This window comes from Mesorhizobium sp. P160219 (assembly GCF_057786095.1).
Genome location: NZ_JBYNWG010000001.1, coordinates 2,549,119 through 2,606,789, shown reverse-complemented (window position 1 = coordinate 2,606,789; position 57,671 = coordinate 2,549,119). Strand labels below are relative to the sequence as shown.

General features: G+C 64.1%; 48 protein-coding genes and 1 pseudogene (1 of these 49 running past the window's edge). 33 read left to right on the top strand and 16 right to left on the bottom strand.

Features of this window, described 5'->3' with window-relative positions:
- On the bottom strand, positions 1-670 hold the beginning of the coding sequence (locus AC3EMP_RS12485) for an acyl-CoA synthetase (RefSeq protein ID WP_352711054.1). The gene continues 971 nt to the left of window position 1, outside the view; only the first 670 of its 1,641 coding nucleotides appear in the window; it begins with the start codon at positions 668-670; its stop codon lies off the left edge, out of view.
- A gap of 190 nt (positions 671-860) precedes the next feature.
- On the opposite strand from AC3EMP_RS12485, the gene AC3EMP_RS12480 reads away from it, so the two are divergent.
- From AC3EMP_RS12480 to AC3EMP_RS12465, 4 genes and pseudogenes are all read left to right on the top strand, one after another.
- Positions 861-1,832 (top strand): sugar-binding transcriptional regulator, encoded by a 972-nt coding sequence (locus tag AC3EMP_RS12480; protein WP_023709943.1) that lies wholly within the window; start codon positions 861-863, stop codon positions 1,830-1,832.
- A gap of 93 nt (positions 1,833-1,925) precedes the next feature.
- Entirely contained in the window at positions 1,926-3,980 is a 2,055-nt protein-coding gene (locus AC3EMP_RS12475; protein WP_023726356.1) for a bifunctional aldolase/short-chain dehydrogenase, read from the top strand.
- 214 nt (positions 3,981-4,194) lie between these two features.
- Positions 4,195-4,541 (top strand): annotated as a pseudogene (locus AC3EMP_RS12470) (D-alanine--D-alanine ligase A); the annotation flags it as partial.
- An 88-nt stretch (positions 4,542-4,629) separates the two neighbouring features.
- Positions 4,630-4,890 (top strand): ribbon-helix-helix domain-containing protein, encoded by a 261-nt coding sequence (locus AC3EMP_RS12465; protein WP_023692171.1) that lies wholly within the window; start codon positions 4,630-4,632, stop codon positions 4,888-4,890.
- A gap of 345 nt (positions 4,891-5,235) precedes the next feature.
- On the opposite strand, the gene AC3EMP_RS12460 is transcribed toward AC3EMP_RS12465, so the two are convergent.
- The 3 genes from AC3EMP_RS12460 to AC3EMP_RS12450 form a co-directional block, all read right to left on the bottom strand.
- Positions 5,236-6,288 carry a substrate-binding domain-containing protein gene (locus AC3EMP_RS12460; RefSeq protein ID WP_023692173.1) on the bottom strand — a complete coding sequence of 351 codons (1,053 nt, stop codon included), beginning with the start codon at positions 6,286-6,288 and terminating at the stop codon, positions 5,236-5,238.
- Positions 6,289-6,334: 46 nt separating this feature from the next.
- Positions 6,335-7,330 (bottom strand): ABC transporter permease, encoded by a 996-nt coding sequence (locus AC3EMP_RS12455; protein WP_023668572.1) that lies wholly within the window; start codon positions 7,328-7,330, stop codon positions 6,335-6,337.
- A 74-nt stretch (positions 7,331-7,404) separates the two neighbouring features.
- Positions 7,405-8,916, bottom strand: coding sequence for a sugar ABC transporter ATP-binding protein (locus AC3EMP_RS12450; RefSeq protein ID WP_023709946.1), 1,512 nt, complete (start codon positions 8,914-8,916; stop codon positions 7,405-7,407).
- A 137-nt stretch (positions 8,917-9,053) separates the two neighbouring features.
- Between AC3EMP_RS12450 and mtnK the strand changes: the two genes are divergently transcribed.
- The 3 genes from mtnK to fba all read left to right on the top strand — a co-directional run bounded on the left by mtnK (position 9,054) and on the right by fba (position 12,792).
- A complete protein-coding gene (mtnK, locus tag AC3EMP_RS12445; RefSeq protein ID WP_023668574.1) occupies positions 9,054-10,322 on the top strand; it encodes an S-methyl-5-thioribose kinase in 1,269 nt (422 codons plus the stop codon).
- Complete coding sequence (gene mtnA / locus AC3EMP_RS12440) at positions 10,319-11,413, top strand: S-methyl-5-thioribose-1-phosphate isomerase (protein WP_023668575.1); 1,095 nt, start codon at positions 10,319-10,321, stop codon at positions 11,411-11,413. The genes mtnK and mtnA overlap by 4 nt, the downstream gene beginning before the upstream one ends.
- Before the next feature lie 314 nt (positions 11,414-11,727).
- A complete protein-coding gene (fba, locus tag AC3EMP_RS12435; RefSeq protein WP_023687044.1) occupies positions 11,728-12,792 on the top strand; it encodes a class II fructose-bisphosphate aldolase in 1,065 nt (354 codons plus the stop codon).
- Positions 12,793-12,953: 161 nt separating this feature from the next.
- On the opposite strand, the gene AC3EMP_RS12430 is transcribed toward fba, so the two are convergent.
- From AC3EMP_RS12430 to AC3EMP_RS12410, 5 genes are all read right to left on the bottom strand, one after another.
- Positions 12,954-14,060: an isopenicillin N synthase family dioxygenase gene (locus AC3EMP_RS12430; protein WP_023687043.1), complete on the bottom strand. Its 1,107-nt coding sequence runs from the start codon at positions 14,058-14,060 to the stop codon at positions 12,954-12,956.
- A gap of 136 nt (positions 14,061-14,196) precedes the next feature.
- A complete protein-coding gene (locus tag AC3EMP_RS12425) occupies positions 14,197-14,853 on the bottom strand; it encodes a methionine ABC transporter permease (RefSeq protein WP_023668578.1) in 657 nt (218 codons plus the stop codon).
- A complete protein-coding gene (locus AC3EMP_RS12420; protein ID WP_023687042.1) occupies positions 14,834-15,922 on the bottom strand; it encodes a methionine ABC transporter ATP-binding protein in 1,089 nt (362 codons plus the stop codon). Before AC3EMP_RS12420 ends, AC3EMP_RS12425 begins: the two co-directional genes overlap by 20 nt.
- An 84-nt stretch (positions 15,923-16,006) precedes the next feature.
- Entirely contained in the window at positions 16,007-16,861 is an 855-nt protein-coding gene (locus AC3EMP_RS12415) for a MetQ/NlpA family lipoprotein (RefSeq protein WP_023668580.1), read from the bottom strand.
- Between the two features lie 172 nt (positions 16,862-17,033).
- The gene (locus AC3EMP_RS12410; protein WP_023668581.1) at positions 17,034-17,717 is read right to left on the bottom strand and encodes an SDR family NAD(P)-dependent oxidoreductase; all 684 of its coding nucleotides are present in this window, start codon (positions 17,715-17,717) and stop codon (positions 17,034-17,036) included.
- 213 nt (positions 17,718-17,930) lie between these two features.
- Between AC3EMP_RS12410 and AC3EMP_RS12405 the strand changes: the two genes are divergently transcribed.
- Positions 17,931-19,046 (top strand): anhydro-N-acetylmuramic acid kinase, encoded by a 1,116-nt coding sequence (locus AC3EMP_RS12405; protein WP_023709949.1) that lies wholly within the window; start codon positions 17,931-17,933, stop codon positions 19,044-19,046.
- On the opposite strand, the gene AC3EMP_RS12400 is transcribed toward AC3EMP_RS12405, so the two are convergent.
- Entirely contained in the window at positions 19,043-19,462 is a 420-nt protein-coding gene (locus tag AC3EMP_RS12400) for a GNAT family N-acetyltransferase (protein ID WP_023684459.1), read from the bottom strand. The two genes, AC3EMP_RS12405 and AC3EMP_RS12400, sit on opposite strands and share 4 nt — an antisense overlap.
- A 60-nt stretch (positions 19,463-19,522) precedes the next feature.
- Entirely contained in the window at positions 19,523-20,701 is a 1,179-nt protein-coding gene (locus tag AC3EMP_RS12395) for an MFS transporter (protein ID WP_023696650.1), read from the bottom strand.
- A gap of 48 nt (positions 20,702-20,749) precedes the next feature.
- Here AC3EMP_RS12395 and AC3EMP_RS12390 point away from each other — a divergent pair, with 48 nt between their 5' ends.
- From AC3EMP_RS12390 to AC3EMP_RS12365, 6 genes are all read left to right on the top strand, one after another.
- On the top strand, positions 20,750-21,289 hold the full coding sequence (locus tag AC3EMP_RS12390) for an Lrp/AsnC family transcriptional regulator (RefSeq protein ID WP_352711050.1): 540 nt from the start codon (positions 20,750-20,752) through the stop codon (positions 21,287-21,289).
- A gap of 98 nt (positions 21,290-21,387) precedes the next feature.
- Complete coding sequence (locus tag AC3EMP_RS12385) at positions 21,388-22,791, top strand: SWIM zinc finger family protein (RefSeq protein ID WP_352711047.1); 1,404 nt, start codon at positions 21,388-21,390, stop codon at positions 22,789-22,791.
- Entirely contained in the window at positions 22,788-24,221 is a 1,434-nt protein-coding gene (locus AC3EMP_RS12380; RefSeq protein WP_352498071.1) for a DUF5691 domain-containing protein, read from the top strand. The genes AC3EMP_RS12385 and AC3EMP_RS12380 overlap by 4 nt, the downstream gene beginning before the upstream one ends.
- A gap of 19 nt (positions 24,222-24,240) precedes the next feature.
- Positions 24,241-25,320: an ATP-binding protein gene (locus AC3EMP_RS12375; protein WP_023701533.1), complete on the top strand. Its 1,080-nt coding sequence runs from the start codon at positions 24,241-24,243 to the stop codon at positions 25,318-25,320.
- 4 nt (positions 25,321-25,324) lie between these two features.
- The gene (locus tag AC3EMP_RS12370) at positions 25,325-27,577 is read left to right on the top strand and encodes a DUF5682 family protein (protein WP_352711045.1); all 2,253 of its coding nucleotides are present in this window, start codon (positions 25,325-25,327) and stop codon (positions 27,575-27,577) included.
- A 2-nt stretch (positions 27,578-27,579) separates the two neighbouring features.
- On the top strand, positions 27,580-28,815 hold the full coding sequence (locus AC3EMP_RS12365; RefSeq protein WP_023687036.1) for a VWA domain-containing protein: 1,236 nt from the start codon (positions 27,580-27,582) through the stop codon (positions 28,813-28,815).
- On the opposite strand, the gene tssH is transcribed toward AC3EMP_RS12365, so the two are convergent.
- Entirely contained in the window at positions 28,816-31,590 is a 2,775-nt protein-coding gene (gene tssH, locus AC3EMP_RS12360) for a type VI secretion system ATPase TssH (RefSeq protein ID WP_023709956.1), read from the bottom strand.
- 324 nt (positions 31,591-31,914) lie between these two features.
- Here tssH and tssA point away from each other — a divergent pair, with 324 nt between their 5' ends.
- The 17 genes from tssA to AC3EMP_RS12275 are packed head-to-tail and all read left to right on the top strand — an operon-like array spanning position 31,915 to position 52,056.
- Complete coding sequence (gene tssA / locus AC3EMP_RS12355; protein ID WP_023687034.1) at positions 31,915-33,093, top strand: type VI secretion system protein TssA; 1,179 nt, start codon at positions 31,915-31,917, stop codon at positions 33,091-33,093.
- 6 nt (positions 33,094-33,099) lie between these two features.
- Positions 33,100-33,636 (top strand): type VI secretion system contractile sheath small subunit, encoded by a 537-nt coding sequence (gene tssB, locus AC3EMP_RS12350; RefSeq protein WP_023673718.1) that lies wholly within the window; start codon positions 33,100-33,102, stop codon positions 33,634-33,636.
- A gap of 3 nt (positions 33,637-33,639) precedes the next feature.
- Positions 33,640-35,145: a type VI secretion system contractile sheath large subunit gene (gene tssC / locus AC3EMP_RS12345; protein WP_023682611.1), complete on the top strand. Its 1,506-nt coding sequence runs from the start codon at positions 33,640-33,642 to the stop codon at positions 35,143-35,145.
- A 52-nt stretch (positions 35,146-35,197) separates the two neighbouring features.
- The gene (locus AC3EMP_RS12340) at positions 35,198-35,647 is read left to right on the top strand and encodes an Hcp family type VI secretion system effector (protein ID WP_023673716.1); all 450 of its coding nucleotides are present in this window, start codon (positions 35,198-35,200) and stop codon (positions 35,645-35,647) included.
- A complete protein-coding gene (gene tssE, locus AC3EMP_RS12335; protein ID WP_023714850.1) occupies positions 35,634-36,389 on the top strand; it encodes a type VI secretion system baseplate subunit TssE in 756 nt (251 codons plus the stop codon). Before AC3EMP_RS12340 ends, tssE begins: the two co-directional genes overlap by 14 nt.
- Positions 36,390-36,392: 3 nt before the next feature.
- Positions 36,393-38,267 (top strand): type VI secretion system baseplate subunit TssF, encoded by a 1,875-nt coding sequence (tssF, locus tag AC3EMP_RS12330; RefSeq protein ID WP_023714851.1) that lies wholly within the window; start codon positions 36,393-36,395, stop codon positions 38,265-38,267.
- Positions 38,231-39,274, top strand: coding sequence for a type VI secretion system baseplate subunit TssG (gene tssG, locus AC3EMP_RS12325; protein WP_031194673.1), 1,044 nt, complete (start codon positions 38,231-38,233; stop codon positions 39,272-39,274). Before tssF ends, tssG begins: the two co-directional genes overlap by 37 nt.
- Entirely contained in the window at positions 39,271-40,740 is a 1,470-nt protein-coding gene (tagH, locus tag AC3EMP_RS12320; RefSeq protein WP_023714854.1) for a type VI secretion system-associated FHA domain protein TagH, read from the top strand. The genes tssG and tagH (AC3EMP_RS12320) overlap by 4 nt, the downstream gene beginning before the upstream one ends.
- Before the next feature lie 3 nt (positions 40,741-40,743).
- Positions 40,744-41,196 (top strand): type VI secretion system lipoprotein TssJ, encoded by a 453-nt coding sequence (gene tssJ / locus AC3EMP_RS12315; protein ID WP_023735638.1) that lies wholly within the window; start codon positions 40,744-40,746, stop codon positions 41,194-41,196.
- 58 nt (positions 41,197-41,254) lie between these two features.
- Complete coding sequence (gene tssK / locus AC3EMP_RS12310; protein ID WP_023709959.1) at positions 41,255-42,589, top strand: type VI secretion system baseplate subunit TssK; 1,335 nt, start codon at positions 41,255-41,257, stop codon at positions 42,587-42,589.
- Between the two features lie 4 nt (positions 42,590-42,593).
- Entirely contained in the window at positions 42,594-43,919 is a 1,326-nt protein-coding gene (icmH, locus tag AC3EMP_RS12305) for a type IVB secretion system protein IcmH/DotU (RefSeq protein ID WP_352655714.1), read from the top strand.
- Position 43,920: 1 nt separating this feature from the next.
- Complete coding sequence (gene tssM, locus AC3EMP_RS12300) at positions 43,921-47,460, top strand: type VI secretion system membrane subunit TssM (RefSeq protein ID WP_352711041.1); 3,540 nt, start codon at positions 43,921-43,923, stop codon at positions 47,458-47,460.
- The gene (tagF, locus tag AC3EMP_RS12295; protein WP_023726336.1) at positions 47,442-47,984 is read left to right on the top strand and encodes a type VI secretion system-associated protein TagF; all 543 of its coding nucleotides are present in this window, start codon (positions 47,442-47,444) and stop codon (positions 47,982-47,984) included. The genes tssM and tagF overlap by 19 nt, the downstream gene beginning before the upstream one ends.
- A complete protein-coding gene (locus AC3EMP_RS12290) occupies positions 47,984-49,084 on the top strand; it encodes a DUF2169 family type VI secretion system accessory protein (protein ID WP_352498066.1) in 1,101 nt (366 codons plus the stop codon). Before tagF ends, AC3EMP_RS12290 begins: the two co-directional genes overlap by 1 nt.
- Entirely contained in the window at positions 49,081-50,106 is a 1,026-nt protein-coding gene (locus tag AC3EMP_RS12285) for a 3-oxoacyl-ACP synthase (RefSeq protein WP_352498065.1), read from the top strand. The genes AC3EMP_RS12290 and AC3EMP_RS12285 overlap by 4 nt, the downstream gene beginning before the upstream one ends.
- A complete protein-coding gene (locus AC3EMP_RS12280; RefSeq protein ID WP_352667674.1) occupies positions 50,103-51,212 on the top strand; it encodes a DUF4150 domain-containing protein in 1,110 nt (369 codons plus the stop codon). Before AC3EMP_RS12285 ends, AC3EMP_RS12280 begins: the two co-directional genes overlap by 4 nt.
- 4 nt (positions 51,213-51,216) lie before the next feature.
- Complete coding sequence (locus tag AC3EMP_RS12275; RefSeq protein ID WP_488494620.1) at positions 51,217-52,056, top strand: hypothetical protein; 840 nt, start codon at positions 51,217-51,219, stop codon at positions 52,054-52,056.
- 18 nt (positions 52,057-52,074) lie between these two features.
- Here the strand turns inward: AC3EMP_RS12275 and AC3EMP_RS12270 are convergent, their stop codons facing one another.
- From AC3EMP_RS12270 to AC3EMP_RS12260, 3 genes are read right to left on the bottom strand one after another with little or no spacing between them, the layout of a single operon-like run.
- Complete coding sequence (locus AC3EMP_RS12270) at positions 52,075-52,413, bottom strand: hypothetical protein (RefSeq protein ID WP_352498092.1); 339 nt, start codon at positions 52,411-52,413, stop codon at positions 52,075-52,077.
- A complete protein-coding gene (locus tag AC3EMP_RS12265; protein WP_352498062.1) occupies positions 52,410-52,835 on the bottom strand; it encodes a DUF6484 domain-containing protein in 426 nt (141 codons plus the stop codon). Before AC3EMP_RS12265 ends, AC3EMP_RS12270 begins: the two co-directional genes overlap by 4 nt.
- Positions 52,836-52,847: 12 nt before the next feature.
- The gene (locus AC3EMP_RS12260) at positions 52,848-55,181 is read right to left on the bottom strand and encodes a type VI secretion system Vgr family protein (protein ID WP_352711038.1); all 2,334 of its coding nucleotides are present in this window, start codon (positions 55,179-55,181) and stop codon (positions 52,848-52,850) included.
- 271 nt (positions 55,182-55,452) lie between these two features.
- Here AC3EMP_RS12260 and tagH (AC3EMP_RS12255) point away from each other — a divergent pair, with 271 nt between their 5' ends.
- Together tagH (AC3EMP_RS12255) and AC3EMP_RS12250 are read left to right on the top strand one after the other, a co-directional pair.
- Entirely contained in the window at positions 55,453-56,475 is a 1,023-nt protein-coding gene (gene tagH / locus AC3EMP_RS12255) for a type VI secretion system-associated FHA domain protein TagH (protein ID WP_023692193.1), read from the top strand.
- A gap of 90 nt (positions 56,476-56,565) precedes the next feature.
- The gene (locus tag AC3EMP_RS12250) at positions 56,566-56,850 is read left to right on the top strand and encodes a hypothetical protein (protein ID WP_023805976.1); all 285 of its coding nucleotides are present in this window, start codon (positions 56,566-56,568) and stop codon (positions 56,848-56,850) included.
- A gap of 41 nt (positions 56,851-56,891) precedes the next feature.
- Here AC3EMP_RS12250 and AC3EMP_RS12245 read toward each other — a convergent pair.
- Positions 56,892-57,646 (bottom strand): IS5 family transposase gene (locus tag AC3EMP_RS12245; protein WP_352711035.1). Its coding sequence is split into 2 segments (ribosomal slippage): positions 56,892-57,316 and positions 57,316-57,646, totalling 756 coding nucleotides; the frame shifts between segments, so codons are not numbered across the junction.
- Positions 57,647-57,671: the final 25 nt, after the last annotated feature.

Sequence of the window (57,671 nt, the reverse complement as noted above, 5' to 3'; positions counted from 1 at the left end):
CATGGATGGTGTTGGTGTAAGCCATCAGGGCAGCGCCGCGATGGTGGTAGACGACGCCCTTCGGATTGCCTGTCGTGCCGGAGGTGTAGTTGAGCGAGATGGCGTCCCATTCGTCGTCGGGCATCGACCAGGCGTAGCCCTGGTCACCGCCGGCGACGAACGCCTCATAGTCGATCGCGCCGATGCGCTCGCCCTTGGGATAGGGTGCATCGGCGGCATAGTCGGGATCGTCATAGTCGATGACCAGCGGCTTCACCTTGGCCAGTGCCAGTGCCTGTTTGACGACAGCGGAAAATTCGCGGTCGACGATGAGCACCTTGGTCTCGGCATGGTCGAGCTGGAACGCGATGACGGCGGCATCGAGCCTTGTGTTGAGCGAATGCAGCACCGCTTTGGCCATCGGCACGCCGAAATGCGCCTCCAGCATGGGGGGCGTGTTGGACAGCATGACGGTCACCGTATCACCCTTGCCGATGCCGCGCTTCGACAGCGCCGAGGCCAGCTTCAGCGAGCGCCGCCAGAAGGTGCGATAGGTGATGCGCTGGCTGCCATGGATGATGGCGACATGATCGGGATAGGTGCTTGCCGCCCGCTCCAGATAAGTGAGCGGCGTCAGCGGCTGATGGTTGGCGGCGTTCTTGCCGAGATCCTGCTCGTAGGGACTGCCCATCCCGTGCTCCCCGAATTTTCATTGTTGAGAACTTCTAACCACAGGTTCCCGCCACGTCACCATCGGCAATTCCCGACCGGGCACATTTGGCGCAATGATCGTCCAGATTCGATGGGCAAAGAGGTATCGTGTACCCACGCCAGTTTGACTTTTGTCGAGAGCCGTGAATAATGTCAGCCGAGGAGACGGCATGGCGATCCGACCGGCAGAACAGCTTATCCACAAGGCCGCATGGCTCTATTATGCCCATGGTCTGCGCCAGGACCAGGTCGCCAGCCAGCTTAACATTTCCCGCGCCTCGGTCGCCATGTATTTGCGCAAGGCGCGCGAGACCGGCATCGTCAACATCTCGACCTCGACGCAGCTGTTCACCGACGACGTGCTTGCGCGCCAGCTCGAGGACGCGCTCAAGCTTGATGCGGTGTGGATCGCGCCGGAGAATGCCTATGTCGTCGACCCTTCGACGGACGTTGCGGTGCTGGCGGCGGGCGTCTTTCTCGAACTGGTCAAGAAGGGCGACCGGATCGGCGTCGCCTGGGGCCGCACCGTCTACACTATCGCCGACGTCATGTCCTATGCCGACCTGCAGGACGTCACCGTTGTGCAGCTCTGCGGCAATCTCGGCGCGCCCTACTCCTACCGTCCCGACCAGTGCACGATGGAGATCGCCCGGCGGCTCAACGCCAAGGGCCTCAATTTCTACGCGCCGCTGGTGCTGACGACGGAATTGCTGGCGCATGGGCTGCGCGCCGAACCGGTGATCCGCGAACAACTGGCCGATATTGCCAACTGCGATCTGGCGCTCTATTCGGTCGGCACGGTCGATGGCGACAGCCATGTCGTCAAATGCGGCGCGCTCAGCCCCGGCGAGATGGGGCTGTTGCGCGAAGCGGGCGCCGCCGGAGTCGTTGCCGGCCAGATCATCGATGCCACCGGCAAGGCGCTCGACTGCAGCTACAACCGCCGCGTCATCTCGGCCTCGCTGTCGTCACTGCGCCAGATCGAAAAGCGGCTGATGGTGGTCCAGGAAGACAGCAAGTTCGAACCGCTGCTCGCAGCACTCGCCGGCGGACTCTGCACGCATCTGGTCGTCGGCGCCGGCATGGCGCGGCGGCTGCTCGAATATGCCGGAGCCAGCGCGGGGGCAAAAAAGGCTTCCTGACAAACGAAATCCTTGCAGCGGCGCATTGTCATCAAGGCGTCGCGGCACTCCTGTTCACAGCAACATCAAAGACAGCAAAGCGGACATAGCGACATGAAGAACCTTTGGAATGACGACGACGCGGAAAGACTGGTGGGCGATTATGCGAAAAAGGGCGTGGCCCGCGACCTCGCGTTGCGCGTCTACACCACCCGGCTGCTCGGCGGCGAGCCGCGGCTGGTGCTGCATGGCGGCGGCAACACTTCCTGCAAGACCAAGGCCATAGACCTCGTCGGCGACGAATGGGACGTGCTGTGCGTCAAGGGCAGCGGCTGGGACATGGGTGTGATCGAGCCGCAAGGCCTGCCGGCGGTCAAGCTCGGCGCGCTGCTGAAGGCGCGTGCGCTGGCCAGCCTCGCCGACGAGGACATGGTGGCGCTGCAGCGGGCGAACCTCATCGACCCCGCCTCCCCCAATCCATCGGTCGAGACGCTGCTGCACGCCTTCCTGCCGCATAAATTCGTCGACCACACGCATTCGACCGCGATCCTCGCCATCGTCGACCAGCCGGACAGCAAGCCGCTGATCAAGACCGTGTTCGGCGACAAGATGGGGTACGTGCCCTACATCAAGCCGGGCTTCGACCTCGCCAAGGTGGCCGCCGATGTCTACGACGCCGACCCCAGCGTCGAAGGCCTGATCCTCGACAAGCATGGCATCTTCACCTTCGGCGACGATGCGAAGCAGGCCTATGACCGCATGATCCATTATGTGAACGTGGCCGAAGACTATGTGGCGAAGAACGGCAAGCCGAAGACAGCGAAAGCCGCACTGCCGGCCAAGCTCGCAACGCCGGCAGCGATCGCGCCGATGCTGCGTGGCGCGGTCGCGGTGGCGCGTGGCGAAGGCCGCTTCGACCGCATGATCAGCGATTTCCGCACTTCGGACGCCATCGTCGATTTCATCAACTCGGCCGGCATTGCAGACTATGCCGGACGCGGCGTGTCGACGCCCGATCTGTCGATCCGCATCAAGACCGGACCGATGGCGGTTCCGGCGCCAGACGCCGACAAGGCCGGCGACTACAAGGCCGTCATCAAGAGCCATGTCGACGCCTTCGCCAACGACTACCGCGCCTATTTCGAAACCAATGACGCGCTGGACGACGTCGAGCGCACCATGCTCGACCCGATGCCACGGCTGACGCTGGTGCCGGGCCTCGGCATGTTCGGCCATGGCCGCACGCTGAAGGATGCGAAGATCGCATCTGATGTCGGCGAGATGTGGATCGAGGCGGTGCGCGGCGCCGAGGCCGTCGGCAGTTTCCATCCTCTATCGAAGGCCGATCTCTTCCCGCTGGAGTACTGGTCGCTTGAGCAGGCCAAGCTCGCCTCCAACAAGCCGAAGCCGCTGACCGGCCAGGTGGTGCTGATCACTGGCGGCGCCGGCGCGATCGGTGCTGCGACGGCAAAACTGTTCGCCGCCAATGGCGCGCATGCCGTCGTCGTCGATCTCGATGCGGCCAGGGCGGCCGAGGCGGCAAAGGCAGCCGGCAACAATTCGATCGGCGTCGGCGCCGACATCACCAACCCGGCCGAGCTGCGCGCCGCCTTCGACAAAGCTGTCGCTGTCTATGGCGGCGTCGACATTCTGGTCTCCAACGCCGGTGCCGCCTGGGAAGGCCGCATCGGCGAGCTCGACGATGCCCTGCTGCGCAAGAGTTTCGAGCTCAACTTCTTCGCCCACCAGTCGGCGGCGCAGAACGCGGTGCGCATCATGCTGGAACAGGGCACCGGCGGTGTGTTGTTGTTCAACACCTCCAAGCAGGCGGTCAACCCGGGTCCGAAATTCGGCGCCTATGGTGTGCCGAAGGCGGCGACGCTATTCCTGTCCCGGCAATATGCGCTCGACTACGGCGCGCACGGCATCCGCTCCAATGCGGTCAACGCCGACCGCATCCGCTCCGGCCTGTTGACCGACGCCATGATCGCCAGCCGTTCCGGCGCGCGCGGCGTGTCGGAGAAGGAATACATGTCGGGCAATCTGCTCGGACAGGAGGTGACGGCAGAAGACGTGGCGCAGGCCTTCCTGCACCAAGCATTGGCCGAACGCACCACCGCCGATGTGACGACGGTCGACGGTGGCAACATCGCCGCAGCGCTGCGCTAGACATAGACCTGGAGCGGTTCATCGTTCACCAAAACGACGAACCGCTCTCCCACCTGAAGGACTCCAGGCGGAGAACTGCTTTTGCAGGTCGTGCTGAAAAACTGCTCGAACTGGTCAAAATCCACTCCAATCCTTGGCCTATTGCTCGACCACTTTAGGGCGCGCCTTGTGTTTCGCATGCGAGCTCCGACCCTGATCCTTGGTGGAGTTGTCGATGGCTGCGAAGAGACTTCGTGTCGGCTTGCTGTTCGGCGGGCGCTCCGCCGAGCATGAGGTGTCGCTGCTTTCGGCAACCAATGTCATAGCCGCGCTGGACCCGGCGAAATACGACGCCGTTCCCATCTTCGTCACCCGCGAAGGCCAATGGCTGCTGAGCAATTTCAAGGACGGCGCGCTGGCGACACCGTCTGATGGGACGCAGCTTTGCCTGGCGCCGGGCGGGCATGGGCGGATGCTGGCGATCCCCGCCAAGGGTGCGCCGCACGACCTGCCTGCCATCGAATATGGTGTTCCGGTACTGCACGCCTGCATGGCGAGGACGGCGCGGTGGCTGGTGCGAGTCGGGCGGTCATGATGCAGGGGCAGATTCCTAACAGATATTGTTAGACCTTGTTGGATGCATTATAATGTGGGTATGAAAAACGAACCTATGCGCACCCTCACCATATCCCTCACCGCGCAGCAGATAGCTCGCCTGCAAAGCGCTATCGAAGGTGGCGGTTATGCTTCCAACAGCGAGATTGTCCGCGACGCCCTGCGCTTATGGGAGCAGCGCGAGGAATTGCGCACGCTCGAACTCCAGCACTTGAAGCGGGCCTATGCCGACGGGATGGGCAGCGGCAAGCCAGTGGCTGTCGACCCCACCGAGTTCATCGGCAGCCTGAAGGCAGAACGCCGCGCCCGTGGCTAGCTATAGGCTCACACCGCGCGCTTCGCAGGATTTGCGAGACATCTGGCACACCATCGCCGCCGACAATGAAAAGGCAGCAGACTGACTGTTGATGCGCATTTTCGAAAGACTGGAGCTGGCGGCGCAGCACCCCAAGATGGGCAGCGCACGGCCCGAGTTAAGCGCAACGGCCCGCGTGCTCGTCGAAGGCCGTTATATCATCATCTACGAGCCGCAGCCCGATGGTGTCTGTGGCGATTGTCCACGGGATGCGCGATCCAGACCATTGGTTGTAGGCCGGCAGGCTTACGATCAATATGAAAAGAGCGGCCCATGCCGCCCTTCGCATCTATCAGACGACCGATCCTACTTCGCGTTCGGGTTCGGCATCCAGGCCGGCATGGCGACATCGGCATGGGCGAATTGCGGCAGCTTGGCCGACAGGTCCTCCATGTTCTTGATGTCCTTGTCGATCAGGTCCTTCTGGGTGATCAGCGTCGGCGGCACGATGACGTTGTGGCCGGGATCTTCACCGGCGAGCAGCTGCGCCAGCGCGCGCACCGAGACCTGGCCGACGACGGCAGGGTTGGTGGCGGCGGTGGCGGCCCAGGCGCTGTCGGTCTCGCGCATGGCCGCGATGTCCGAGGTAGAGATGTCGGCGGAGTAGATCTTGATCTTCTTGTTCAGCCCCGCCTCGTCGACGGCGATCTTCACACCCTTGGCGAACTCGTCATAGGGCGCGAACATCACATTGATGTCGGGATGCGCCTGCAGCACCGACCGCGCCTGGTTGGCGACCGAGTTGGCGATCGGGTTGTCGAGCGTGCCGAACATCGCGACTTCCTTGATGCCGGCATGTTTCTTCTTCACGTCGACCCAGGTCTCGTTGCGGCGGTCGAGCGGCGCGATGCCAGCGACATAGACATAGCCGGCGTTCCAGCTCTCGCCATTGTCCTTGACCGCCTGCTCGAGCGCCAGGCGCGCAAGGTCCTTGTCGGACTGTTCGATCTGCGGGATCTTGGGGTTTTCGACATTGACGTCGAAGGCGACGACCTTGATGCCGGCATCGACCGCGCGCTGGGCGGCGTCCTTCATCGATTCCGTCAGCCCGTGCTGGATGATGATGCCCTGCACGCCGAGTGCGATGGCCTGGTCGACCATGTCGGATTGAAGGGCGGCGTCCTGGCGGCTGTCGAGCACGCGCAGATCGATGCCGAGCGCCTTGGACTGGGACTCGACGCCCGAGAGATAGGCCTGGAAGAAATCGCCGGTCGAGAGATAGCGCACCAGCGCGATCTTGACGCCGGGCTTGTCGAACGGCGCCGGCTTGTCGGCGGCAAAGGCCGGGACCTGCATCAGCATTGTTGCGCCGGCCAATCCGAGCGCGACCTTCCCCAAAAGTCGTCTTGTGATGTTCACGTTCTTTCCTCCGTTTGTTGAACCCAAAACTGTCCCGGCAGCCATTCTATCTCCTGCCCCGGCCGGAAAGGGCGAAGGTAAAGACAAGGGCGACGACGAGAACCACGCCCTTGACGAAATCCTGCGTGTAGTAAGGCGCGTTCATCATCGTCAGGCCTTGCAGCAGGATGCCGACGAACAGCGCGCCGATGGCGGTGCCGAAGGCGTTCGGCTTGGCGGCGCCGAGCACCGCGTAGCCGATCAGCGCCGCGGCAACCGCATCGAGCAGCAGATTATTACCCGACGCGATGTCACCGCGTCCAAGCCGTGCGGCCAGCAAAATCCCGCCGATCGAGGCAAAAACTCCTGAAATGACGTAGGCCCAGATTTTGTATGCCTTGACAGGCGCGCCGGCGAGTTCGGCGGCCCGTTCATTGCTGCCCACCGCATACATCATGCGGCCGAAGCGTGTGTATTCGAGGAAGAACCAGATCAGCACGGCGAGCACGATCAGCACGACCACGGAGACCGGAATGAGGTTCGGGATGAAGAAGTCGAAGCGGTGGCGGCCGAGCGCCAGGAAGGCGTCGGAGAATTTGCCGTTGGCGACCGAGCCGTCCGGCATTGTCATACCGGTGGCGATGGAGCGTCCTTCAGTCGGGATGCGCTGGAGGCCGACGAGCAGGAACATCATGCCGAGCGTCGCCAGCAGATCGGGCACGCGCATATAGACGATCAGCCAGCCATTGATGAGGCCGACAAGGGCGCCGATGAGCAGGCAGATGAGGACAGCGACGACAACGTTCTGCTCCAGCACCACCATGACATAGGCAGCCGCCATCATGGCCGATGTGGCAACCGAGCCGATCGAGAGATCGAAGCCGCCGACAACCAGTGTGGCGGTGACGCCCAGCGCCAGCACGCCGGTGATGGCGACCGACTGGAAAATGAAGACGGCACTTTGCGGCGAGACGAACCCGTCGGCGGCGATGGCGAAATACGCGATCAGCCCGAACAGAAGCACGATGAACCCGTAGCGGATAGCGTAATCGCGCAGCGTCATTCAGCGCCCGCCGTCAATACCCAACTCAAACCCGTGCACTCCATTCCAACCCTCAGTTCTTCAATCATCGTGGCTCAGGCCGCACTGTGCAACGGCCCGCCCGCGACTTCGGCCAGCAGACGGTCGAGATCGACATCGGCGTTGCGGTGTTCGCCGACGATGGTCTGCTCGGACATCACCAATATGCGATCGGCCGTCTCCAGTGCCTCGTCGAGTTCGGTGACGAACAGCAGCGTGGCGCGGCCATTGGCGCTGGCCCTCAGCTTGGCGGCGATGTCGCGCCTGGCGGAGATATCGACGCCCTGGAACGGTTCGTCGAGAATGAACAATCGGGCGTCCTGCGCCATCCAGCGGGCCACCATCACCTTCTGCTGGTTGCCGCCCGACAGAGTGGTCATGTCGTCCTTCTCCGAGCGGCAGACGATGCCGAGATCCTCGATCTGCCGGCGGGCAATAGTGCGTTCAAGGCCGCGTTTGAGAACTGAAAAGCGCGACATGCGCTTGTGGAAGGGCAGGCTGATGTTTTCCTGGATGTTGAAGCCGCCGACGATGCCGTTTTCGCCACGGTCCTTGGCGACCAGAAACACGCCGGCGGCGATGGCTTCGCCCGTCGACCCAGGCGCATAGGGCTTGCCATATAAAGTCATCGTACCGGACAGCGGCTTGCGCAGGCCGAACAGCGTCTCGGCGAGCGCTGTCTTGCCGACGCCGACGAGGCCGGTAATGGCAACGACCTCGCCGTCGCCGAGAGTCAGCGAGAATGGCCGGGCACCAGGGGCGATGCGGAAGGCATCGACGGTCAGGATCGGCTCGGCAGAACTCCTGGCTTCGATGCGGTCAAGATGGATCTTGCGGCCGAGCATGGCGTTAACGGCGCCCTCATAGTCGAGAGGCTTGCTATCGAAGACGCCTGAGATGACGCCATCGCGCATCGAGACGATGCGGTCGGCCAGCCGCCTGATATCCGACATGCGATGCGAGATGTAGAGGATGGCGACGCCCTGCTCGCGCAAGCGGTCGAGCAGCGCAAACAACCGGTCGGCCTCGGCGCTGGACAGCGACGAGGTCGGCTCGTCGAGGATCAGCACTTTCGGCTGGTGCGCCATGGCGCGCGCGATGGCCACCATCTGGCGATCGGCCAGCGACAGGTCGCTGATGCGGGCCTTGAGGTCGATGGCGAGCCCCATGCGGTCGGCCACCGCTTTGGCTTCGCGGCGCACCCGGCCGGGGTTGAACAGCAGCGGCGCGCCCTTGCCGGTCAACCGGTCGAGCGTCAGATTGGTGGCGACATCGAGATCGGCGACGACGCCGTCATTGATGTTTTGGTGCACGGTAACGACACCGGCGCGGATCGCCTCTGCCGGCGTGTTCGGCGCAAAGTTGCCGCCAGCGAGGTGCATGATGCCGCCTTCATGGTCGTAGACGCCGCTGATGATCTTGACGAGGGTGGACTTGCCGGCGCCGTTGGCGCCCATCAGCACGGTGATCTCACCGGCATGCAGTTCGAGCGAGACGCCGCCAAGCACCTCGATATGGCCGAAGGATTTCCTCAGCCCGTCCACGCGGAACACGGCATCATTGCCCATTCGTTCCTCCCTGAAGATGACGCTATGGGCTACGTCATCAATTGTCAACTCGATTGACAATTGCCAGTCAGCTTCCTAGCTTGGCCTCACCGCCATCGCTCCACTATGATTGGAGCGAGCAAGCGGGAGGGTGAGGAATGACTGCGAAATTGCCGTTTGAAGCACTGTCGGTGGAGACGCTTGCAACGCGCCTCGGTACGAACGAAGCGCTGTGCGCCAAAATCGGCAAGGGCCCTTGGAAGGTGCGCGAGGTCGGCGACGGCAATCTGAACCTCGTCTTCATTGTCGAAGGCGGCTCGGGTGCGGCCGTGGTCAAGCAGGCCCTGCCCTATGTTCGCCTCGTCGGCGACAGCTGGCCGTTGCCGCTCAAACGCTCCTTCTTCGAGTATCACGCGCTGACGCGGCAAGAGGCGCGCGCGCCGGGCTCGGTGCCGGCGATCCTCCATTTTGACGAAGCCCAGGCGCTGATCATCATGGAATATCTGGCGCCGCCGCACATCATCCTGCGCCGTGCCCTGATCGACGGCCGCGAGTTGCCAAATATCGCCCGCGACATCGGCCTGTTCATGGCCCGCACTTTGTTCCGCGGCTCTGATCTCTCCATGCCCACCAAGGACCGCAAGGCCGACCTGGCGCTGTTTGCCGACAATGTCGAGCTCTGCGGCATCACCGAAGACCTGGTGTTTTCCGACCCATATTTCGATGCCAAGCTGAACCGGCACACCTCGCCGCAGCTCGACGGCCTGGTTGCCGAACTGCGCGCCGACCGCGACCTCAAGGTCGAAGCGCAGCGGCTGAAGCATATCTTCGCCGCCAACGCCGAGACGCTGCTGCATGGCGACCTGCATTCGGGCTCGATCATGGTCACCGACACCGAGACGCGGATGATCGATCCGGAGTTCGCCTTCTACGGTCCGATGGCCTTCGATGTAGGCATGCTGCTCGCCAATTTCTGGATGTCCTACTTCTCGCAGCGCGGCCATGAACAGAAGGGCAAGCGTGACGCCATGCGTGCCTATCTGCTCGGGGTGACCAACGACACCTGGACGGTGTTCCGCGCCGAGTTCTCGCATCTATGGCGCACCGAGCGCACCGGCATGCTTTACCAGAAGAGCCTGTTCGAGGATCAGGGCGACATTCTCGCCTCGGAGCAGGCGCTCGACCATGTGCTGCACCAGATCTGGACCGACCTCTTGGGCTTTGCCGGCATCGAGGTGCACCGGCGCATCCTCGGCCTCGCCCACAATGCCGATTTCGAGACCATCGAGGACGAGGATCTGCGAGCCTCCTGCGAGGCCAAGGCGCTGAAATTCGGCCGTCACATCGCCGTCAACCGGCGCCAGATTCACGGCATGGACGAGGTCAATAATCTGGCCGCTTTGATCGAACGGGAGAGCAGGATTTGAACGTCGGCGAGCGCCACTACCGCACCATCTGGCTGAGCGACGACCAGCGTTCGGTCGAGATCATCGACCAGCGCTGGCTGCCGCACGAGTTCCGGGTCGAGACGATCGGGAGCGTTGCCGGCATCGCCACCGCGATCCGTGACATGTGGGTTCGTGGCGCGCCGCTGATTGGCGTCACCGCGGCCTACGGCGTCGCCATCCAGATGGCGGACGATCCGTCTGACGAAGCGCTCGACGCGGTCTGGGAGACGCTGCACAAGACGCGGCCGACTGCGATCAATCTACGCTGGGCGCTGGACGAGATGCGGCGGTTCCTCAGGCCGATCGTATTGGGACAGCGCGCGGAGGCGGCCTATAAGCGCGCTGCCGAAATCGCCGACGAGGATGTCGATCTCAATCGCGCCATCGGCGAGAACGGGCTTGCCATCATCAAGGAGATCGCGGCACGCAAGAAGCCGGGCGAGCCGGTCAACATCCTCACCCACTGCAACGCCGGTTGGCTGGCGACGGTCGATTACGGCACCGCCACGTCGCCGATCTATCTCGCCGTCGAGGCCGGCATTCCGGTCCATGTCTATGTCGACGAGACGCGCCCGCGCAACCAGGGCGCCCAGCTGACCGCCTGGGAGATGGCCGGCCACGGCGTGCCGCACACGCTGATCGTCGACAATGCCGGCGGCCATCTGATGCAGCGTGGCGCGGTCGACATGGTGATCGTGGGCACCGACCGCACCACGGCCAATGGCGACGTCTGCAACAAGATCGGCACCTATCTCAAGGCGCTCGCCGCCTCCGATAATGAGGTGCCCTTCTACGTCGCTCTGCCCTCGCCGACCATCGACTGGACGGTGGGTGATGGCCTGACCGAAATCCCGATCGAGGAACGCTCCGGTGACGAGGTGTCGCTGGTCTGGGGCAAGACGGCGGACGGCAAGATTGCGCAGGTGCGGGTTTCGCCCGAAGCGACGCCGGCGGCCAATCCGGCGTTCGATGTGACGCCGGCACGGCTCGTGACGGGGCTGATCACCGAGCGCGGTGTGGCCAAGGCTTCGCGCGAAGGGTTGAAGGCGATGTTCCCCGAACGCGGATAATCTCCCCCCTTGAAGGGGAGATGTCGCCAAAGGCGACAGAGGGGGTCGGTGCGTCCTGAAGCGTTGACTTTCATCTGCCGCAAGGAGGTCGCACCCAGTCGAACCGACCCCCTCTGGCCTGCCGGCCATCTCCCCTCATGGGGGGAGATTAGCGCCTCACCGGCTGGCTACCGAATTTCGGCCATGCAACAAGAATTGCGGCCTCGATGGCCGCTGACGGTTGCGGTTCTGGCGAAATCCGGCCAGAAGCATCTAGGCCGGCAACCGGCCGGCCCGCGACGTTGCGCTTGAAACCAGATACGGGAGACTATTGGGTGGCTCGCATAACACTGAGACAATTGCTCGACCACGCCGCCGAATACGGCTACGGCGTACCCGCCTTCAACATGAACAATATGGAACAGGGCCTCGCCATCATGGAGGCGGCCGAGGAGACCAAGTCGCCGGTCATCCTGCAGGCCAGCCGCGGCGCCCGCGCCTACGCCAATGACGTGGTGCTGGCCAAGCTGATCGACGCGCTGGTCGAAATCCACCCCGACATCCCGGTCTGCATGCATCTCGACCATGGCAACAACGAAGCCACCTGCGTCACCGCCATCCAGTACGGCTTCACCTCGGTGATGATGGACGGCTCGCTGAAAGAGGACGGCAAGACGCCGGCCGACTATGCCTACAATTCCGGCATCACCCGGCGCGTCGTCGACATGGCGCATTGGGGCGGCGTGTCGGTGGAAGGCGAGATCGGTGTGCTCGGTTCGCTTGAGAGCGGCGGCGGCGAGCAGGAAGACGGCCACGGCGTCGAAGGCGCCATCAGCCACGACCAGCTCTTGACCGATCCGGAACAGGCGGTCGAGTTCGTCAAGGACACCCATGTCGATGCGCTGGCTGTCGCCATGGGCACCAGCCACGGCGCCTACAAATTCTCACGCAAGCCGGACGGCGCGGTGCTGGCGATGAACGTCATCGAGGAAATCCACCGCCGCCTGCCCAACATGCATCTGGTCATGCACGGCTCGTCCTCGGTGCCCGAGGACCTGCAGGAAATCATCAATAGATATGGCGGCCAGATGAAGCCGACCTGGGGCGTGCCGGTGGAAGAGATCCAGCGCGGCATCAAGCACGGCGTGCGCAAGATCAACATCGACACCGACAACCGCATGGCGCTGACCGGCGCCATCCGCAAGGTGCTGACCGAAAACCCGAGCGAGTTCGATCCGCGCAAATACCTGACGCCGGCCATGGCCGCGATGCGCAAACTGTGCAAGGAGCGCTTCGAGCAGTTCGGCACCGCCGGCAATGCCCAGAAGATCAAGCCGCTGCCGGTAGCTGAGATGGCCAAGCGCTACAAGTCGGGCAGCCTTGATCCGAAGTTTGGGTGAAGTCCCCTGGCGCCTCTTCCTTCTCCCCTTGTGGGGAAGAAAGAAGAGCTATTGACATAAAAAAGGCCGGGCGCGAAAGCAGCCCGGCCAAAAGAAGGTCAAGAACCTTCAGAGGGGAACACCGTTCGGTGGAATGGGAGGAAACCGCCGAACGATAATTCCTATATGCGCGCATTCGCTGCGGTTGGCGACGAACGGCTTTCTAAAACAATGCGGGATGCGGAAATTTCGTTCTTGTCTTCCAAGATTTCAGCCGGCTGAGCGCCGGTTTCCAGGAGATCGGCGTAGTGCCGGCGCGCCACGTCGGGATGCGAGCGCAGGCGGCTCTTCAGCACATTGGTACCGACATTGCGAAACAGCGGATTGTCGGGATCGCTGGCCGGACCCCGCGCCTCGGCCGCCAGTTCCTCGGGCAGGTTGAGCAGCGGGATCGTGGCGTCGAGCCGGGCGCTGAAGAAGAAGGGCACCGAAATCCGCTCGACACCGGCCGGTGGCGTTACCACGCGGTGGACCGTTGCTCTCAGATACCCGTTGGAGGCCAGCTCGAGCAGTTCGCCGATGTTGATCACCAGCGTGTCGGGCAGCGGATCGACGTCGACCCAGGCACCGTCATATTCGACCTGCAGCCCCTTGCTCTCGTCCTGCAACAGAAGCGTCAGGAAACCGCCATCCTTGTGCGCGCCGACGCCTTGGTTGTCGCCGGTGGCGTCGCGGCCGGGGTAGCGCACGATCTTCATGCGATGGTTGGGCTCGGCCCGGTAGACGGGATCGAAGGCGTCCTCGGCCTGATCGAGCGACAAAGCGAAGGCCCGGAGCAGCCGGATCGCCACCGCCGTCGCCTTGGCCTGCCATGCGAGTAGCGCCGGCTTCAGCTCGGGCAGCGTGGCCGGCCACTGGTTGGGCCCTTGCAGCCGCGTCCAGGCGGGCACGCCGGGGCCTTGTTCGATGGCCGGGCGTTCGACGCCGATGTCGAGCTGTTCGCGCCAGTCGGCCTTGCCTTTGGTCAGCTCGCCGCCGGCGCGCGTATAGCCGCGGAACTGCGAGGACTTCACCATTTCGATCGCCAGTTTGTCGGCTTCCGGCAAGGCAAAGAACCGGCGCGAGGCGTCGAGCACTTCTGCGGTATCCGCAGCCGATATGCCGTGGCCGGTCAAATAGAAGAAGCCGACATCGCGCGCGGCCGTGCGCAGGTCGAAGAGAAACGTTCGCCGCTCGGAAGCGCCCTGTTCGAGACGGCCGAGATCAAGCACGGGTACGATCCTGGGCATGGTCAAGCTCCTTGTTCCGCTGTCACGGTGGCACGCAGGCCGGTCCGATCAAAGCAACGCGCAATCCAATCTCGGCGCCGATAGAGAAAGCCGGCGCTGCGTTTGGCAGCCTGCCGGCAAATAACGTTCGTGGCGCTCATCCGCGCCGGTCCAGCCTGGCGACCAGCCGGTCACCGACCCACTGGATGCCGCAAACGAGGATGATCAGCACAATGACCACGGCGACCATGACGCTGGTCTCAAAACGCTGGTAGCCGTAGCGGATGGCGAGGTCGCCAAGCCCGCCGGCACCGATGGCGCCGGCCATGGCCGAGGCGCCGATCAGGGTCACCAGCGTCACCGTGAAACCAGCAACGATGCCGGGCAAAGCTTCGGGCACCAGCACCTCACGGATGATCGTCCAGCGGTTGCCGCCCATGGCGCGCGCCGCCTCGATCAGGCCGCGATCGACCTCGCGCAGCGACACTTCGGCGATGCGGGCATAGTAGGGCGTCGCCGCAATCGACAACGGCACGATCGCCGCCCAGGTGCCGATCGAGGTGCCGACGATCAGCCGCGTCACCGGGATCAGCGCCACCAGAAGGATGATGAAAGGCACCGAGCGGAAGCCGTTGATGACGGCGCCGAGCGCGCGGTTCACCCACAGGCTTTCGGCAATGCCGCCGCGCTCGGTGGCAATCAATGCCAGGCCGAGCGGCAGCCCGAAGACGAGCGAGATGAGGCCCGATGCCGCCGTCATCAGGACCGTCTCCCAGATCGAGCGCAGCAGAAGTTCAAACAGAACCGGCGACATGGCCAAGCACCTCCACCCGTGCGTCGCGGGCCTTCAGGAATGCGATTACTTTGGACAGATGTTTCGGATCGTTGCCCGCGACCGCAAGGAACAGCGTGCCGACCGGCTGCTGCTGGACATGGTCGATGCCACCATGGACGAGGCGGAACCGTCCCGGCACGGCCACCGCAAGATCGGACAGCAGCGGACCGCGCGCGGCCTCACCTGCGACGTCGACCCTGAGGATGAGCTCGGCGCCGCCTCCGGGAGCAAGCCGGCCGGCAATCTCGGCCGGCAGTTGCGGGCGGATGCCGCCGAGCAGGCTCCTGGTGATTTCGGAACGCGGCTCGGCAAAGACCGACCACACCGGGCCTTGTTCGACGATGCGCCCGGCATCGATCACCGCGACGCGGTCGGCGATCGAGCGGATCACCTCCATCTCGTGGGTGATGAGCAGGATGGTGAGGCCGAGCTGCCGGTTGATGTCTTTCAGCAAGGCCAGGATGGAGCGCGTCGTCTCCGGATCGAGCGCTGAGGTCGCCTCGTCGGACAGCAGCAGCGCCGGCCGCGCGGCCAGCGCCCTGGCGATGCCGACGCGCTGCTTCTGGCCGCCCGACAGCGAGGACGGATAGGCCTTCGCCTTCTCCGACAGGCCGACGAGGTCGAGCAATTCGGCGGCGCGCGCCAGCCGTTCGGCCTTTGGGCGGCCCTCGATCTTCAGCGGCAGCGCGACATTGTCCTCCACGGTCTTGGCCGACAGCAGATTGAAGTGCTGGAAGATCATGCCGATGCGACGCCGCAGCGGCTGCAATTCACGCTCGCCGAGCCGGCCGATCTCGCGGCCCTCGATGAAGACGTCGCCGGAGTCCGGCCGCTCCAGCCCGTTGAGGCAGCGGATCAGCGTCGACTTGCCGGCGCCGCTGCGGCCGATGATGCCGAGGATCTCGCCCTTGCGCACCGTCAGCGAGACGCCGTCGAGCGCAGGCGTCGCGCCAAAGCGGCGCTTGAGGTCGACCAGGCGTACGACATCTTCTTGCCCGGCCGATATATTGACCGGACCGGATGCCTCGGCCGTGACGTGCTGGTTCATCTCACTGTCCGTTTCAACGCTCGACAAAATGCGACAGCGACCCGCTCAACAGCGGGCCGCCTGCTCCTGACAACCAGGCGCCAATCAATAGGCGCTGATCCCGGTGCCCTTGTAGACCTTGTCGAACTCGGCCTTGACCGCCTCGTTCTGGTAGGACGCGACCAGCGTCTTCACCCACGCCTCGTTCTCGTTGCCGGATTTCACGGCGATGAAGTTGCGGTAGGGGTTGTCGGCCACTGGCTCCTGGGCGATGCGGTTGTCCGGGCCGAGACCGCTCTTCAGCGCCCAGTCGGTGTTGACGACAGCCGCGTCGAGATCCTCGACCGAGCGCCCGACAATGCCGGCATCCAGTTCCTTGATGACGACCTTCTTCGGGTTCTCGGCAATGTCGGCGGTGGTCGCCAGGATGCCGGTGCCGTCCTTCAGCTTGATCACGCCTTCGTTCTGCAGAACGCGCAACGCGCGGCCCTCATTCGAGGGGTCGTTGGGCAAGCCGATGACGGCGCCTTCGGGCAGGTCGGCAACCTTGGTGTATTTCTTGGAGTAGAGGCCGATCGGCCAGACGCCGGTGTAGCCGACGCGCACGATGTGGTACCCTTGGGTCTTGATCTGGTTGTCGAGATAGGGCTGGTGCTGGAAGGCGTTGGCGTCGATCTCGCCGCGCTCGAGCGCCTCGTTGGGCTGGGTGTAGTCGTTGAACACCACGGTCTCGACGGTCAGGCCTTTTTCGGCGGCCTGGGCGACGACGACGCGCCAGACATCCTCATCCTCGCCGCTGATGATGCCGACCTTGATAGACTTCTTGTCCTCGGCGAAGGACGGCGTCGGCTGAGCCAGACCGGCAAGCGTGACGGCCGAGGCAAAAAGTGCCGCAAGGGCAGCTCGCCGGCTGATGGCTGAAAAAAGAAGAGAGCTGGAAGCGTTTCCGCGTTCGGACATTGTCGATCCCTCGTAATCCTGAAGTCATTGCGGCGAGGTGGAATACCAAGCCTTGACGACATCATCGGCAATGCTGCTTGCCGGATCAAAGAACCGCATTTCTTCTCAAACACGAAGCCGGGAATATTCTCTCAAAGATTTCGCAATTGCGAGAACGGTCACGCCGGACCGGTCAGAATGTCTCGACAAAGGGCCGCAGCTCGACCTCGAAGCTCCAGGCGCTGCGATGCTGGCGATGGGTCGCGAGATAGGTCTGCGCGATCGCATCGGGCGACAGCTGGCTGTCCGGTCGCTCGGGCTTCGTCCCGACCGGCTCGATCTGGCCGTCGATAATGAAATGGGCGACATGGATGTTCTTCGGGAAGAGTTCGCGCGCCATCGACTGAGCCAGACCGCGCAGGCCGAATTTCGGCATGGCAAAGCCGGCGGAGTTGGGAAAGCCCTTGATGCTGGCGGAGGCGCCGGTGAAAAGAATCGAACCGGAGCCGCGCGCAAGCAGCCGCCGCGCCGCTTGCTGGCCGACCAGGAAGCCGCCATAGGCGCCGACAAGCAAGGCTTGTTTGACCGCATCGGGATCGACCTCGGCGATCGGGCCGCGCGTGCGGCCGCTGGCATTGAAGACGGCAAGGGCCAGCGGGCCTTGCTTGTCGGCGGCGTCAAACAGGCCGGCGACGGAGGCCGGATCGGCGACGTCGGTTTCGACGGCCAGCGCGCCGGTTTCCCCGACCAGCGCCGCGAGTTTGGCCGTGTTGCGGGCGGCCAGCACCACACGATAGCCTTCCGTGGTGAGAAGGCGTGCCAAAGAGGCGCTCAGGCCCGCACCCGCGCCGGCGATCACTGCGACTTCGGATGCCATGTCGTTTCTCCTTGGCGATGACGTGTTCGTCTCATAGCTGGCGTCTTGAGCGGCGAGACGCAAGAACGACGTTGCTCGATTTTCGCTGTTCGGTGAAAAACCCTGCCGGCAGGTTCGGAGCAATCGACCGCGGCCAGGGTCTTGCCTGGCGAGACAATCCGTCCGACAGGTGATTGCGTTGGAATCGCAAACGGTGTCGCAAGGGAGTCGACCGTGGAACCAATCTGGGCCGTCGGCCTGATGACCGGCACCGTGCTTGACGGCAATATCGACGTGGCGCTGATCAAGACCGATGGCGAGCGGATCGCCGATTTCGGCACCTATACGCTGGCCCCCTACCCCGCAGCGATCCGTGCCTTGCTGGAGGAGACGCTGCGTCAGGCCCGGGTGTGGAATTTCGACGGGCCGGAGCCGGCGATCTTTGCCGAAGCCGAGGAGGCGCTGACGCGGGCGCAGTCGGCGGCGGTGAAGGACCTTGTCGAAAGCTACGGCCTGACCATGGGCGATATCGGCGTGGTCGGTTTTCACGGCCAAACCGTGCTGCATCGTGCCCCGCAACCCGGGCGGCGCGGCGATACGCGCCAGTTGGGCGATGGCGCGCTGATGCATTCCATTTTGGGCGCCAAGGTCGCCTATGATTTCCGCTCGGACGATGTGCGCGCTGGCGGCCAGGGCGCACCACTGGCGGCTGCCTACCACGCGGCGCTTTTGAGGGAAGCCGACGCCAGCGGGGACACCGCTGTGCTCAATCTCGGCGGTGTCGGCAACGTCACTTGGTGGGACGGCAAGGACAACATCGTCGCCTTCGACACTGGCCCGGCCAACGCGCCGCTCAACGATTTCATCAAGGCAAACGGCCTCGGCGAGATGGACCGCGACGGCGCACTGGGCGCGGCCGGCACCGTCGATGAAGTGCGGCTGGCCAAATTGCTCCAGCATCCGTATCTGACCAAGCCCTATCCGAAATCGCTCGACCGTTTCGACTTCGGCGCCGCCATGGCCGACGGCCTCGGCGCAGAGGATGGGGCGGCGACGCTGACGGCCTTCACCGTCTCGGCCGTCGGCAAGGCGCTCGATTTGTTGCCGCGCCGGCCGAAGCGGCTGGCGGTCAGTGGCGGCGGCCGCCGCAACCCGACGATGATGGCGATGCTGGCGAGGCGCGCCAACGTCGAGGTTGTGCAGGCCGAGACACTGGGCTGGAAAGGCGATGCGGTGGAGGCCGAATGCTTTGCCTTCCTTGCCGTGCGCGTGCTGCGCGGCCTGCCGATCAGCTTTCCCAGCACCACCGGCGTGCCGCGGCCGATGCAAGGCGGGCGGCTGGCAGGTTAGAGCTTCTTCTGCAGGAAGATGCGGCTGCGGCCGACGGGAAAGTCAGGCAGTTCGCCGAAGCGCCGGTAGCCTTGCCGCTCATAGACTTTGGCCGCTGTCGGATTGAACGTATCAATCCAGGCGTTTTGGCAGCCGCGCTTGACCGCTTCCTCCTCGGCAGCGCCCAGCATGTCGCCGGCCATATGCCGGCCGCGCAGGCGTTCGTCGACCCACAGCCACTGCACATAGAGCCAGCCCCAGGCGGTGTATCCCGAAATGCCGGCGACGACAGCGCCGTGCTCATCACGAACGAAGACGGCGATCGGCTTGCGGCCGGAGGGGCCGACATCGCCGTCATTGAACGCCGTCAGCCGCTCGGCCAGGAAGGCGAGGTCGTCTGACGAGGGGTCGGCAGTGGTTTCAAGCGTCGTCTTCATCCGGGCGGGGCTCGCATGGCAAGCCAAGCTCTAGCGAAGGACGGGATGAGAACGCAAGCTTTACGGCTTGATGGGCAGCGGCGATCGCCATGACCCCGCTGCTGCCGCAACCAGCATCAGCACGGCGGCGACGATGGCGCAGATGGCAAAGCCGAACGATGAATAAAGCGGCCCGAAGCTGGTGGTGCCGATGAAGACGGCGAGGTAGGTGACCGAGCTGTTCAGGCCCATGATGGTGCCACGGCGCGACGGATCGAGCGCGGTAAGGCGCATCACCAGCACGTTCAGGCCGAAATGATTGGCAAGGCCCCAGATGGCGATCATAGCCAGGATCAGCACGAAATTGCTGCTTGCGAGCGCGATCGCGACATAGACGACGGCGACCAGCAGATAGGCGAAAGGCATGACGCGCCGTGCGCCGATGCGGTCGATGACGCCGTCGAGGAAGGCCGCGGCGCCGAAGCCGGCGCCGTAGGCGAGTGCGGCCAGCGCATTGGCGCTGACGGGCTCGCCCAGATCCTGGTGCAGATGATCGCCGAGATAGCCGTAGACGCCGTAAAAAGCGGTCATGAAGGCGGTGCAGGCGATGAGCAGCGGCACGATGCCCGGAATGGCCAGCGCAACGAACGGCGACGGCGCCGGGCCGCTCTTCCTGACGTCGCTGAGCGAGGTCATCGACAAGGCAGCAAGCGCAATGGCGGAAAGCACCGCGACGGCGGCGAAGACGGCGCGCCAGTGCACGAGATCGGCAAGCACGGCCGACAGCGACACGCCGGCCACCATGGAGACCGTCCAGCCGGTCAGCACGACGCCGATCGTGCCGCTTTCGCGGCCGGGCGGCGCAATTGCCGCTGCACTGGCATAGATGGCCGGCATGGCGACGCCGGCGGCGATGCCGGCGACGGCCTGGGCCGCGACCAGCATGATCACCGTCGGCGCCAGCGCGCTGGCGAGAAGCCCGACCGTCAGCAACAGCAGAGCGCCCTGCAGCATGCGGCGGGCGCCGACGCCGTCGATATAGCGGGCGAGGAACAAAGCGCTGGCGGAAGTGCCGAGACCGAAGGCAGCCGACGCGGCCATCACCGCCGGCACGCTGGTGCCGAAGGATGCGGCGACTGCCGGAGCAATTGGACCCAGGACCAGCGAGTTCGAGCCGATGACGGCGATGCAGCCGGTCAGGAGATAGGCCAGCGCCGGGATCGGCTGATGGAGCGTTGCAGCTTGATGCGCGTTCGTCATCGGGTCATAATGGCCGAACTGAATTCCGCGACAACAAGGAATTTCGATATGGACGAAGAAACAGATGGGGTTCTGCAGAATAAGGTAGCTCCCCGAGAGCTCGACGCAATCGACCGAAAAATATTAGGCGTGCTGGTCGAGGATGCGACGATCAGCTACGCCGAACTTGGCGAACGCGTCTGCCTGTCGCCGCCGGCGGCGCATGAGCGGGTCAAGCGCCTGCGGCGCAGCGGCGCCATCCGCGGCACGGCTGTGATCATCGACCCGAAGGCGGTGAAAAAGCCGCTGCTCACCTTCGTGCATATCGATACCAAGGGCTGGGGCAAGACGCCGGAGCTGATGGCCGTTTCGCAATATCCTGAGGTCGAGGAAATCCATTCGGTGGCCGGCGACACCTGCCTGCTGCTCAAGGTCCGCACCGAGGACACCAGGGCGCTCGAAGGCCTGCTGGCGCGTCTCTACGAAACGCCCGGCTTCACCTCGACGCGAAGCTATGTCGTGCTGTCGACCTATCTCGAGCGCCCGGTGCAGCCCGAGATCACCGCGCAATGGCCGACGCCCCGGCATATGGCCACGCCGTTGTACTGATCTGCGCTATCTTCGTCTTGCCGGGGCCACAACAATCCTTCACAAACGGCACCCTATATTGATGCCAGGCATTGATTTGGGGTGACGAGAGGCGCGGCTTGGAATTCGAACTGAAAACCATCGAGGCGCTGGCCCCCGATCAGGCGTCGCTAAGCGCCGCCTCGAAGCTCACCAAGCGCTCGAACTGGCCGCGGCTGGAGAAGAACGAGCAGCAGGCGCTGATCTGGGGCGAATGCCAGGGCTCGGGATCCAACCCCTATCGCACCGTCGTCGACACCGGCGACCACGGCTACAAATGCACCTGCCCGTCGCGAAAATTTCCCTGCAAGCACACGCTGGCGCTGATGTGGATCGCCGCCACGGCGCCGGCCAGCTTCACATCAGCCGAAACAACGCCGGAATGGGTCAATGACTGGCTTGGCCGGCGCAGGAAGAGTGCGCCCCCGCCGGTCGACGCAAAGTCTGGCAGGGGCGCGTCTGGCAAGAGCATTGGCGAGGCCTCGCAGGCAGAGGAAAGCACCGTCGATGACGCCGCCGCGACGGAGCGCCGCGAGACGGCGCAGCGCAAGCGGGCGGAAGATACGCGCACCGCGGTGGCAGGCGCGCTGGACGAACTCGACCAGTGGATTGCCGACCAGCTGCGGCTCGGCCTTTCCGCCTTTGCCGACGCCAGCAGCGAGCGCTGCCGCCGCATTGCCGCCAGGCTGGTCGACATGAAAGCAACGGCGCTTGCGGGACGCATCGACGAAATCCCGGCCCGGCTAATGGCGCTGCGCAGCGAGGAACGGCCGGACGCGGCGATCCGCGAACTCGGCAAGCTGGTTTTGCTGGCCAAGGCCTGGCGCTCGGCGCCAGACGATCCCGAATTGAAGCGGCTGGTGTCGGCATCCGAAACCCGCGACCAGGTGCTGGCCAATCCCGATGCAAGACAGGTCGACAGCCAGTGGGAAGTCATCGGCGAGAAGATCGAGACCCGCCGCGACGGCCTTGTCAGCCATTCTACCTGGCTGCTCGACCTGAAAAGCCCGACGCCGCAATTTGCGCTGCTACTCGATTTCTTTCCGGCCTCGGCCGGCCGCCGCTCTGCCGCGTTCACACCTGGCGACCGGTTCGATGCAAGGCTGGTGTTCTATCCGTCACGCCAACGGCTGCGGGCGCTGGTAGCGGAGCGCAAGGGCGATGTCGTGTCGGGCGCCTGGCCGGATTTCGGCCTCGGCATTGTCAAGGATCCGCTGGCGGCGCATGCGGCGCACCAGGACGCAGCGCCCTGGTCGACCGATAGCCCGCTGATGCTGCCTGCCGGCGCGATCCTGCTCGATGAGCGCGGCACCGCCTGGTGGCAAGCGGCGCACGACCCGCAAGGGATCGCCCTGCCTGTTAGCGGGACCGTCGATCAGACCGTGCTTGGCCTCGACCTCGCGGCCACGGCAGCGCTTTGGAACGGCGCGCGGCTCGATCTGCTGGCCGCGCAAAGCGGCTTCGGGAGGCTCGATCTGTCATGAACGAGCTCGAACTAACCGGCCTGGCGACGATGCGCGACTGCTGGATCACCGGCGGAACCGCGTTCGATCTGGCGCCAACCGCATGGAAGGAGATCGCGCGTGGCGCAAGCCCGGACGAACGGGAGCGACGTCTGCTGGCGATCGCGGCGCAGGCGCTCGATGTGGGCTTAAGGCCAGCCGCGCCGAAGACGCTGAAGCGGCGCCCGCCGCTGCCGAGGCTTGGCCTGCCACTGCTGCCGGAGCGGTTGCGGCCGCTGTTGCGGGCGGCCCTGAAGAACGCCGCCGATGCGCGGCGCAAGTCGCGCGTCGCGACGCTCGTCGCCAGCCGCGGCTACGTGCTGCATCCGATGGACTGGATGCCGTCGGCATCAGACCAGAACAGCCCTGACATCTATGCGCCGTGGATCGACTGGCAGGCCAGCGTCGAGGGGCTGAAGATTGCCCCGCAGGAGCAGCTGACGGCGCAGAACTGGGATGACTTTTACCCCGCCGCGCGCCGTATCGCGTTGGCCGAGATGCGCCGTCGCGATCCGGCCACGGCCCGCAGCCTGATGGAAGCCAAGGCGACGGGCGAGCCGGCTGAAGTCCGGCTGGCGCTCATCGAACTCATGCATTTCAACCTGACGCCCACGGACGCGCCATTCCTGAAAAGCCTGGCCACCGACCGCTCCGGCAAGGTGCAGGAGCTGGCGGGCCGGCTGCTGGCAAGGCTGGGCGAGCATGGCCGGCCGGGCAACGACGGAGCCGACGACCCCGTTGCCGAACTCGCCGCCTTCATCACAGAAGGCAAATCCGGCTTCATCCGCCGCCGCACCACATACACGCCGGCAAAACTCAAATCGGCTGCGCAAGAAAGTCGTCGCGTCGACCTGTTCGCAAGCTGTTACCTGGTCGATCTTGCGGCGCATTTCGGCAAAACAGAGTCCGATTTCATCGGGGCATGGCAATTCGGTGCCGATGACAGAGCGGATCTGTCTCTCGTTCGGATGGTCGCCGTGTCCGGCAGCGATGCCACGGTGGCGCTGTTGGCGGATACGCTTGTCGCCGAAGGTGGCAAGTCGGCATTGTTTGTCTTCCACCTCATGTTGCGTTTGGACAGCGGCAGGAAGCGGAACCTGATCAGGCGGATCCTGAAGGACGCTCAAAATCTTGAAGCGCTCAACCTGGTCGAAGGCGCCGAAGCGAGTTGGCTTGAATGGGACGATTTGACAAATGGCAAGGCGCTGTCGGCACTGCGCACCATGGTTGCGGGAAACGACGAGCCCGCGAAGCGAAGCGCGGACCACGCCCTGGAAACGATAGGCTTTCTTGCCAGAGCGGAGACCGCTGAACGGTTGATCGGCGACATTGTTGCGGCCGGCATGCTGCCGGCGGCAGCCTCGCTCGTTTTCCTGCGCCTCAACGCGGCAATGACGGGAACCAAAACATGACAATCCGGAGAACAGCACCATGAACGCAGCCATCCGCCTCCCTGTCGAGCAGGCCTATGCCGCTGAACTGCAGGCGCTGGCGCGCAATGACGAACGCCAGAAGCCGGCCGGATGGAGCTTGTCGCCGAAGGCCGTGCTGACCTATCTGCTCGGCGGCAAGGCAAGCGACGGCACCGTGATATCGCCGAAATATGTTGGTCGCCGCCGGCTGATGGAAACCGCGGTGGCGACACTCGCTACCGACCGCGCGCTGCTGTTGCTCGGCGTTCCCGGCACCGCCAAGTCCTGGGTGTCGGAACATCTCGCCGCCGCCATCATGGGCAACTCGACGCTGATCGTGCAGTGCACGGCCGGCACCGACGAGAACCAGATCCGCTACGGCTGGAACTATGCGCAGCTTTTGGCCAAAGGGCCGAGCCAGGAGGCGCTGGTGCCGACGCCGCTCTACCGCGCCATGGAGAGCGGCAAGCTATGCCGGCTAGAGGAACTGACGCGCATGGGCTCGGACGTGCAGGACACGCTGATCACCGTGCTGTCGGAAAAGATGATGCCGATCCCGGAGCTCAACACCTCGCTCTATGCCCAGCGCGGCTTCAACATCATCGCCACCGCCAACAATCGCGACAAGGGCGTCAACGAACTGTCCTCGGCGCTCAAGCGCCGCTTCAATGTGGTGGTTCTGCCGCTGCCCGAAGACATGGCCGAAGAGGTGGCGATCGTCTCCAAGCGGGTCGACGAGATGGCCGGCGGCCTCGACCTGCCGGTGCCGAAGAATGTCGGCGAGGAGATTGCGCGCGTGCTGACCATTTTCCGCGAGCTGCGCTCGGGCGCAACCGCTGACGGCAAGGTGACGCTGAAGACGCCTTCGGGTTCATTGTCGACCGCCGAGGCGATCGCCACCATGGTCGGCGGCCTCAGCCAGGCGGCGTGGTTCGACAGCGGCAAACTCGGCGCCGAAGGCCTCGCCGCCAGCCTTGTCGGAGCGATCGTCAAGGACCCGGTGCAGGACAAGGTGGTGCTGGAGGAATATCTCGAAACGGTGCTCAAGAAGCGGCCGGACTATGCCGGCTATTACGCGGCACTGAACGCAGCGATCTGAGGTCATGAGCGACGTCGCCTATTTCGGCATCCGCCATCACGGGCCGGGCTCCGCCGACAGCCTGGTGCAGGCGCTGCGGGACTTGCAGCCGGTCGCGGTGCTGATCGAAGGGCCGAGCGACGCGTCCGCCCTGCTGCCATTGCTGGCGCGCCCGCAGATGCAGCCGCCGGTGGCGCTGCTCTGCTACCCCGAGGACGATCCGGCCGCGACAAGTTTCTGGCCGTTCGCCGAGTTCTCGCCGGAATACCAGGCGGCGGTGTGGGCGGTGGAGAACAAGGCGGCATTGCGGTTCATCGACCTGCCGTCATCGGCACGGTTCGCGGCACCGGCAACCGACGACACCGACAAAACGGCTGACGCCGACAAGCCCGAACCCAAGGACGAAACCGGTGAGGATGGCGAGCCCGCATCGCATCGCGACCCGATCGGCACGCTGGCTGCGGCCGCCGGCTATGAAGATGGCGAAAGCTGGTGGGCCGACATTATCGAGCAGAATCCGCAGCCGGGTCCAATCTTCGCTGCCATCACCGATGCGATGACGACGCTGCGCGACGGCGAAGGTGCGATCGCGCCGTTCGAGGCCAAGCGTGAAGCGCATATGCGATTGGAAATCGCCGCCGCGCGCAAGGAATTCGCCGGACCGATCGCCGTCGTCTGCGGCGCATGGCATGTGCCGGCCCTGCAGGCCGCGCACACGCAGAAGAACGACCAGGCGCTGATCAAGGGAATTGCCCGGCGCAAAAGCATCATGACATGGGCGCTATGGACCGGGCCGCGTCTTGCGCTGGGCTATGGTTATGGCGCTGGCGTCGTCGCGCCCGGCTGGTGCAAACATCTGTGGCGCACACGAGGGCGGCGCGACGCCGCGACGCTGTGGCTGGCGACGATCGCGGCGGTGCTGCGGGCGAAGGGCCATCTGGTGTCGACCGCGTCGCTGATCGAGGCCGAGCGGCTTGCGCGCACACTGGCTGCCATTCGCGAGCGGCCGAAGCCCGGCTTCGAGGAATTGCGCGATGCCGCGATCGCGGCGCTGTTCAACGGCGAAGCGGTGCTGTGGGCGCTGGTCGAGGCCGAGCTGCTTTTGGGCGCGGATGTCGGCGAGATTCCGCCCGACACGCCGCTGGCGCCGCTGATCGAGGACCTGCAGCGCAACCAGAAGGCGGCGCGGCTGAAGCCGGAGGCGCTGGAACGCGAGCTGTCGGTCGATCTGCGCAGCGAAAGCGGACTGTTTCGTTCGACATTGCTGCACCGGCTGGACGTGCTTGGCGTGCAATGGGGCAGGCTGGCCGACGCCGGCCGCAGCCGCGGCACCTTTCGCGAAAAATGGACGCTGGCCTGGGAGCCGGAATATGCCGTGCGCCTGGTCGAGAACCTGATCTACGGCCCGACTATCGAAAAGGCCGCCAATGGCCGCCTGATCCAGATGCTCGGTGCGGCCGCGAGCCTCGACACGCTTGCCGCCCTTGTCCAGAGCGCCATTACGGCGGATCTGTCGGAGGCCGCGAGCGCCGGCCTTGTAGCGTTGGAGGCGCGCGCAGCGCACAGCAGCGAATGCCTGGAGATGCTGGCCTCGGTGCCGCCGCTTGCCGACATCATCCGTTACGGCGAGGCGCGCAAGACCGAAACCAACCGGCTGTCCGGTTTGTTGGAACGGTTGATCGTCGAAGGCGCGATCGCGCTGCCCTATGCGGTGCGCGACCTGGACGAGCAGGCCGCCACCACGCTGGTCGGTGCTGTGCGCAAGGCCGACACGGCCATCCGGCTGGTCGAGCCCGGCGAAGGCGTGCTCGATGCATGGCGCAACGGCCTGACCGGCGTGCTGGAAGGTCCGGGCTCGACGGCGCTGCTCGCCGGCTGCGCCGCGCATCTGCTCTATGAAGCCGGCCAACTGTCGGCAGAGGACGCCGCCGGGCTGCTCGGACGCAGGCTGTCGCCGGGGACGCCGGTCGCCCAGGCAGCGGGGTTCTTCGAAGGTTTCTTCAGCACTGCCGGCCAGCGGCTGATCTACGACGAGGGCCTGCGCGGCGCCGTCGATGGGTGGCTGAAATCGCTCGACGAGGACGCTTTCATCGCGCATCTGCCATTGCTGCGCCGCGTCTTCTCCAATCTGGACTCGATGGAGCGGCAGCGGTTGATCGAGGCCGTGCTCGGCCGCACCGCAAGGTTGCCGGCCGGCCTGACCCCGGCGCCGGATGGCGGCGAAGGCTGGCGCCGTCACCTGGAGCGGCTTGGGCCATTGCTGGCGGGCGGAGTGTGACAATGGATGACGAAGCCGAAGTGCCCGAACCCGGCCCAGCATCCTCCGATAGCGGGCGCGAGCGCCGCTGGCGGCTGGCGATCGGCGCCGATGACGAGGCTTCCTCCGCCCTTTCCAGTGATGACAAAAAACTGTCTTCGGCGCTCGATGCGCTTTACGGCGACGGCGCCAATGCCGATGCCGACCCGCGCAAGCGGCGCGGCGGGCTCGGCCGCTCGGCGCCACGCGTGGCGCAATGGATGGGCGATATCCGCTCCTTCTTTCCCGCCCAGGTGGTCCAGATCGTCCAGAAGGATGCCTTCGAGCGGCTGAACCTGAAGCAGATGCTGATGGAGCCGGAATTCCTCAAGGCGATCGAGGCCGACGTCAACCTCGTCGCCGACCTGATCTCGCTGCGTTCGGTGATGCCGGCCAAGACCAAGGACATTGCCCGCACCATCATCGCCGACATCGTCGCCAAGCTGATGCAGCGGCTGGAGCAGAAGACCGCCGAGGCGATCCGTGGCGCGCTCGACAAGTCGCGACGCACCAACCGGCCGCGCCAACGCGACATCGACTGGCCGCGCACCATCTCGGCCAATCTTCGCCACTACCAGCCTGAGCACAAAACCGTCGTGCCGGAAAAACTGGTCGGCTTCATGCGCAAGCAACGCCGGCTAGTCGATCTCGACGAAGTGGTGCTGTGCGTCGACCAGTCCGGCTCGATGGCGAGTTCGGTGATCTACGCCTCGATTTTCGCCGCGGTGATGGCGTCGCTGCCGGTCGTGCGCACCAAGCTGGTCTGTTTCGACACGGCCATCGTCGACCTGACCGAAGAGCTCAGCGACCCGGTCGAGGTGCTGTTTGGCGTGCAGCTCGGCGGCGGCACCGACATCAACCAGGCGGTCGCCTATTGCGCCGACCGCATCGAGCGGCCGACCAAATCCCACTTCGTGCTGATCACCGACCTCTATGAGGGCGGCAACGGCCAGGACTTGCTGCGGCGGCTTGCGGCGCTGGTCCGGTCCGGCGTCAATGTCATCGTGCTGCTGGCGCTGACCGATCAGGGCCGGCCGGGCTATGATCCGGCGATGTCGGCTTCGGTCGCGGCACTTGGCATACCGGTCTTCGCCTGCACGCCGGACCTGTTTCCCGACATGATGGCGGCGGCGTTGCGGCGCGAAGATATCGGCGCCTGGGCAGCCGGCGCCGACATCAAGCTGATCCGCGCCGAGACGGAGCCGAGCAGTCAGGCCTGACTATTCGAACGAATAGGCAAACCCGTCAGTGGAAGCGCTGACGGTCACCTTGGTCATCTTCTCGCCGTCGAGCGACCGGTTCAGCACGCCGCGGCTGAGTTCCGGCAACAGCGTGTTGGTGAGGATGGCGTCGATCATGCGGCCACCGGACTCGATTTCGGTGCAGCGCGCCTTGACCAGCGCCATGACGCCGTCGCCGATCACCAGTTCGGCGTCGTGGCTGGCGCGCAGCCGCCGCGCGATCTTGCCGAACTGATGGCGGGTGATGGCCTCGATCATCGAATCCGAAAGCGGATAGTAAGGGATGGTCACGACGCGGCCGAGGAAGGCCGCTGGAAACACCTTCAGCAGTGGAGCGCGCAGGGCAGCATCGAGGCCGTCGAGCCCTGCCCTCACCGTGCCGTTGCCGGTCCGCTCCATGATGACTTCGGACCCGACATTGGACGTCAGCAGGATCAGCGTGTTCTTGAAGTCGATGCGCCTTCCCTCGCTGTCATCCATCATGCCCTTGTCGAAGACCTGGAAAAAGATCTCGTGGACGTCGGGATGCGCCTTCTCGACCTCGTCGAGCAGGATCACCGAATAGGGTTTTCGGCGCACGGCCTCGGTGAGAATGCCACCCTTGCCGTAGCCGACATAGCCGGGCGGTGCGCCCTTGAGCGTCGAGACGGTGTGCGCCTCCTGGAATTCGGACATGTTGATCGAGATCAGGTTCTGCTCGCCGCCATAGAGCGTCTCGGCCAGCGCCAGGGCCGTCTCGGTCTTGCCCACACCGGAGGGGCCGCAGAGCAGGAACACGCCGACCGGCTTTTCCGGCGCTCCGAGCCCGGCGCGGCTGGTCTGCACGCGCTTGGCGATCATCTCCATGGCGTGATCCTGGCCGACGACTCGTTCGGACAAAGTGTCGGCGAGCTTGAGCGCCTTTTCGGTCTGGCTGGACAGCATCCGTCCCGTCGGGATGCCGGTCCAGTCCTGGACCACGGCAGCGACCGCATTGCGGTCGACCGATGGCAGGATCAGCGGCGTCTCGCCTTGCGCGGTGGCAAGCTCGGCCATGAGTTCACGCAGCCGCGCCAGATCGGCGACAGGATCTGACGGCGCAGCCTCGGCAGCCGGCGCTTCGGTCTCGGACGCTTCGGCCTTGGGCGTCTCGGCCTTGGGCACCTTGGTCTTTTCTTCGTCCGGCGCTGCCGGTTCGGCATCGGCCTCAGCTGTCGCCACCGCATCGAGCGGGACGCCGTCGCCGCGCAGCCGCGCGCGCAGTTCGAGGATCTCGGCAACCAGCGCCTTTTCGCGCTCCCAGCGCTCCTCGGCGGCGGCGAGCATGGTCCCCGTCTCAGTGAGCCCGGCCTCGACCCGCGCCTGCCGGTCAGTTACTTCGATGCCGATCGCTGCCTCGCGGCCGATGATGCCGCTTTCGACCTCGAGCGCCTGGCGGCGCCGCAAAATGTCCTCGACCTCGGCCGGCGTCGCATGCTGCGAGATCGCCACCCTGGCGCAAGCGGTGTCGAGCAGGCTGACCGCCTTGTCGGGCAATTGCCGCGCCGGGATGTAACGATGCGACAGGCCGACCGCCGCCTCGATCGCCTCGTCCAGGATCTGCACTTCGTGATGCTGTTCGAGCACGCCGGCTACACCGCGCAGCATGAGCACAGCGACCGCTTCCGACGGCTCATCGATCTTGACCACCTGGAAACGGCGGGTCAGCGCCGGGTCCTTTTCGATGTGCTGCTTGTACTCGGCCCAGGTGGTTGCGGCGATGGTGCGCAATTCGCCGCGCGCCAGCGCCGGCTTCAAGAGATTGGCGGCATCGCCGGTTCCGGCGGCACCACCGGCGCCGATCAGCGTGTGCGCCTCGTCGATGAACAGGATGACCGGCGTCTCGGATGACTGAACTTCGTCGATCACCGCCTTCAGGCGCTTCTCGAACTCGCCCTTGACGCTGGCGCCGGCCTGCATCAGGCCAACGTCGAGCATACGCACGCTGATGCCCTGCAGGGGCGGCGGCACGTCGCCCTGGGCGATGCGCAGGGCAAACCCCTCGACCACCGCGGTCTTGCCGACACCGGCCTCGCCGGTCAGGATCGGGTTGTTCTGCCGGCGCCGCATCAGGATATCGATGATCTGCCGGATCTCCGGGTCTCGGCCGACGACCGGGTCGATCTTGCCGTCATGGGCGCGCTGGGTGAGGTCTGTGGCGTATTTGGCCAGCGCGGAGTCCCCGCCCGGAGCTCGCCGCGGCGCCTCCGCGGTGGGAGCCACTGCTGCCGTGGCGCCGGCTTCGAGCGAACCGTCCACCACCTCGGCAAAGCGGGCGATGACCCCGTCGGCGTCGATCTTGTCGAATTCGCCGCTGATCTTCGCCACCAGGCCTTCCAGCACCGGCGTCTTCAGGCAGGCGAGCACGACATGGGCGCTGCGGACCTCCTCCATGCCGAATTCCAGCGTCGCCAGGTTCCAGGCCTCCTGGATGGCGTGAAAGATGTGGTCGGAAAATTCCTCGATCGAGGTGGCGCCGTAGGGCAGCTTGTCGACGGCGCGGGTCATTTCGCTGGTAAGCCGGCTGGCATCGACGCCGGCATCGGCAATGATCATCTGCACATCCGAACGCTCGGACAGCACCAGTTGTTCTATGAAATGGACGAGTTCGACGTAAGGATTGCCGCGCAGCTTGGCGCTGTCGGCGGCGGCCTTGAAGGCGCGCAGGCAGACCGGATTGAGCTTGCCAACCAGTTCCTTGCGTTTGAACCCCTGCGACGACCGGCGCTGTTCCATCGAACGTGCTCCTGCAATCTGCCCGTCGACAGCCTGCCACATAAGCAGCCGCTTGACAAAGCGCTTGATGCAGCCGGCCTTTTCCCTTTGTGGAGAGTCCCGCGCCGCCAAATGCAGACAACCACGATTTTTTCTAATCCTATGCGATGCGCTTCACATACGAGGTTGGCCAAGCACGCCATGAATTGCGCCATCCGAGACGCAGTTGCACCGACATTCATTAGCGCTCGTTAACTTTTGAGCGGATGGCGAATTGTGGGAATATGCAACCGTGTGCTAACGTTGGGTCACGTACGGTTTTAGAGCCGGTCGCCGGGGGTATCTGTGATCGATCTCGCACTCTGGCTTGCTCCGCTGGACGGTGAAAATCCGTCAGGCGAAGACTTGCGCAACGATCCGGCTTTTCATGAGCTGGAGCGGCTCACGGAGCCGCAGGTCAAGGTCGTCCATGACGGGCGCAACAAGCCAGCCGCGCAATCGACCATTCCGGTCGACTGGCCTGCCGTGCTCGGCAAGGCCGAGGAGTTGCGTTCGCATGGCCGCGACCTGCGCCTGCTCGTCATTGTCGCCCGGGCGCTGGCCAATGAAGAGGGATTGGCCGGACTGGCACAGGGCCTGACCCTGATTGCAAGGACCTTCGAGACGCATTGGGAGACGATGCACCCGGCGCTGCGGGCCAGCCCCCAACCACGCGAGGCCGCCTTGCGCCGCCTCAACGCGCTGGCCGACCTGCAGAACGGCCAGGAAGGCCTGCTGGCGAACCTCAGGCAGATGGTCTTCTTCGCGCCGCGTCCCATCGGGCCGATCAGCGGACGCGATCTCGAACAGGGTGCGCTCGACGATCGCGTCATGCTTCAGGAAGCGGCGTCGGGATTGAATGCCACGGAGAAGGCAGCACTGGTCAGCGCGCACGGACAGCTCCTGAACCGGGTGGGCAGCGGTTGTGCCGCCCATCAGGACCAGGCCGGTGAACAGATGACGGCGCTCATCGCCGGGGCGCACGCAGCGATCGAGGCGCTCGACGCGGTCGATGCGGCGCTGAATGCCCGCCTTGACAGCAACGGGGCCGCCGTCCCGGACCTGAAACGATTTTTGCAGCGCGTGCTGACGACGCTGGAACGCAATACGGCGGTCGAGACCACGGAAGAGGCAGCGACGAAGGGGGCGGCCAGCCCGGCTGCTCCCCCGGCAAGCCCGGCCGCGCCGGTCAGAAACGGTCATGGAGCCGAGACGATGGCAAGCTACGCGGAGACCGGTGCGGGGCTCCCGGACAGGATTTCCTCGCGCGACGATGTGGTGAAGTGCCTCGACCTTGTGGTCGCGTTCTACGACCGCACCGAGCCGTCGAGCCCGATCCCGCATCTCGCCCGCCGGGTGCGCAGGATGGTGCACATGGATTTCGTTGAACTGATGGAAGACCTCGCCCCGTCGGGGCTCAAGGAATTCCGGCTGCTCGCCGGCGTTCCCGACGCCAAGAAGACTGCCCAGAAGGATGAAAGGTAGCAACACATGCCAGCCGAAAGCAAAGCGAAGGTCATCGAGCGAAATCGCGCCCCGCGCGTGCAGATCGCCTACGATGTCGAAACCTACGGCAGCCCGACGACGATCGAACTGCCGTTCGTCATGGGCGTGATGGCCGACCTGTCGGGCGCATCGCAGACCAGGGAAGCGTCCAAGACGGTGCTCGACCGTTCCTTTGTCGAGACCGATGCCAACCGCTTCCCCAAATTCATGGAAGCGCTGGGACCCAGGGTCAAGGCGCGGGTGAAGAACACGCTGCCGCAGGCCGAGGGACAGGAGCGCGACGAAGAACTGGCGCTCGACCTGACCTTCACCAAGATGGGCGATTTCGCCCCCGACAAGATCGCCGAACAGGTCCCGCAACTGGCCGAAATCCTCAAGATGCGGCGCCAGCTCGAGGAGCTGCTCGGCTTCATGGACGGCCGCGTCGATGCCGAAAAGCGCATCGCCCAATTGCTGAACAACCAGCCGCTGCTTGGCCAGATCGCCGCCCAGGCGCTGTCCGACGACAAGGGTGAGGAATAGATCATGGCCGAACAGCAAAAGACCGCAGCATCCGTCGCCGAGGCCGAGGCCGTCGATCTCGGCGAATTCAGCCAGCTCTTGGAGAAGGACTTCAAGGTCAAGAAGGACGACAGCGAGAAGCTGCAGCAGCTGGTTCGCAACCTGGCTCTGGCGGCGCAGTCGCGCTCCGAGACGACGACGATTTCGTCCAACTCGATCAAGTCGATCAAGTCGTTGATCGCCGGCATCGACAAGATGCTGACGACCCAGGTCAACGAAATCCTGCACGCGCCGGAAGTGCGGCAGATGGAAGGCACCTGGCGCGGCCTCTGGTACCTCATCAACAACACCGAGACGGATCAGAAGCTGAAGATCCGGGTGATGAACATTTCCAAGGAGCAGCTGGCCGATACGCTCGAAGACTATGAAGGCCAGATGTGGGACCAGAGCCCGATCTTCAAGAAGGTCTACACCGACGAGTATTCGATGCTCGGCGGCGAACCGATCGGCTGCGTCATCGGCGCCTACGAGTTCTCCAACCACCCGCGCGACGTCGGCCTGTTGCGCAACATCTCCGGCATCTGCGCCTCGGCGCACACGCCGTTCATCGCCGCCGCCTCGCCACGGCTGTTCCGCATGGACAGCTGGCAGGAACTGCCCAACCCGCAGGACCTGCAGCAGATCGTCTCCAACCCGGCCTACGCCTCGTGGCAATCGCTGCGCGAGAGCGAGGATGCGCGCTATATCGGGCTGACCATGCCGCGCGTGCTGGCGCGGCTGCCCTACGGCTCGGAGACAGTCCCGGTCAAGGGCTTCTCCTTCGAGGAGGAAGTGCAGGGCGATCACAACAAATATGTCTGGATGAACGCTGCCTTCCCGATGGGCGTCAACATCAACCGCAGCCACAAGCTCTATGGCTGGGGCACCCAGATCCGCGGCGTCGAAAATGGCGGCACTGTGCTTAACCTGCCGGTGCACTCCTTCCCGACCGATGACGGCTCGATCGCGATGAAATGCCCGACGGAAGTCGCCATCGACGACCGGCGCGAGGCGGAACTGGCCAAGCTCGGGCTGATGCCGATCCTGCATCGCAAGAACACCGATCTCGCGGCCTTTATCGGCGCCCATTCGCTGCAAGATGACGAGACGCGGGCGGGCCGCCTGGTCGACCCCGACGCCCAGTCCAATGAGCGGCTCTCCGCCAACCTGCCCTATCTGTTCCCGGTCTCGCGCTTTGCGCACTACCTCAAGGCGATTGCGCGCGACAAGGTCGGATCGTTCAAGGAACGCACCGACATGCAGATCTGGTTGACCGAATGGATCAACCGGTACGTGCTGGCCAACCCGGCCTTCGCCGACGACAAGGCGCGCGCCAAGCGTCCGCTTGCCGCCGCCGAGGTGCAGGTCGACAGCGTGGAGGGCCGGCCGGGCTACTACAACGCCCGCTTTTATCTGCGCCCGCACTACCAGCTGGAGGGCATCAACGCCTCACTCAGGCTGGTGTCGGAATTGCCGTCCGTGAAGACCTGATTGCAGCAACCAAACCTTTGTTTGAAAGCGGTGGAGAACGAAAATGCCCACAATGAAGATCGACGGTTTTCTGAAAGTTCCGGATATCAAGGGGCCTAGCACACGCGACGGCCATGACGACGAGATCGAAATCCATGGCGTCGATTACAAGATGGTCGCGCCCTACGACCCCAATTCCCTCTCGCGCCGAGGCCGCGTGTCGATGGGCATGATCAAGTTCACCAAGCACTATGACAAGGCCTCACCCTATCTGGCCAAGGCCCTGTTCGAAAACAAGGCGCTGGACGAGGTCAAATTCTCCGCGCGGCGGACCATCGACGGCGAGAGCAAGGACTATCTGGTCGTTACCCTGACCGACGCCTCGATCATGGAATACGACATGTCGCAGGCCGATGATGAAGCCGACCTGATCCAGGAGGAAGTCTCCTTCGCCTACAAGAAGATCAAGTTCGTCTATGACGACAATGACGAAGCCGAAATGGATGTCTATGTCGGCAAGTGAGGGGCGAGCAAAGCGCCCTGCCGCCGACAAGGTACAGGCGGGCGGTTCACGGGCCAAGCGCGAGGCGGTACAGCCTTCGCTGTGGGACCGCCTCGTCAACGATCTGCCGGGCCTGAGCTCGGAGATAGACGGGCTCAGGCAGGCTCTGCAGGAGGAGCTTGGCGCAGAGCGCCTGGACGAGCTGCTGGCAGACGGACCGAGGCGCATCGACGCCGATGACGCATTGAACCCCGATCAGAAGCGCCGGCTGCACCGGCTGGCGTTTCAGAACCGGCACCGTGGCGAGCTTGAAAGCCGAGGCATCGTGGTGTCGCCCGATGTGCTGCGCGAGGCCGTGCGGCGCGACATCGAGGCGCTGTTCAACACCGAGCGTTTCGAATCCGCGCCGCTGCTATCCGATCTCGAGGCCGAGCAGATGACCGACCGTCCGACATCGCTGGCCGACTTTCCGGAGGTGCGCCGCAGCGTTGTCAATTATGGCGTGCCGTCCTTCTCCGGCCGGTCGTCGCGCGACTTCGATCGCGATGTTCTGGCACGCGAGATCCGCGCCGTGCTCGCCGCATTCGAGCCGCGGCTGAAGGAGAGCGCGACGAAAGTCACGGTCAACCTCGGCGACAAGACCGGCCTGAAGATCGAGATCGACGCCGTGCTGATCATGACGCCGACGCCCGAGCGCATGCGCCTGCGCACGACGATCAATCTCGACAACGGACTGGCGCGCACCGAGTTCAGGGAAGCCTGAGAGATGGACCGGGTCTTCGTAGAATATTACGAGGAGGAACTGTCCCACATACGCGGGCTGGCGGCGGAGTTCGCCGACATGCATCCGGCGGTTGCCCGCAATTTGTCGCTGGATACGGTGCCGTGTCCCGACCCCTATGTGGAGCGGCTGCTCGACGGCGTCGCCTTCCTCGCCGCGCGCACGCGCCTGAAGGTGGATGCCGAGCGCTCGCGGTTTTCGCGCAGCATCCTCGACGTGCTTTATCCCGATCTCGTCACGCCGGCGCCGGCAACCGCCATGGTGGTGCTGAAGCCCGGCCAGCAGGTGCAGACAATGCTTGCCGGCCACGTCGTCAAGCGCGGCACGCGGCTGGTCTCCAGCCTGCAGGCCGGCCTGTCGACACGCTGCACCTTCACCACCGCGCAGGACATGACGCTGTTTCCGATCGCGATCAGTTCGGTCGGCTATTTCCAGGACCGCAGCGCGCTTGCCGCCGCCGGCATCGGCCCGATCGCCGGCAAGGCCGGCGAAGCGGCACTTCGCATCACGCTGGCGCGGACCGGCAAAGGCAAGCTCGACGAACTGGCGCTCGACCGGCTCGACTTCTATTTCGCCAACCGCACCAAGGCGCCGCTGATCTTCGACGCCATCTTCGGAGTCTGCTCTGGTGTCGGCGCTCGACCGGAAGGCAAGACCAATCCATTGTCGCCGCTACCGCCGCCGGAGATGGTCGGCATTGCCGATGCCGAGGCGCTGATGCCGCGCACGCGGCCGACCTTCGAAGGCTACCGCCTGCTGCGCGAATATTTCATGATGCCCGAGCGCTTCCATTATGGGCGCGTCACCGGCTTGCTGCCGGTCGTGCGCAAATGCCAGGCCGGGCTCGAAATCATCTTCCTGTTCCGGCGTCCGGTGCCCGAACTCGCCGATCTGACGCCGGCGGATTTCGATCTCTTCGCCACCCCGATCATCAATCTCTTCGAGCGCGAGTGCAACATCGTCGAGCTCGACCAGCGCAAGACGCGCCAGGTGCTGCATGCCGACCGCACGCGGGCGCGCGACTTTGAAATCTACCGCGTCATCCGCGTCGAAGACGCCGATGCCGAGGGACCCGACGCGGAGATACCGGAACTCTTCAGCCTTGGGCAAAATCGCGGCAGCGGCTGGGTCTATTCGACGGAGCGGCGGCCGCGCCGGCCGACCGAGGACGAGCGGCGCCAGGGCGTGACGCGGACCTCCTATGCCGGGGACGACGTCTTCCTGGCGGTTTCGCGCCCAGTCAACAGTCAGGCCAACCGGCCGCTCAAGCGCGTCGACGTCGTGGCACTGTGCACAAACCGCGATCTTGCCATCCTCGACGACACGCCAACGCTGACGCTGGAAGCGGGCGACCCGGTGGAATCGGTCAGGCTGCTCGGCGCGCTGCGTTCGCCGCAGCCGGCCATCCCGGCAGCGCTGCCGACCGGCGCCGACAGCGAGTCGCGCGCCGACGACCTGGCCTGGCGGCTGGTCTCGCAGCTGGCGCTGAACTTCCTCAGCCTGGCCAAGGAAGGCCGCGGCGTCGATCCGCTGCATGCGCTGCTCGATCTCTATGCCGAACGCGGCGATCCCGGGCTTGCCCGCAATGTACGCTCGATCGTGCGCATCGATTCGCGCGCGGTGATCGAAAGGCTGGCGATCGAAGGACCAATGTGTTTTGGGCGCGGCACGGAGGTGACGCTGCATGTCGACCAGTCGGTGCTGGCGGGACAGAGCACTCTGCTGCTGTCGGGCCTGCTGTCGCGGCTGTTTGCCCGCCATGCCGGCATTAACGGGTTCGTGCGCACGCGCACGCGGTTGCTCCAGAAACAGGAGGATGTGCCATGGCCGATGACGCCCGGCAATCGCTACCTGATCTAGAGCGAGCCGCAACCCTGTCCGAGAGTTTCGACTTTTTCGAACTGCTGCGCCGGCTGGAGCGGCAAGGCGGCCTGTTCGGCCATTCCGGCCGGCCGGACCGCGAGCCGGCAAGGCTCGGCCAGAATGTGCGGCTGTCCTTCGCAGTGCAGGACGTGGTGGATTTCCACGAACCGACGGACAAGTCGCCGGCGCGGGTGACGGTCAACAATCTCGGCCTGCTCGGGCCTGAAGGGCCGATGCCGCTGCATCTGACGCGCTGGGTGCTCGATCGGCTTTCGCAGCGCTGGTATGCAGGCGCCGAGGCGCGGCAAACGAGCGACACGACCTTCGTCGATTTCGTCAACATCCTGCAGCACCGGATGATCGCGCTTTATTATCGCGCCTGGGCGGATGCGCATCCGGCCGTGCAGGTCGAACGCGGTGTCGGCGGCCGCGTCCGTTCGATGCTGGAAGCGATGGCCGGCATCGGGCTGCCGGGCACCCAGGACGCCGAACTCGATGCGGTAAAGCTTCGCCAGGCCGCCTCGCTCGCCAGCCAGGTCGAGGGTCCCGAACGGCTGACGCTGTTCATTGCCGAAGCCTTCAAGGTTCCGGTGGTGCTGAAGGAATTCGTCGGCGCCTGGATGACCATTCCCAAGGCGCTGCAGAGCCGGCTGGCCGGCAGCTATGCCACACTCGGCCGCAGCGCCACCATCGGCCCGCGCAGCTTCAGCCGGCAAAGCCGAATCGAACTGCGCATCGGTGCGCTCAGCTATATCGACTACAAGGCGTTCCTGCCCGGCGGCGAGCGGCTGAAGTTGTTGAAGCAGGCGGTGCGCGACCTGATCGGCGAGACCATCGATGTCGATCTCAGGATCGTGCTTGCGGCAAAGGCAGTGCCGCCGGCAAAGCTCGGCACCGTCCAGCTTGCCCGCACCACCTGGCTGGCGCGCAACCCTGCGCGAGGCGATGCCGAAGACATGCGGCTGCGCACCATCGTCGGCTGGCGCGAAGAGGTGGCGGCATGAGCCTGCTGCTGACGCTCGAACAGGGACCCCGCGCGCAAGTCACGCGGCAGGCGCGGCTGGACGAGGGTGAGCTGGTGATCGGCCGCAGCGCCGACGCCGACTGGCAGATCAACGATCCCGACATGTTCGTCTCGCGCGCCCACTGCAAGATCACCAGCAAGCAGGGCGGCTATTTCGTCACCGATACTTCCAGCAGCGGGCTGTTCATCGACGATGCCAGCAGCCCACTCGGCGCGGGAAATACCGAGCGCCTGCAAAGCGGCATGCGGCTGCGGTTGGGCGACTATGTGGTGTGCGTCGATTTGCAGACGGCGAAGACCGAGGCGCCGGCCTTGAGGCCTTCGATGCCCGCCAGCAAGCCGGTGGCGTCGCGGGCGCCGGTCAGTCTCGGTGGCGACGATTTCTTTTCGTCCACGACCCAAGAAGAGCCGGGACGGCCACGCCCTGCCAACCTGCCCGATCCGTTCGAAAAGCCGGTGCCCGGCGCGTTCGCGCGTGCGGATGAACGCAGCTCGCAGGCGTTCGACGATCCATTCAGCCTCGACCCGGTGGCGACGCCGGCGCCAGAGGCCGTCACCGACAAAAGCGGCGGCAAGCCGCTGTTCGACGACCCCTTCGGCCTCGACTCCGCGCCGCTGTCGAGAGAGCCTAGCAGATCCAATTCCGAGCAGCCGCCGGCCTACGATGACGGGTTTGGTTTTGGCCCGGCCGAGTCCACCAGCCTCGACGTTGGCGCGACGGATGGCGGCGCAATCGATGCGGCCTCGCCTGCTCCCTCCGCGGCGCCGTGGGAGCTGCCGGCTCGCGCGGCCGAGCCATCGCCAAAGCCAACCCCGCAACCACCGCCCCGCCCTCCTGTCCGGCAAGCTGCAGCACGGCCATCGACCGGACAGCCGGACGCGGACTTTCGCGCTGCTTTCCTGCGCGGCATGGGTATGGACGAGGCCGGCTTTCCCGGCCGCAATCCGGTTGCCGACATGGAGAAATTCGGCCGCGAGTACCGGCTGATGATGGATGGGCTGATGCAGCTTTTGCGCAAGCGCGCCGAAGAGAAGGGCAACGCTCGCGTCGCGCAGACCGTGGTTGGCGCGTCCGAGGTCAACCCGCTCAAATTCCTGCCCTCGGTCGACGATGCGCTGGTGACCATGCTGGCCGAGCGCAGCCCCGGTTTCCTCGGCGCCGAAGCGGCGATCAAGGACGCGGTGCGCGATCTGGCGCAGCATCACGTTCGCGCCTGGCGCGGCGTGCAAGGCGCGCTCAAGCGCATGATCGACCGCTTTGATCCGGCGGCGATCGAGCAGGAACTGAAGTCGAGCTCGGCGATCGGCAATCTGCTGACCGGCGGGCGCGGCGCCAAGCTCTGGGAATTGTACCAGAAACGCCACCGTGAAATCGCTCACAGCGCCGAGACGCGCTTTCTGGGCGAGATCGGCGCTGATTTTCGTGATGCATATGAGGAGGACTGAGACATGATCGACAGACGCGAATTTATCCTTGCCATCGGGGCGACGGGACTGCTGACGGCTTGCCAGAGCGGCCCGCCCAAACCATCCGTCATCACAGTGAATCTTGCCGGCGGCGCCGGCATGAACCCGGGACCGGGCGGCGGCGACAGGCCGGTGACGGTGATGATCTTGCGGCTGAAAAGCACCGGCGCCTTCAATTCGGCCGATTATTTCGCCCTGCAGGGCGGTGCCGGCTCCGCACTTGGCGGCGATCTCATCGGCTCCGACACGATTTCCGTCGGACCCGGCAAGACCGCATCGAAGACCATCACGGTCGAACCGGAAGTGGCCGCACTCGGCTTCGTCGCGCTGATCAGGGAACCCACCGGACGCAACTGGCGCACGACCAAGTCGGTGTCGCCGGGATCGAAGTTCACCGTCAATGTGAAGCTCGGCAGCGGCGGCATTTCCGCCTAGCGGCGGCGGGTCCGCAAAGCCGCGCCAAGGTGACGAGCAGGAAGCAGAGAGTGCCGGCATGAGCGATGCAAACAGGGTGCTGTGGTCGGAGGGGCTTTTCCTTCGCACCCAGCATTTCCAGCAACAGGACCGCTTCTTCGAAGCGACGGTGCGCGGCGCCTTGCAGGCCGGGCATCTGCATACGTTCGGCTTTCGAACGCTGACGCTCGATCAGGCACAGCTCGATGCCGGCCAGATTTCGGTGCTCTCGGCACGCGGCATCTTTCCAGACGGGACGCCGTTCGCGATCCCCGAGACGATGGATGCGCCGCGGCCGCTGGCGGTGACGCCGGAGATGGGCGCTGGACCGGTGCTGATAGCGCTGCCGCTCGAGCCGCCAGGCGGCGTCGGCTTCGACCCTGCTCACGCCGAGCCGTCCGGCGCGCGCTATCGCGGCCGGATCGTGTCGGTGCGCGACGCCGTGCATGGCGGCTCCGATCCCGAGGAAATCGAGATCGCACGGCCGCAGGCGCTGTTGCTGGCGCCGGGCACGGCCGTCGGCGGCTACACCGCGCTGCCGGTGGCCGAACTCAAGGGCGTGCGCGCCGATGGCGGCGTGGCCTTGGACGACACCTTCCTGCCGCCGACCTTGGTCATCGGCGCGGCGTCCTGGTACAGCCGCCTGCTGCAGGAAGTGGTCACCGGCCTCGACCAGATCGCCGAGGCGCATGGCAAGATGGTGCTGGGCGGCCCCGGCCGCAGCGTCGAGGATCTTCTGATCCTCAATTTGGTCAACGCCGCGCGGCCGCGGCTGGCGCACATGCTGGCGCAGGACGTGTTCCATCCGGCCGAGGTCTATATGGAGCTGGCCGGTCTCGCCGGCTCGATGGCGACCTATGGCTCGAGTGCAAGGCGGCTCGGCGAACTGCCTGTCTACGACCACATGGCGCCAGGCCCGGCCTATTCGGCGCTGGCCGACGCGCTACGCTCCCTCATCCTCAGCCTGCGCTACATCGAGCCGAAATCCCGCGCCCTGCCGGTCATGCGCCATGCGACCAATGTGTGGAAGATCCGCATCGACAACCCGAAACTTCTGGTGGCGAGCCGCATCGTGGTGCGGATCGGCTCCGAACTCTCGGAGGATGCCTTGCGCAAGATTTTCGTCAACCAGGCGACCGTCGGCTCGGCCAGCGAATTCGAAGGGCTGTGGAAATCACGCCTGCCCGGCATTCCGCTGAAGCCCCTGCATTCGCAGCCGCGCGAAATTCCCTATGACGGCGACCGGCTGTGCCTCGAACTGGACCAGAAAAGCGAGCACTGGGCCTCGCTGCTCGAAGCGCCCGGGTTTGTGATCGGCGTTTCGGGCGTGCTGCCCAGCGAACCGCAGGTCGACTGCTACTCGGTCAACAGGTGAGATGATGAGCAGGGACGATCCATTCGGACTGTCCGAGGATCGGGAGCGGACGCGCATTCGGCTGAGCGGAGCGCCAACGCCGCGCGCCATGCCGCTGCCGGCGTCAGGGGTGACCGCGAAACGCTCCGCGCGCGCGCATCCGAACGTGCTCGTCAACGCGTTCTCGCCGCTGCTGGAATTTGCACCCGAACTCGAAAACGCGCAGCCGCCTGAGAACCCGGAAGCCCTGCGCACCAGGCTGCTCGACGAACTCGTGCGCTGCCGCGACGCCACCATGGCACAGGGATCGTCACTTGAGCGCGCCGACCAGGCCGCGTGGCTGGTGGCCGCGTTGCTCGATGATCTGGCGCTGAACACGCCGTGGGGCGGCGCCAGCGCATGGCCACGCCAGCCGCTGGTGGTGATGCTGCGCGGCGACGTCGATGCCGGCGCGCAGTTCTTCGCCCGTCTTGAAGAGCTGGAGCGCCATCCCAATCGCGACCGCGAAATGCTGGAGTTGCAATATCATTGCATGGCGCTCGGCTTCCGCGGCAAATATCGCGTGCCGGGCCGCTCCGGCGACCGTTCGCTCAATGCCGTGCGTGTGGCCGCGGCGCGCTTCCTGCGCGACAGCGACGCCGAAGGCGCACAGCTTTCGCCCAACTGGAAGGGCGTGATCGCCTCCGACGAGCCGCAGCGCTTCATCGTGCCGATCTGGGTGATGGTTGCGGCAGCGGCGGTGATCGCCACCGCCATTCATATCGGGCTGTCGATGAGCCTGAGCAGCCAGGCGGTCGAGCTTTCGGCGCTGGTTCGCGCCTTGCCGCCGCCGACGCGTACGGATGTCACCCGCGCTTCGCCGAAGGTCGACGCGCCGCCGCCGGTGGCGGTGGATTTCGCGCTGCTGCCGGAATTCCAGGCGGCAGCACCCGACGAGCTCAAGAGAGCGCTGAGCGGCACGGAGAGCGTGTCGCTGGCGCGGCTGGTCATCCAGGCCTCCAATCCCGAACTCTTCCAGTCGTCGCGAGCACAGCTGACAGACGGCTTCGATCCGCTCATCGCCTCGGTCGCCAAGGTGATCCTCGAGAATCAGGAGTTGATCGGCGATATCACCGTGGTCGGCCACACCGACGGCGTTCCCTTGCAAAAGACCAACCCACTGTCCACCAACCAGCGGCTGTCTGAAGCCCGCGCCGCGGAAATTGCCGATATCCTGGTTCAGAACGGCGTGCCTAAGGAGCGCGTGCGCTCCGAAGGCCGGGCCGCAACCGATCCGGTCGCCGACGACGGCACACGCGAGGGGCGGGCCTTGAACCGCCGCGTCGAAGTGCTGGTCGAAAAGAGGCTGTGACATGTTCATCCTGCGCTTCCTCTGGGCGGTCCTGACTTCGCGTTTCCTGTGGACGCTGATCGGCCTGGCGCTGCTGTCCCTGATCATCTGGGTGTTCGGCCCGATCGTACGGGTCGGCGACTATGTGCCGATGGCGTCGGAGACGGTGCGCATCGTCATCATCGCGCTTTTGGTGATCTTCTGGCTGATCTGGCTGATCGTCGCGCAGCGCCGCGCGATCCGCGCCAACCGCATGTTCGTCGCCGAGATTTCCGCCCCGGTCGAGGAAAAGCGGCTCAGCCCCGGCGAGGAAAACGTCGCCGCGGTTGGCGCCAAGTTCCAGGACGTCATGGTCGAGCTGAAGCGCCGCAAGCTCGGCGGCCGCAAATTCCTGCGCGAGATGCCGTGGTATGTGATCGTCGGCCCGCCGGCGACCGGCAAGACGACGGCCTTGCGCCAGTCCGGCCTCAACTTTCCGATCGACCTCACCGACGATCTGCAGGGCATCGGCGGTACGCGCAACTGCGACTGGTTCTTCTCCGAAAACGCAGTGATGATCGACACCGCCGGCCGCTATGTCCAGCAGGAGAGCCAGCCCGATGTCGACGCCGTGGAATGGCTGGGCTTCCTCGACCTGTTGAAGAAGCACCGCGGCCGTCGTGCACTCAACGGCGTCATCGTTGCGCTTGGGATCGACGCGCTGTCCGAGGGCGACGAAGCCGTCAAGGCGCATGGCCGCAAGATCCGCAGGCGCCTGGCCGAGCTCGAGGAGCGGCTGGAAATCCGCTTGCCGGTCTATCTCATGCTGACCAAGGCCGATCTGATCAGAGGCTTCGAGGCCTTCTTCGGCGGCCTGTCGACACAGGCGCGCGAACAGGTGTGGGGGACGACCTTCCCACTCGACGCGCGCGTCGACGCCAAGACGATCGCGGGCGAAATCACGATGCTGTCGAGGGAGCTGGAAAAGCGGCTGGTGCCGCGGCTGGAAGACGAGGACAAGCTGGCCGAACGGGCCGAGATCTTCCGCTTTCCCGCACAGCTGCAAAGCCTGTCCGAGCCGATCCAGGTGCTGGTCGAGGCGATGTTCGGCGAGAGCCGCTACGAGGAGGCAGCCTGGCTGCGCGGCCTCTATCTGACCTCGGCCACCCAGGAAGGCGCGCCAATCGACCGGCTGACCGCGGCGCTCGCCTCCTCCTTCGGGCTGCCGGCACGACGCACGATGCCGGCGCAGCGCTTCGAGAAGCGCAGCTTCTTCCTCAAGAACCTTTTGACCGAGGTGATCTTCAAGGAGGCCGGGCTCGGCACCTTCGATCCGCTGGCGCAGCGCCGCCGCAGCTGGATCTGGCGCGGTGCCGCCGCTGCCAGCGCGGCTGCGGCCATACTCGCCGGTGGCCTGTTCACCTGGTCCTACTACGACAATCGCAACGCCATCGCCGCGCAAGCCGGCCAGTTCGAAGCGCTGCAGGCGCCGCTGACGTCGACCGCCGCGACGCCCGCCTCGGTGCTGCAGCCGGCAATGGACGTTGCCCTCAACGCCATGGACGAAGTCGCCAATGCCAGGACTGCGCCTCCGAACAAGGCACAGGACCTGCTCGGACCATCGGCTTCGGCCGAGATGATGCGGGCGCAGACCGACACCTATGACCACGCTCTGCGCAACGTGCTGGAGCCGCGGATGGTGGCGCTGCTGGAAGCAACCATGTGGCGGCAGATCCGCGATCCGGACTTCATGCTGGGCGCACTCAAGACCTACCGCATGATGACCGGCCTGTCTCAGATGGACTCCGACTTCGTCGAGAATTGGTGGGTAAACGACCTGCCCGAATTCGCGCCGGCCGCGCTCTTCCCGACCGCCGATGCGGAAGAACACCAGTTGGCCGCGATCCGGCGCATGGCGGTCGACGACAGCTACATCGCGCCCGACCAGGCGCTGGTCGCCGAAGCGCTGAAAACGGTCTGCACGATCTCGCTGCCGGCGCGGGCCTACAAGCAATTGCTGGCCGATCCGGCGGTGGCCGGATTGAAGGAATGGATCCCCGCCAATTTCGCCGGGCCGAACGGCGCCAAGGTGTTTTCGCGACGCTCCGACAAGACCCTGCGTGTCGGCATATCAGGCGCCTTCACCTATGACGGTTTCCACGACGACATCCTCGACCGGGTCGAGGATGTCGCCGCCCAGGCGGCACTCGACCGCGCCGTGTTTGCCGGCGGCTGCTCGGAAAATTCCGAGACCTCGGTGTCGGCGCTGTCGGAAGATATCCTGAAGCTCTACTATGACGATTACATCGCGCAGTGGGATAGTTTCCTGCGCGACATGCGGCTGGCGCCGCTGAGCGACCTCAACATTGCCAGCGAGAATCTGAAGGACCTTTCCAGCGCCGATTCCGCGCTGAAGCGGCTGTTGACGGCGGTGGTCCAGGAGGTCGACCTCACCCGCTCGGACGACGCGCCGGCCGGTGACGACAAGGCGGCGGCGAAGGGCGGCTCGAAACTGCTGGGCAAGCTCGGCAAACTGGGCAAGATCGTCAAGACCGGCGCCAAGCTGTTGCCGCGCGCAGGATCGGCCAGCGAAGTCGACCTGACCGGCACGTTGGTGGCCGAACACTTCAAGCCGCTCAAGAGCACGATTGCCGAGGTCGACGGCCAGCCGCCAGCGCTCGATGCCGCGGTCGTCGCGCTGACGGCGCTGTCCAACGTGCTGCAGACGGTGACCGCCAATCCCGACCCGCAGGACGCGATCAAGAAACAGGGCGGGCTTGCCGAACTGACCGGCGCCGTCGCCCGCCAGGCGCAAATCCTGCCCGACCCGGTCAACACCTGGCTGAGCGGCATTGCCGGCGACACCAGCGGGTTGACGCAGAAGGCCGTGGCCTCCGAGCTCAACGCCATCTGGCGCGCCGACATCCTGCCCTTCTGCCAGGCCGCGCTCAACGACCGCTATCCGTTCAGCCCCGACAGTGCCGTCGACGTCAACGTGCGCGACTTCGCCCGCCTGTTCGGACCGGCAGGGATGATCGACGGCTTCATCAACGACCATCTGATCGGCTATGTCGACACCTCGGCGCAGCCTTGGAAATGGCGTGCCGATTTCGGCCTCGACCCATCGGCGCTCGCCGCCTTCGAGCAGGCGCGGCGCATCCGCGACGATCTCTTTCCCGGCGGTCAGGGCCCGGTGATGGCCTTCACGCTCGAGCCGACCGACCTGTCGCCCAACGTGACCCGCGTCACGCTCAACCTCGATGGCCAGAACCTGGTCTATTTCAACAATGCGACGCGACCGCAACCGATGACCTGGCCCGGCAAGGACGGCACCGGCGTCATCTCGCTCGCCTTCCAGCCGATCGACGGCTCGCCCGAAATCATGCTCAACGAGACGGGAAGCTGGGCGTGGCTGAGGATGCTGCGCGGCGGCCGCTTCACCGGGACGTCGCTGTCCGATGTCTACAGCCTGCGGCTGGGGACGAAAGGCATGTACGCCGATTTCAAGCTCAAGGCGGCGAGCGTGGAAAATCCCTACAACCTCCAGATGTTCAAGAAATTCTCATGTCCGCCGCAGATCTGATCCTGCCTGGCTTCTACGGCAAAATGCCCGCCACCGGCGACTTCGTCAGCCGGCGGCTGACGGGCGAGTTCGTGCGGCTTTGGGACCGCTGGCTGGCGCAGCACCTGGTGCCACTGTTTGGCCAGGACATCTGGCCGCCGGCCACGGCGCTGCGGTTTCTGGCCGGCCCGAACTCCTTCGGCGCGTCGGCGGGCATCATCCTGCAGAGCGCCGACAAGGTGGGCCGGAAATTCCCCTTGAGCGTCGTTGCCCTGCTACCCGAAGCGCCTGTCGCGCTGACGCATGCCGAGGCATGGTTTGCCGGAATCGAGGAGGCCGCCACCGCCGCCCAGCAGGGCGAGCTGACGCCCGAAGAACTGGATGCAGCTTTGACGGCACTGCCGATGCCACAGGCCGAGCCGGGCGAAGAGCTGATCGCCGACATGGTGATGTGGACGGCGCACTCCGACATTTTCGACATCGGTCCGCACGCGCCGCAACCGACGCTGGAGACAATCCTCGCCGGCAGCTGGGAGACCAGCTGATGCAGATCTGGAACCAGATGGGGTATCCGCACGAATTCACGACTGCCACCGATGTTGCCGGACACGACTGGCTGGTCGTGGTCGTGAAAGGCACATTCGACTTCCCGTCGAAGCCGGGCGAAACGGTACGAAGATCGGCGGAACAGGTTCCGCTGGTCATGGCTGACACGCACACGGGCATCCCGGGATATTCGGCTACATTGTGGGAGACAGATTTTGCCTTTCGCAAGCCGCGCTGCGATGTGGTTGCCAACGGGTTTGCTTACGCCCCAAACGGCCGACCAGCCGAACGTGTGCCGGTCGGTCTCAAGGTTGGTGGTTGGTCAAAGCTGTTCGAGGTTGTCGGCCATCGCGAATGGCGCTCCATCGGCCCGGTGTTTACCGCCACATCGCCGCAACCGTTTCTGAAACTGCCCATCTCCTACGACGTTGCCTGGGGCGGCATCGACAGGCTGGATCCGGAAGACAAGCTGCCTGGCAGCTATAAACACAACCCCGTGGGAACCGGCTGGTCGCGCGCGCAGAACCAGCGGCGGATCCCAGGCCTACGGCTGCCGAATACCCAGGCAATGGGCGAGGATGTACGCTCGCCCTTCGGCGACTACCAGCCGATGAGCTTTGGTCCGATGGGGCGTGGCTGGCCGGGACGCATCGAATATGGCGGCACCTACGATGACAACTGGACCAAAAACATATTTCCGTTCCTGCCTCCGGACTTTGACGATCGCTATTTCCAGATGGCGCCTGCCGACCAGCAGATTGACCTGCCGAAGGGCGGCGAAGACGTGCAGCTCGTGAACCTGACGCCTGAAGGACGGGTGAGCTTTCGCCTGCCGCAGACTGCGCTGCCCGTGGCGCTACTCAAAGGTCAAAGAAAATCTCTCGACGCAAATATCAACCCGGACACTATACTTTTCGACCCGGAGAACGGGCGCTTCTCGCTGGTCTGGCGGGTGTCGCAGCGACTTCACCGAACCATACTCGACTTTTCTGAATGCTGGATCGGGCCGCCTACCGAAGCGATGATGCGGGCGCATGCCACGGGGCGTGTCTATTCCCGCTCCGATGAAACGATTGTGCTGGAGGCCGAGACGACGTGAAGCCGGCACTGGATATTATTTCGGTCGGCATGGTTACGGCGGTTGGCCTTGATGCGCCATCGGCCTGCGCAGCGATGCGAGCCGGCATTGATGGCTTCCAGGAAACACGTTTCAAGAACGACAAAGACGAGTGGTTGATCGGCGCACCTGTACCCCTGCCTCGCAACTGGGTTGGCGAGAAGCGAATGGCGCATCTCGCCTCAGGCGCCATTGTCGAGGCATTCGAGGACGTTCCGGAAGCGAGAGGGCAGACCGCTCTGATCCTTTGCGTGGCAGAAGAAGACCGTCCAGGGCGGCCGGTAAGAAGCACGCTGCGCCTGCTCGACCGTATTGCGGAGATCACCGAAGTCGAGAAGCATTCGCGATCGCGGGTTATCGCCTATGGGCGACCGTCCGGACACGTGGCGCTTGATTATGCACGCCGGATGATTTCATCGGGCGAAACGCCTTATGTGATGATTGCTGGGGTCGATAGTTACCTGACTACCTTGGCCACCACGCACTATCTCAAGGAGCGCCGCCTCCTAACGCTCAACAATCCAAACGGGTTTATTCCTGGCGAGGCGGCAGCAGCGGTTCTTTGCGGACCGCCAAGGCACGGCGGATTTCGGCTGAGGGGGCTGGGTTTGTCGCGAGAGCCTGGCTTTATTTACAACAAGCAAGACTTGCCGCTCAGAGGCGACGGAATGACGGCGGCCTATCGCCATGCGCTGGATGAGACCGGAATAGAGATGAACCGTCTCGGTTACCGGATCTCAGACCTCATCGGCGAGCAATACTGGTTCAAGCAGACGGCGCTGGCGTCGATACGACTGGTGCGCAACCCCTGTCCGTCTCAGGATTTGTGGTCACCTGCCGAGACCCTCGGCAATATTGGTGCGGCGGTGACGCCGCTGATGCTGGGGATGGCGCTGACGGCGGCAAGAAAGAACTACGCGACAGGCAACCCGGTGCTTATCGAAGCTTCCAACGATGCCGGCGCCTGTGGAGCTGCCGTGCTGGCCGCGAGGGCTGCGCGGTGACTGTCTTCGCCAACGGACTGGAAGTGGCTGCCAAGGCCCAGGGCAACAAGGTTATCGCGGCCTTCCCGGATGTTTGTTTCACCCCGCCCGAAAATCCGGCGACACCGCCTGGGGTACCGATCCCATATCCGTCATTTGGAATGGACTCCGATACAGAGAAGGGTACCGGAACGGTCAAAATCGGCGGAGAAAACATCACCCAAAAGGACAAATCGGATTACAGCCAGACGACAGGCACGGAAGCCGGCAGCGCAGCCAAGAAGGGTGTCGTCTCTTCCACCAACACCAACAAGGAGTACGCGCGGGCCTGGTCTGGCAACGTAAAGGCGGACAACCTCCCGGTCAGCCGCTTCACGGATATCTCGACCAACAATCATTCAAGCAGTCAGGTTGGAAACTCGCCTCCCCAAACGAAGGTTGGAACACCGGGGCCTGGGGGTGGATCGGCGCCAATAACCAAATGCCCTTGTTGCGGGACAAGCCCTGCGCATGCCAACCAACTCAAAGCCAGTGGAGAAATGTGCGAACAGACCACCGAAAACGAATATTACAACGACCGCATGGGAAAGGCTGACAACAAGATTCAGCAGATTGAAGAAGATTTTGCCGCCGGCACAATCCCAAAGGAAACGCACGCCGCGGCCTGGGGTCAGTACGCCAAAAGAAAAAAAGCGAGAAAGACCATAGCGGACGCAAGGGCCTCCGGCTCGAAATGCAAGAACCTTCACGATCCGCCTGATAAGGATTGCGGAGTACACTTCAAAGGTACACGAAGCTATTCAGAGATCTTAAAGGCCGAAGATCCCGCCGAATTGGCAAGCATCGAAGCAAAGGCAAACGCCAAATATACGGACCCGAAGGACATAAAAACGGCTATCCATAAGGACGTAAAGAAGCACGTTCGTGAGACAATTCTCGGATTCAAGGGCGCCAAGAAAAACGACATCAAAAGGCGAGATGGCCCGGGTCAGGTCAATCATAAGACCCCGCTGGACGCAGGCGGATGTCCAACCTCACCAGACAACTTGATTTCGGACGGTGCATTGGCGCCGGAGTGCAAAGAGATCGACACCGCGCAGACCACACTGCAAGACATATCGGATTGATGTTATGGTTTTTTCATCACTTGGAAGGCTCTTCCACTTTGCAGTAAGTGACTTTCGTGGCGCTCGCACAGAGAGTGGGCGTCTGTTGCTGGATATTTTTGAAGAATGCAAAGCGGGTGCTTTTTCTGATACCGCGATGTTCACCCGGATATTTGAAAGCTCTCCTTCCGTCGACACGGCGATTTCCGCATTCACCTTGATGCCCTACGTCACTCCGGGAAGCATCCTGATCGACATTGCGGACCCAATCCGTCAATCGCTCCGGCACGACGGTCAGATGCTCGAGTGGTTCTGTATAGCTTTGACAAGAAGTGGACTTCTGAGGCCGATGGAGTTGGCCGCCGCAATTTACCAGCAAGGCCCCTCGGATTTTGCCGAATTTGATCTTCCGTATCAACTTTCCATCGCCTTGGAGGCCAAGGTAAGCGATATCTTCTATGGACCACGGATGGTTCCGGGCACCATTGACGAATTCGACGCAGATCGCATTCAGTATGAGGTCGCGGAATATACGAAGTTAGTTATGTCACGGATCGACGAAGTCAGAAAAAGCCACCCCAACGATGCTAATGCTTCGTTTCTTTATGGTCGGCCGATCAACCTAGCCGAAACCGCGCATAAATCATTGAATGCCATTGCCAAAGCACACGACAATGAAGACGTCGTCGTCGCGCGTGACACCATTGAAGCATTTACGGGATTCGACCTCTCGGACTTTTATCGGAAAGGCCAACTGGACCGAGTAGGCGCCGCAGCGGCGCTGGAGCGCCTGTTCGACGAAGTTGACCTTTATCAGTTCAAACCGGGTGTGCGCTATTTCTTCGGCAGGCCGATCCCGGACTGATTGCAAGTCGGCATCGAGCTATTTGCCAGCGCTGGCGAGGTATTTCCTCACCTTGTCGAGATCGAGGTCGAAGATACGAAGCTCGGCTTTGCTCGACAGCATGCGCAAGACAAAGAGTTCCCCCGCCTCGGGGAATTCGTCATGACGCTCCTGCGCAATCTCCTGACCCGCCTTTCCGGCAACCCGCAATCCATCAAGATAGGCTTCCAGCCGCTCCACCAGCCTGGCCATCCGCTCTTCGTCCATCTCGGGATTCTTGCCGGGGTTCAACAGATTGTAGTTGTAGACCGTCCACAGAAAGGCGGCCATTTCGGCATGCTGGCGAACGATTTCCCGCAGGATAGGCGCAGACATCAGTTCAGGTTCACGGAACCGCCCCGGATGCGGTTCGCGGCACTTGCATGACTCGTCACATAGGTGCCGCGGATCGTGATCCGGCCGTCCTTTTCCATGATGATCACGGCCTTGCCACAGCGCAGTTCGATGCGTTCCTCGCCTGTGATTCTCACCTGCTCGCCATCGCGGACAACATGAGGATTGGTCGACTTTCCTTTCGGGTCAACGATTCGTCCAACAATGAGCGGCTGGCGCAGATCCCCGCCCTGAAACAACAGGGCAACCTCAGAGCCAATCATATCGGAGCTCAACTCTGCAAGGCTACGTGCCGGAAGGGCCGTGTCCTGCGGATTGCCCGGAAAAACAACGAGCGGTTCATCCTCGCCAAAGCCGAGAAAAATCCCGATTACCACGCCTTCGATTCGTTCGACGATCTTTGCCATCTGACCGTTTCCTCAGTTCTGTTTGATTTCCGAGCCCTTCATGACGATGTCGCCCGACGCGTTGGCGAATATCTTGCCACTGGCGGTTACCGTTATATCCTTGCCCTTGATGCCAATCGTCCCATCCTTCTTCATGATGATGGAGGCATCTCCGCATTTGATGGTGATCTCGTCACCGGCATCAATGACAAGCTTCTTTCCAACGCCAATCGAACCGTCGTCGGCAATGGTGATCCCGCTGCCTTTGCCTATTTTGAGCGCATGGGCGCCGCCGATATCAGTGATGTCGTCGGCCGCTATCTTGGCTGTTCGAGCCTTGCCTATCTCTGTCGCCTGCCCGCCGCCAATGTTGACGCTCTGGTTGCTTGCTATTTCGACGCCCTGATTGGCCCCAATGCTCCAACTGTCCGTGGCGCCAATCGTGTGGCTTTGACCCGCGCCCACCGTCACAGAGCGCGAGGCCCCGATCGTGTTGTTCTGTATGGCACCCACAGTCCTCGTCTCGGAGGCGCCGACGCTGTCGATGCGCGCCGCACCCACTGTGATGGTCTGCACGATCGCCACGGTCTGGGTGTGGTTGGCGCCGATCGTCTCGGTGGAGTTCGAACCGATGCCGATCGTCTCGTCGATGCCCACCGTCAGCGAGCGGTTCTTGCCGACCGTCTCGGTGTCGTTCGACCCGATATTAGTGGTCTGGTCGACGCCGACCTTGACCGTCTTGTTGTTGCCGACGTCCTCGTCGAGGTTGTGACCGACGGAGTGCTTGGCGTCGTGGTCTATGCGGTCGGACTGGTCGTGCTGGACCAGCTTCTGGCGATCATTCTTGATCAGAAGGTGATGGTCCTTCTGCGCCTGGAAATTGACCAGTTCGGAGCCGGCCTTGTCCTCGAACATCAGCTCGTTGTAGCCGCCACCGCCCTTCGACGAGTTGGATTTCCAGCCCGACTGCGTGGCGTTGCCGGGCAGCCCGTAGGGCGGCATCTGCGAGGCGTTGTAGACCCGGCCGGTGATGATCGGCAGATCCGGATTGCCTTCGATGAAATCGACGATCACTTCCTGGCCGATGCGGGGAATCTGGATGAAGCCCCAGCCGCTGCCGGCCCAGGTCTGCGACACGCGCACGAAGCAGGAGCTCTTCTGGTCCTTCTTGCCCAGGCGGTCCCAGTGGAACTGCACCTTCACCCTGGCATATTTGTCGGTGAAGATTTCCTCGCCGGACGGACCGACGACCGTCGCCGTCTGTGGCCCGCGCATGATCGGCCGCGTCGTGATGCGCGGTGGCCGATAGGCGACTGAAGTCGGCGCCACGCCGAGCACGACCTTGAAATTCTCGCCATCGGTGTCGACGCCGGCGCGGTAGCCCGGATCGAACAGCCGGTATTCGGCGCTGACGACCAGATACTCCTTGTTCTGGTCTTTGCGCGGAAAGCCGTCGAGCTTGAAGGTGCACCCGGAGAACAGGCCGCGCACGGTGCCGACGGCGGCAATGCGCATATGCGGCGCCTGGATTTCTTCGCGCCTGATCGCCGCCAGGCTGTCGCCGCGGCCGACTTCCAGATGCGCGCCGGGGTGGCGATAGTTCTCGCCGGCAGCCTGCTTGTGGCCGAAGGGCTGTGCCGACTTCGCCATCAAATCGGCGGCGGGCTTCTCGAAATCATAGTCGGTGTGGGCATAGGCGCCCGGGCGCACCGCACTGCCTGGAATCCACTCGGTGATGTATTCGACGTCGCGGCGCGAGCCCTGTCCTTCGAACTGATAGAGCACGGTCTCATAGCCAGGCGCGGGCTTCAGCTTGCTCATGGCGTCGGCCAGGATCAGTTTGTGCTCACCTTCGGCGTGCTCGAAGAAGTACATGATGCCTTCGTGCTCGAGCAGCCGCTGCACGAAATCGAGGTCGCTCTCGTCGTATTGCACGCAATATTCGCGCGGCGGATAGGAGCCTTGTAAGCGCTTCTCGAACTTGGCGATGCCGCCATATTTGGAGAAAATCTCCTCCACGATCTCGACGGCGGTCTTGTCCTGGAAAATGCGGCAGTCGGTGGTATTGCCGAGGAACCACAGCCACGGCCTGACGACCGCCTCATAGTGAGCCAGCCGATCTTCGATGCGGGTAAGGCGAAACTCGGCGATGAGGCCGCTGAACCAGCGCTTGGGGTCGGCCTCGCCTTCGATCGAAACGGCGCCGCCCAGCATCTTCAGCGGGTCGATATCGGCATTGGTCGAAACAAATCCAACGGTGTAGGCAAGGCAGCGGCTGATCTCGTCGCGGCCGACGAGATGCGTGAAAGTCAACAGTTCGGCGCCGACCGGCGTCTGCACAAGCGCGGCGCGTTGTTCACTCGGCATGGGTCGTGCCCCTCCTGAGCGCTAGTGTGGCAGGTTCGAAGCCCTTCTTGTGTTAACGACCTCACGTTCAGGGATATTTCGCAACTTGCCACCCAAGCCATGTTGAGCCTACCACATGTTCTATGGCAGACCAAAGAGGACAAGCGGCAGGCCGTTGCTGTTTGCGCCGCTTTCGCCAGTGTGAAACGCCGCTCTCCCGCTGTGCCCGCAAGCTGCTAGACTGTGGCACATCGGATCAATGGAAACGGCAGCGGTCGACGGTCCATAGCGCATGTTCATCAGTCTGCAGATCAGCAATGTCGATGTCCTGCCTGCCGGGCTGCCGCCCGGCTACGCATCGCGCGACCGCGGCTTCGAGATCGGGCGGGAGAACTGCGCCTGGACCTTGCCCGATCCGGACAAGTTCATCTCCGGCCGACATTGCGAAATCCGCTACGAAGGCGGCGCCTTTTTTCTCCACGACGTCTCGCGCAACGGCACATTCGTCAACGGGTCGAGCCAGCGCCTGACCGGCCCGCATCGGTTGGCGCAAGGTGACCGGCTCCGGATCGGCCGCTATATCGTCTCGGTGTCGATCGATGACGGGAACCCAGCCTTCGGTGGCCATGGTTCGACGCAACGGCAGATGCCCGTTGCCGGATCCTTTCCAGACCATGTCGCATCGCCACGGTCACCGACCGCGCCACCCGCTTCGGTCTCCAGCCGGCCGCAGCAAGCCGACGAGATCCTGCGCGCGATTGCCGCCGGCGCCGGCATTCCGCCAGAGGTGCTTTTGCTGCGCCAACCGCAGGAGGTAGCCGGCGAGATCGGCGCGGTGCTGCGCATCGTCGTCGACGAGCTGGTGTTGCTGTTGAAGGCGCGCGCCGCTGCAAAAGTCCTGGCCAAGACCAGCGACCGGACCATGATCAATTCCGCCGACAACAATCCGCTGAAGTTCGTGCCCGGGACAGACGAAATCCTCGACATCATGTTCGCGCGGCGCAGGGCCGGCTATCTCGATGCCAGGCACAGCATCGAAGACGCTTTCCACGACCTCAAAACACATGAATTCGCCACCTTCGCCGCCATGCAGGCAGCGCTGTCGCGGTTGCTTGACGATCTGTCGCCCGAGGCGATTGCGAAAAAACTGCCGCCATCCTCCTTTGCCTCGAAGAAGACGCGCGCCTGGGACGCGCTGGTCGCGACCTGGCGGGCCAAGGAGGAAGCGCACGAGAACGGCATGCTGGACATATTCCTCACCTATTTCAGTGAAGCCTATGCCAAGGCCGCCAAACAGAAGACCGGCAAGGGCTAGGGTTCAGACTCAATCAACCTATAGGGCTGATCTTGCCTTCAGTTCCGAGAAGGCACATTCTCTGCGTATCGGGCGGTCTCGTGAGGATCAATGTTCAAGAAAATAGTTGAGAGAGTGCCAGTTGGCGCCGCTGACCCGGTAAGCGACCTGATTGGTCTGATCGACTTGATCGAAATGGAGTTGGGGCTCTGGGCGGGTGGCAAAAGCGTGCGCAACCGTCTCTCCGAGGTCATCAGTGAAATTCGCCGATCCGAAGGTGTCGCGAGCCAGGAGAGTGTGAGCGTTTTGCTCGATGTTATCGAACGACTGGGTAATATTGAGCGGTTTTTGTCCGACAATGGTTTTGAGACTGGCTCTGAAACTTCCAACGGTTGACGCTTCGAACTCTGCTTGTACGACGAGAAGAGCGTGATCGGTCAGACCCAGAATGCGATGAGCGTTGCGAGTGCGACGGCGGAGAGAAAATTCCTTGCGAGCTTGTCGTAGCGGGTTGCGATGCGGCGGAAATCCTTGAGCCTGCAGAAGGCAGCTTCGATACGCCATCGGCCCTTGTATCGGGTCTCATCGTAGCTGATCGTCGCCTTGCGGTTTGATCGTCCCGGGATTACTGCCTGCGCCCCTTCAGACTTCAGGTGCTTGCGCAAGGCGTTGGCATCGTAGCCTTTGTCGGCGATCAGGCATCGCACGGGTCCGGCGGCATCCAGCAGCGGCTTGGCCATCGTGATGTCTGCGACATTGCCCGCGGTGAGCCGCAGGACGGCGGGCCGTCCCAGCAGGTCTGTCACCGCATGAATCTTGGTGGTTTGGCCGCCGCGCGATGGCCCGATGGCCTGTGCTTTCGCCCCCCTTTACCACCGTGAGCGGAGCGATGCGCCTTTATATAGGTGGAGTCGATAGATGCCGACAGGGCAAGGACACCCTTAGCCACCAGCGCATCAAGGATTCTGGTCCAGAGCTGTCGGCGGGACCACCGTTTGAAGCGGTTGTAGATCGTCGTGGGAGGGCCGTATTCGGCCGGGCAATCCTTCCAGCGGCAGCCAGTTTTCAGCACATGCAGGATGCCACTGATGACGCGCCGATCATCGACCCTGCGCGCGCCAGGCAGGTTCTTCGGCAGCTGCGGCTCGATTGCCGCCCAGGCGTCGTCATTCAACCAGAACATCTGCTTCATCCTCGCCTCCATCGCAATTTCGAGA

Bases quoted from the DNA above. Each gene is read 5' to 3' on its own strand.
- AC3EMP_RS12480 (WP_023709943.1), top strand. From the start codon at position 861: ATGGCGATCCGACCGGCAGAACAGCTTATCCACAAGGCCGCATGGCTC.
- AC3EMP_RS12475 (WP_023726356.1), top strand. From the start codon at position 1,926: ATGAAGAACCTTTGGAATGACGACGACGCGGAAAGACTGGTGGGCGAT.
- AC3EMP_RS12465 (WP_023692171.1), top strand. From the start codon at position 4,630: ATGCGCACCCTCACCATATCCCTCACCGCGCAGCAGATAGCTCGCCTG.
- AC3EMP_RS12455 (WP_023668572.1), bottom strand. From the start codon at position 7,330: ATGACGCTGCGCGATTACGCTATCCGCTACGGGTTCATCGTGCTTCTG.
- AC3EMP_RS12450 (WP_023709946.1), bottom strand. From the start codon at position 8,916: ATGGGCAATGATGCCGTGTTCCGCGTGGACGGGCTGAGGAAATCCTTC.
- mtnK (WP_023668574.1), top strand. From the start codon at position 9,054: ATGACTGCGAAATTGCCGTTTGAAGCACTGTCGGTGGAGACGCTTGCA.
- AC3EMP_RS12430 (WP_023687043.1), bottom strand. From the start codon at position 14,060: ATGCCCAGGATCGTACCCGTGCTTGATCTCGGCCGTCTCGAACAGGGC.
- AC3EMP_RS12425 (WP_023668578.1), bottom strand. From the start codon at position 14,853: ATGTCGCCGGTTCTGTTTGAACTTCTGCTGCGCTCGATCTGGGAGACG.
- AC3EMP_RS12420 (WP_023687042.1), bottom strand. From the start codon at position 15,922: ATGAACCAGCACGTCACGGCCGAGGCATCCGGTCCGGTCAATATATCG.
- AC3EMP_RS12415 (WP_023668580.1), bottom strand. From the start codon at position 16,861: ATGTCCGAACGCGGAAACGCTTCCAGCTCTCTTCTTTTTTCAGCCATC.
- AC3EMP_RS12410 (WP_023668581.1), bottom strand. From the start codon at position 17,717: ATGGCATCCGAAGTCGCAGTGATCGCCGGCGCGGGTGCGGGCCTGAGC.
- AC3EMP_RS12400 (WP_023684459.1), bottom strand. From the start codon at position 19,462: ATGAAGACGACGCTTGAAACCACTGCCGACCCCTCGTCAGACGACCTC.
- AC3EMP_RS12395 (WP_023696650.1), bottom strand. From the start codon at position 20,701: ATGACGAACGCGCATCAAGCTGCAACGCTCCATCAGCCGATCCCGGCG.
- AC3EMP_RS12390 (WP_352711050.1), top strand. From the start codon at position 20,750: ATGGACGAAGAAACAGATGGGGTTCTGCAGAATAAGGTAGCTCCCCGA.
- AC3EMP_RS12380 (WP_352498071.1), top strand. From the start codon at position 22,788: ATGAACGAGCTCGAACTAACCGGCCTGGCGACGATGCGCGACTGCTGG.
- AC3EMP_RS12375 (WP_023701533.1), top strand. From the start codon at position 24,241: ATGAACGCAGCCATCCGCCTCCCTGTCGAGCAGGCCTATGCCGCTGAA.
- AC3EMP_RS12370 (WP_352711045.1), top strand. From the start codon at position 25,325: ATGAGCGACGTCGCCTATTTCGGCATCCGCCATCACGGGCCGGGCTCC.
- AC3EMP_RS12365 (WP_023687036.1), top strand. From the start codon at position 27,580: ATGGATGACGAAGCCGAAGTGCCCGAACCCGGCCCAGCATCCTCCGAT.
- tssH (WP_023709956.1), bottom strand. From the start codon at position 31,590: ATGGAACAGCGCCGGTCGTCGCAGGGGTTCAAACGCAAGGAACTGGTT.
- tssB (WP_023673718.1), top strand. From the start codon at position 33,100: ATGCCAGCCGAAAGCAAAGCGAAGGTCATCGAGCGAAATCGCGCCCCG.
- tssC (WP_023682611.1), top strand. From the start codon at position 33,640: ATGGCCGAACAGCAAAAGACCGCAGCATCCGTCGCCGAGGCCGAGGCC.
- AC3EMP_RS12340 (WP_023673716.1), top strand. From the start codon at position 35,198: ATGAAGATCGACGGTTTTCTGAAAGTTCCGGATATCAAGGGGCCTAGC.
- tssE (WP_023714850.1), top strand. From the start codon at position 35,634: ATGTCGGCAAGTGAGGGGCGAGCAAAGCGCCCTGCCGCCGACAAGGTA.
- tssF (WP_023714851.1), top strand. From the start codon at position 36,393: ATGGACCGGGTCTTCGTAGAATATTACGAGGAGGAACTGTCCCACATA.
- tssG (WP_031194673.1), top strand. From the start codon at position 38,231: ATGGCCGATGACGCCCGGCAATCGCTACCTGATCTAGAGCGAGCCGCA.
- tagH (WP_023714854.1), top strand. From the start codon at position 39,271: ATGAGCCTGCTGCTGACGCTCGAACAGGGACCCCGCGCGCAAGTCACG.
- tssJ (WP_023735638.1), top strand. From the start codon at position 40,744: ATGATCGACAGACGCGAATTTATCCTTGCCATCGGGGCGACGGGACTG.
- tssK (WP_023709959.1), top strand. From the start codon at position 41,255: ATGAGCGATGCAAACAGGGTGCTGTGGTCGGAGGGGCTTTTCCTTCGC.
- icmH (WP_352655714.1), top strand. From the start codon at position 42,594: ATGAGCAGGGACGATCCATTCGGACTGTCCGAGGATCGGGAGCGGACG.
- tssM (WP_352711041.1), top strand. From the start codon at position 43,921: ATGTTCATCCTGCGCTTCCTCTGGGCGGTCCTGACTTCGCGTTTCCTG.
- tagF (WP_023726336.1), top strand. From the start codon at position 47,442: ATGTCCGCCGCAGATCTGATCCTGCCTGGCTTCTACGGCAAAATGCCC.
- AC3EMP_RS12290 (WP_352498066.1), top strand. From the start codon at position 47,984: ATGCAGATCTGGAACCAGATGGGGTATCCGCACGAATTCACGACTGCC.
- AC3EMP_RS12275 (WP_488494620.1), top strand. From the start codon at position 51,217: ATGGTTTTTTCATCACTTGGAAGGCTCTTCCACTTTGCAGTAAGTGAC.
- AC3EMP_RS12265 (WP_352498062.1), bottom strand. From the start codon at position 52,835: ATGGCAAAGATCGTCGAACGAATCGAAGGCGTGGTAATCGGGATTTTT.
- AC3EMP_RS12260 (WP_352711038.1), bottom strand. From the start codon at position 55,181: ATGCCGAGTGAACAACGCGCCGCGCTTGTGCAGACGCCGGTCGGCGCC.
- tagH (WP_023692193.1), top strand. From the start codon at position 55,453: ATGTTCATCAGTCTGCAGATCAGCAATGTCGATGTCCTGCCTGCCGGG.
- AC3EMP_RS12250 (WP_023805976.1), top strand. From the start codon at position 56,566: ATGTTCAAGAAAATAGTTGAGAGAGTGCCAGTTGGCGCCGCTGACCCG.